At 58.0% G+C, this 57,671-nt stretch carries 46 protein-coding genes and 2 pseudogenes (1 of these 48 running past the window's edge); 17 read left to right on the top strand and 31 right to left on the bottom strand.

Features of this window, described 5'->3' with window-relative positions:
• The 8 genes and pseudogenes from ACTJKS_RS14730 to ycaC form a co-directional block, all read left to right on the top strand.
• Window positions 1–935 carry the 3' end of a hypothetical protein gene (locus tag ACTJKS_RS14730; protein WP_108183154.1) on the top strand. Its footprint begins 958 nt before the window's first position, so the window shows 935 of its 1,893 coding nt (coding positions 959–1,893); the start codon falls outside the window, past its left edge; its stop codon occupies window positions 933–935.
• 18 nt (window positions 936–953) lie between these two features.
• Window positions 954–2,864, top strand: coding sequence for a hypothetical protein (locus ACTJKS_RS14725; protein ID WP_108183153.1), 1,911 nt, complete (start codon window positions 954–956; stop codon window positions 2,862–2,864).
• A 128-nt stretch (window positions 2,865–2,992) separates the two neighbouring features.
• A pseudogene (locus tag ACTJKS_RS14720) lies at window positions 2,993–3,112 on the top strand (LysR family transcriptional regulator); the annotation flags it as partial.
• Between the two features lie 215 nt (window positions 3,113–3,327).
• Window positions 3,328–4,998, top strand: coding sequence for a hypothetical protein (locus tag ACTJKS_RS14715; protein WP_440828839.1), 1,671 nt, complete (start codon window positions 3,328–3,330; stop codon window positions 4,996–4,998).
• A 237-nt stretch (window positions 4,999–5,235) separates the two neighbouring features.
• Window positions 5,236–5,652, top strand: a complete 417-nt coding sequence (locus ACTJKS_RS14710; RefSeq protein ID WP_108183151.1) for a DoxX family protein — start codon at window positions 5,236–5,238, stop codon at window positions 5,650–5,652.
• Window positions 5,645–6,271 (top strand): antibiotic biosynthesis monooxygenase, encoded by a 627-nt coding sequence (locus ACTJKS_RS14705; protein ID WP_108183150.1) that lies wholly within the window; start codon window positions 5,645–5,647, stop codon window positions 6,269–6,271. Before ACTJKS_RS14710 ends, ACTJKS_RS14705 begins: the two co-directional genes overlap by 8 nt.
• A gap of 45 nt (window positions 6,272–6,316) precedes the next feature.
• The gene (locus tag ACTJKS_RS14700; protein WP_108183149.1) at window positions 6,317–8,155 is read left to right on the top strand and encodes an amidohydrolase; all 1,839 of its coding nucleotides are present in this window, start codon (window positions 6,317–6,319) and stop codon (window positions 8,153–8,155) included.
• Window positions 8,156–8,223: 68 nt separating this feature from the next.
• Window positions 8,224–8,847: an isochorismate family cysteine hydrolase YcaC gene (gene ycaC, locus ACTJKS_RS14695; RefSeq protein WP_108183148.1), complete on the top strand. Its 624-nt coding sequence runs from the start codon at window positions 8,224–8,226 to the stop codon at window positions 8,845–8,847.
• An 82-nt stretch (window positions 8,848–8,929) separates the two neighbouring features.
• Here the strand turns inward: ycaC and ACTJKS_RS14690 are convergent, their stop codons facing one another.
• Window positions 8,930–10,357: a mechanosensitive ion channel family protein gene (locus ACTJKS_RS14690; protein WP_108183147.1), complete on the bottom strand. Its 1,428-nt coding sequence runs from the start codon at window positions 10,355–10,357 to the stop codon at window positions 8,930–8,932.
• A gap of 207 nt (window positions 10,358–10,564) precedes the next feature.
• The gene (locus ACTJKS_RS14685; protein ID WP_108183146.1) at window positions 10,565–11,581 is read right to left on the bottom strand and encodes an alpha/beta hydrolase; all 1,017 of its coding nucleotides are present in this window, start codon (window positions 11,579–11,581) and stop codon (window positions 10,565–10,567) included.
• A gap of 199 nt (window positions 11,582–11,780) precedes the next feature.
• Between ACTJKS_RS14685 and ACTJKS_RS14680 the strand changes: the two genes are divergently transcribed.
• Both ACTJKS_RS14680 and ACTJKS_RS14675 read left to right on the top strand, forming a co-directional pair.
• A complete protein-coding gene (locus tag ACTJKS_RS14680) occupies window positions 11,781–12,668 on the top strand; it encodes a LysR family transcriptional regulator (protein ID WP_007961294.1) in 888 nt (295 codons plus the stop codon).
• 199 nt (window positions 12,669–12,867) lie between these two features.
• Window positions 12,868–13,674 carry a class I SAM-dependent methyltransferase gene (locus tag ACTJKS_RS14675; protein ID WP_108183145.1) on the top strand — a complete coding sequence of 269 codons (807 nt, stop codon included), beginning with the start codon at window positions 12,868–12,870 and terminating at the stop codon, window positions 13,672–13,674.
• A gap of 307 nt (window positions 13,675–13,981) precedes the next feature.
• Here the strand turns inward: ACTJKS_RS14675 and ACTJKS_RS14670 are convergent, their stop codons facing one another.
• From ACTJKS_RS14670 to ACTJKS_RS14590, 17 genes are all read right to left on the bottom strand, one after another.
• Window positions 13,982–14,674, bottom strand: coding sequence for a GNAT family N-acetyltransferase (locus ACTJKS_RS14670; protein ID WP_262949039.1), 693 nt, complete (start codon window positions 14,672–14,674; stop codon window positions 13,982–13,984).
• A gap of 55 nt (window positions 14,675–14,729) precedes the next feature.
• Window positions 14,730–15,521: a ChbG/HpnK family deacetylase gene (locus ACTJKS_RS14665; RefSeq protein ID WP_108184411.1), complete on the bottom strand. Its 792-nt coding sequence runs from the start codon at window positions 15,519–15,521 to the stop codon at window positions 14,730–14,732.
• Window positions 15,493–16,671: a GNAT family N-acetyltransferase gene (locus ACTJKS_RS14660; protein ID WP_108183144.1), complete on the bottom strand. Its 1,179-nt coding sequence runs from the start codon at window positions 16,669–16,671 to the stop codon at window positions 15,493–15,495. Before ACTJKS_RS14660 ends, ACTJKS_RS14665 begins: the two co-directional genes overlap by 29 nt.
• A gap of 4 nt (window positions 16,672–16,675) precedes the next feature.
• Complete coding sequence (locus ACTJKS_RS14655; protein WP_007961305.1) at window positions 16,676–17,365, bottom strand: GNAT family N-acetyltransferase; 690 nt, start codon at window positions 17,363–17,365, stop codon at window positions 16,676–16,678.
• Window positions 17,366–17,530: 165 nt separating this feature from the next.
• Window positions 17,531–19,450, bottom strand: a complete 1,920-nt coding sequence (locus ACTJKS_RS14650) for a hypothetical protein (protein ID WP_108183142.1) — start codon at window positions 19,448–19,450, stop codon at window positions 17,531–17,533.
• Window positions 19,447–20,751, bottom strand: a complete 1,305-nt coding sequence (locus ACTJKS_RS14645) for a lipopolysaccharide biosynthesis protein (protein WP_041066252.1) — start codon at window positions 20,749–20,751, stop codon at window positions 19,447–19,449. The genes ACTJKS_RS14650 and ACTJKS_RS14645 overlap by 4 nt, the downstream gene beginning before the upstream one ends.
• The gene (locus ACTJKS_RS14640) at window positions 20,748–21,749 is read right to left on the bottom strand and encodes a polysaccharide deacetylase family protein (protein ID WP_108183141.1); all 1,002 of its coding nucleotides are present in this window, start codon (window positions 21,747–21,749) and stop codon (window positions 20,748–20,750) included. The genes ACTJKS_RS14645 and ACTJKS_RS14640 overlap by 4 nt, the downstream gene beginning before the upstream one ends.
• A 13-nt stretch (window positions 21,750–21,762) precedes the next feature.
• Window positions 21,763–22,899, bottom strand: coding sequence for a glycosyltransferase family 2 protein (locus ACTJKS_RS14635; RefSeq protein ID WP_108183140.1), 1,137 nt, complete (start codon window positions 22,897–22,899; stop codon window positions 21,763–21,765).
• Window positions 22,892–23,860, bottom strand: coding sequence for a glycosyltransferase (locus ACTJKS_RS14630; protein WP_108183139.1), 969 nt, complete (start codon window positions 23,858–23,860; stop codon window positions 22,892–22,894). Before ACTJKS_RS14630 ends, ACTJKS_RS14635 begins: the two co-directional genes overlap by 8 nt.
• Window positions 23,857–25,224: an O-antigen ligase family protein gene (locus ACTJKS_RS14625; protein WP_108183138.1), complete on the bottom strand. Its 1,368-nt coding sequence runs from the start codon at window positions 25,222–25,224 to the stop codon at window positions 23,857–23,859. The genes ACTJKS_RS14630 and ACTJKS_RS14625 overlap by 4 nt, the downstream gene beginning before the upstream one ends.
• Entirely contained in the window at window positions 25,221–26,312 is a 1,092-nt protein-coding gene (locus tag ACTJKS_RS14620; protein WP_108183137.1) for a glycosyltransferase family 4 protein, read from the bottom strand. Before ACTJKS_RS14620 ends, ACTJKS_RS14625 begins: the two co-directional genes overlap by 4 nt.
• On the bottom strand, window positions 26,309–27,901 hold the full coding sequence (locus tag ACTJKS_RS14615) for a GumC family protein (protein WP_108183136.1): 1,593 nt from the start codon (window positions 27,899–27,901) through the stop codon (window positions 26,309–26,311). The genes ACTJKS_RS14620 and ACTJKS_RS14615 overlap by 4 nt, the downstream gene beginning before the upstream one ends.
• A gap of 17 nt (window positions 27,902–27,918) precedes the next feature.
• Window positions 27,919–28,944, bottom strand: coding sequence for a polysaccharide biosynthesis/export family protein (locus ACTJKS_RS14610; RefSeq protein WP_041066273.1), 1,026 nt, complete (start codon window positions 28,942–28,944; stop codon window positions 27,919–27,921).
• Window positions 28,945–28,965: 21 nt separating this feature from the next.
• Window positions 28,966–29,613, bottom strand: coding sequence for a CpsD/CapB family tyrosine-protein kinase (locus tag ACTJKS_RS14605; RefSeq protein WP_007961335.1), 648 nt, complete (start codon window positions 29,611–29,613; stop codon window positions 28,966–28,968).
• The gene (locus tag ACTJKS_RS14600; RefSeq protein ID WP_108183135.1) at window positions 29,613–30,359 is read right to left on the bottom strand and encodes a sugar transferase; all 747 of its coding nucleotides are present in this window, start codon (window positions 30,357–30,359) and stop codon (window positions 29,613–29,615) included. Before ACTJKS_RS14600 ends, ACTJKS_RS14605 begins: the two co-directional genes overlap by 1 nt.
• Window positions 30,360–30,377: 18 nt before the next feature.
• Window positions 30,378–31,415 (bottom strand): NAD-dependent epimerase, encoded by a 1,038-nt coding sequence (locus ACTJKS_RS14595; RefSeq protein WP_108183134.1) that lies wholly within the window; start codon window positions 31,413–31,415, stop codon window positions 30,378–30,380.
• The gene (locus ACTJKS_RS14590) at window positions 31,412–32,764 is read right to left on the bottom strand and encodes a UDP-glucose dehydrogenase family protein (protein ID WP_041066283.1); all 1,353 of its coding nucleotides are present in this window, start codon (window positions 32,762–32,764) and stop codon (window positions 31,412–31,414) included. The genes ACTJKS_RS14595 and ACTJKS_RS14590 overlap by 4 nt, the downstream gene beginning before the upstream one ends.
• A 390-nt stretch (window positions 32,765–33,154) precedes the next feature.
• Here ACTJKS_RS14590 and ACTJKS_RS14585 point away from each other — a divergent pair, with 390 nt between their 5' ends.
• The 6 genes from ACTJKS_RS14585 to ACTJKS_RS14560 all read left to right on the top strand — a co-directional run bounded on the left by ACTJKS_RS14585 (window position 33,155) and on the right by ACTJKS_RS14560 (window position 40,339).
• Complete coding sequence (locus ACTJKS_RS14585; protein ID WP_108183133.1) at window positions 33,155–34,852, top strand: sulfatase-like hydrolase/transferase; 1,698 nt, start codon at window positions 33,155–33,157, stop codon at window positions 34,850–34,852.
• A 194-nt stretch (window positions 34,853–35,046) separates the two neighbouring features.
• Window positions 35,047–35,700, top strand: coding sequence for an ABC transporter ATP-binding protein (locus tag ACTJKS_RS14580; RefSeq protein WP_108183132.1), 654 nt, complete (start codon window positions 35,047–35,049; stop codon window positions 35,698–35,700).
• Window positions 35,697–38,168: an ABC transporter permease gene (locus tag ACTJKS_RS14575; protein ID WP_262949040.1), complete on the top strand. Its 2,472-nt coding sequence runs from the start codon at window positions 35,697–35,699 to the stop codon at window positions 38,166–38,168. Before ACTJKS_RS14580 ends, ACTJKS_RS14575 begins: the two co-directional genes overlap by 4 nt.
• Complete coding sequence (locus tag ACTJKS_RS14570; RefSeq protein ID WP_262949041.1) at window positions 38,158–39,228, top strand: lipocalin-like domain-containing protein; 1,071 nt, start codon at window positions 38,158–38,160, stop codon at window positions 39,226–39,228. Before ACTJKS_RS14575 ends, ACTJKS_RS14570 begins: the two co-directional genes overlap by 11 nt.
• Window positions 39,229–39,395: 167 nt before the next feature.
• A complete protein-coding gene (locus ACTJKS_RS14565; protein ID WP_041066297.1) occupies window positions 39,396–39,638 on the top strand; it encodes a hypothetical protein in 243 nt (80 codons plus the stop codon).
• Between the two features lie 116 nt (window positions 39,639–39,754).
• Complete coding sequence (locus ACTJKS_RS14560; protein WP_262949042.1) at window positions 39,755–40,339, top strand: hypothetical protein; 585 nt, start codon at window positions 39,755–39,757, stop codon at window positions 40,337–40,339.
• 329 nt (window positions 40,340–40,668) lie between these two features.
• Here ACTJKS_RS14560 and ACTJKS_RS14555 read toward each other — a convergent pair whose 3' ends face one another.
• Window positions 40,669–41,475: a glycosyltransferase family 2 protein gene (locus ACTJKS_RS14555; protein ID WP_108183129.1), complete on the bottom strand. Its 807-nt coding sequence runs from the start codon at window positions 41,473–41,475 to the stop codon at window positions 40,669–40,671.
• A 215-nt stretch (window positions 41,476–41,690) separates the two neighbouring features.
• On the opposite strand from ACTJKS_RS14555, the gene ACTJKS_RS14550 reads away from it, so the two are divergent.
• The gene (locus ACTJKS_RS14550; protein WP_142579898.1) at window positions 41,691–42,506 is read left to right on the top strand and encodes a VanW family protein; all 816 of its coding nucleotides are present in this window, start codon (window positions 41,691–41,693) and stop codon (window positions 42,504–42,506) included.
• Window positions 42,507–42,637: 131 nt separating this feature from the next.
• Here the strand turns inward: ACTJKS_RS14550 and ACTJKS_RS14545 are convergent, their stop codons facing one another.
• The 11 genes and pseudogenes from ACTJKS_RS14545 to tssI form a co-directional block, all read right to left on the bottom strand.
• On the bottom strand, window positions 42,638–42,943 hold the full coding sequence (locus ACTJKS_RS14545) for a hypothetical protein (protein WP_108183128.1): 306 nt from the start codon (window positions 42,941–42,943) through the stop codon (window positions 42,638–42,640).
• An 833-nt stretch (window positions 42,944–43,776) separates the two neighbouring features.
• Window positions 43,777–44,406: a hypothetical protein gene (locus ACTJKS_RS14540; RefSeq protein WP_108183127.1), complete on the bottom strand. Its 630-nt coding sequence runs from the start codon at window positions 44,404–44,406 to the stop codon at window positions 43,777–43,779.
• Window positions 44,407–44,533: 127 nt separating this feature from the next.
• On the bottom strand, window positions 44,534–44,920 hold the full coding sequence (locus ACTJKS_RS14535; protein ID WP_108183126.1) for a hypothetical protein: 387 nt from the start codon (window positions 44,918–44,920) through the stop codon (window positions 44,534–44,536).
• Window positions 44,921–45,201: 281 nt separating this feature from the next.
• Window positions 45,202–45,492, bottom strand: a complete 291-nt coding sequence (locus ACTJKS_RS14530; protein WP_108183125.1) for a hypothetical protein — start codon at window positions 45,490–45,492, stop codon at window positions 45,202–45,204.
• A gap of 234 nt (window positions 45,493–45,726) precedes the next feature.
• Window positions 45,727–46,071, bottom strand: coding sequence for a hypothetical protein (locus ACTJKS_RS14525; protein WP_262949043.1), 345 nt, complete (start codon window positions 46,069–46,071; stop codon window positions 45,727–45,729).
• 156 nt (window positions 46,072–46,227) lie between these two features.
• Complete coding sequence (locus tag ACTJKS_RS14520; RefSeq protein ID WP_108183123.1) at window positions 46,228–46,656, bottom strand: HEAT repeat domain-containing protein; 429 nt, start codon at window positions 46,654–46,656, stop codon at window positions 46,228–46,230.
• A gap of 556 nt (window positions 46,657–47,212) precedes the next feature.
• Window positions 47,213–49,639, bottom strand: a pseudogene (locus tag ACTJKS_RS14515) (RHS repeat-associated core domain-containing protein); the annotation flags it as partial.
• Between the two features lie 27 nt (window positions 49,640–49,666).
• Window positions 49,667–50,176, bottom strand: a complete 510-nt coding sequence (locus ACTJKS_RS14510) for a DUF2247 family protein (RefSeq protein WP_086793117.1) — start codon at window positions 50,174–50,176, stop codon at window positions 49,667–49,669.
• Window positions 50,177–50,180: 4 nt separating this feature from the next.
• Complete coding sequence (locus ACTJKS_RS14505) at window positions 50,181–54,983, bottom strand: RHS repeat-associated core domain-containing protein (RefSeq protein WP_411157867.1); 4,803 nt, start codon at window positions 54,981–54,983, stop codon at window positions 50,181–50,183.
• The gene (locus tag ACTJKS_RS14500) at window positions 54,980–55,723 is read right to left on the bottom strand and encodes a DUF4123 domain-containing protein (protein ID WP_440828838.1); all 744 of its coding nucleotides are present in this window, start codon (window positions 55,721–55,723) and stop codon (window positions 54,980–54,982) included. The genes ACTJKS_RS14505 and ACTJKS_RS14500 overlap by 4 nt, the downstream gene beginning before the upstream one ends.
• The coding region (tssI, locus tag ACTJKS_RS14495) for a type VI secretion system tip protein TssI/VgrG (protein WP_440828837.1) at window positions 55,713–57,671 on the bottom strand (1,959 nt) is incomplete at its 5' end. The genes ACTJKS_RS14500 and tssI, both read right to left, overlap by 11 nt.

Raw genomic sequence — 57,671 nt, 5'->3', positions numbered from 1 at the left:
GTGCATTGACAGCCTCCGGAGACATCATCGCATGGGGATTAAACGGCGTCATTTCCGCTGCAACTCTGGAAAAAATCTATGACGATGGTGGGGCACTCAATGTCATTGCCAACGACAGTGCTTTTATTGTTATCACTCAGGGGCGCCGGAAAGCAGTGACGTTTGGATTGGCGGCTTACGGTGGAGTGTTGTCAGAGCAGGCTGCCACTCTTGCTGCTCGTGGCAATCTGGTGCTGTGTGCTGCCACTCCATGGGCCTTCTGTTTTATCAATGAAACCGGGCAAGCCGCTGCCTCGGGATCAGTCGGTTACGGGGGCGGCACAATTCCCGCTCAAAGTGCTGATGGCGAATCGTTCGACTTGCCATTGAATGCCCAGGCATCGCTTGAACAAGATGGAGTCGAATCTGAGATCAAGGCAATGTTCAGTGGCGCCAGGTTTGCTAATGACGCTCAAAGCAGAGTCTCTTCCAATCTTGCATTGGAGGATGGAGAGACGATTGAGTTGTTGCGCAACGATGCAAGCTTCCTGCTGATCAGTCGACATGCCGATGGCCGCACTAAAAACGTGACTTCATGGGGGCTGGCAGCGGTGGGCGGCACGATGCCAAGTGATACCAAGCAAACGCTGATGGCCAGCAGGATTCGCAAGATTTACAACACCAATGGCGCTTTCGCGGCGATCGTAGACCAAGGCACAACCGAAGGCGTTGTCATTGCATGGGGGCGGTCGTCGCAGGACGGTGGACTGATACCGACTGGACTACGTAGTGCATTAAGCAGTGGCGTAGTCGAAATTTATACCATCCAGGCGATGCCTGCCCCCTCGACAGCTACTGTCCCGGCTGCTTTTGCCGCCCGCAAGTCGAACAACAAATTCGTGACGTGGGGAGCTCACGTCAAACAGGAAGAGTTCGAACCCGAAAGAAACAGCTGATATTCCGCAGGAAAGCGGTTGATCAATCTAGAGGATTTCGAGATGAGCACTAAAGCCGAACCTATTGCACGTGACGTCATCATCATCGGGGATCCGGTAATGGGTGGTTACTTGCGTGGCAGCTATCGCTACCAAAATGCTGATGAAAATCCAGAAGGCAGCTCTCGCTACCAGTGGTATCTCAATGGCATGCCAATCGAGGCGCCGGAGGGGGTAGCTATCGACTTGAAAATCAAGAACGCCTACACCGATCGGACCATCATATTTGGCGTTACCCCAGTCTCCGCAACAGGAGAGGTGGGCGAAGAAGTGAGCTCTGCCGCCAAAGAAGTGACCTCCGGATTTCAAGGGATCAGTACAGAAGAAAATGAGAACAGTTTTTTGAAACAGTGGGGTAATTTTTCCTTTTATGGTGCGGAACCCCAGGATCGAGTGTTTGTATCGACGGGAGGCGCGTTTGGCCTGATAGACCCGGACACCCAGGATATTTATTTTGAAGGTCAAACGGGATGGGGCCTGCCGGTACCACCTGACATCGTTAACTTTTTGAAAAACAATCCAGCGGCCCGAATGTTCACGACTGAAAAAGATTTTGCAGCGTTAGTTGATAATGGGGAAAGCAATCAGTTGTTGGTCTGGGGTGCCAACATTCCCGCCAATCACTCAGTCAAATTGACGGATATCAAATCGGTATACAGTAACCGTGTCTGCTTTGCTTTCATTTATAAAAATGCTACAGGTGATGCCAATAGAATCGGTGCTATTGGTTTGAGAAACTCCGGTGATGTTATTCCCGAGCAAATCCAGGGAGCTCTGCGTTTTGATGAACCTGTCGCCATTCATGCTACGGAAAATGCGTTTGCGGTGCGAACCCAAGGCGGAAAGGTTTACGCGTGGGGGAATCAAACTAATGGAGGTTCAATAAGTGCCCAGGCTCAAGTACTCCTCAATGGTATGTTTGTTGATCGAATTATTGCCGCTGCCGCTTCTTTTTGTGCGATCGGCCGCGACGGCAGCATCGCGACGTGGGGAAAAGCTGCTGACGGAGGGGCGATTCCATCGAGTAAGTATGAGGCGATAATTGACGACGGTGGCGTGAGTTCGGTTATAGCGTCTACGACAGCATTTTGTGCGATTACTCACGATAGACATAAGGCCGTCAGTTGGGGGGTGGATGGGGAGGGAGGGTTGATGTCTGCGACGGCATCGTTGATCGCAGCGCGGGGCGGAGTAATGCTGTGCAAGGCATCACGCTGGGCTTTCTGTATGGTTACTGAACGTGGCGAGGCGGAGTCCTGGGGGGCGCAACGCTACGGTGGAGCCTCAATAACCGATTCCACTCGCAGGGAGATCGAAGCGGTGATCAAGGAGATGAATCCCCATCCCGGCTATGCCTGCAGTCATGTGGGTAGCCGTGCAATCACGATTCCAGGCGAGGTCAGAATTTACGCAAATGACCTGAGCTTTTTTCTGGTGAGCCAATATGCTGATGGTCGGACCCAAGCGGTCATACCCTGGGGCATGAATACGCACGGCGGGGCATTTGGTTCCGGGGTGAGGCAGGCATTGATGGCCAGCAAAATCACAGGCGTGTACAGCACAAATGGTGCATACGGTGTGGTTGCCACCCAAGGCGGCGTTTACGGCGCGGTCATTGTCTGGGGGGCGACTCTGGCCATGGAGGACGCGGGCGAGATTCCGCCGATCCCCCCGGAGCTGGCTGGATACCTGAGCAGAGATGTTGTTGAACTTTATTCGATCAAGCGTTACCCGTTTTATCAGGTGCCTCCTCCAACCCCCCCTCACAATGACCCATCGTTTGCAGCACGGCGTAGGGATGGTAGCTATGTGCTTTGGGGGGGGAATGTGAACAATCAGTATTACAAGCCGCAGCCTGGGCGGATATCCGGCATGTTGAAGCCTGAATAGAGTGATGGAATGTTTGCTGCACGTGCCTGGCCAGTGATTCTGATCGGGCACGATGTTGTGCGTTGCCGGACAATCATTCCAGCGGCTTGTGAGGTATCCCCGTCGAATCAACAGTGCACTCCTGCGGTGATGCGGCGCAACTGTCGATGGCGTGGAGCGGGGTGCATGACAACGACCCGGCGGAGCGCTGGCTGCGGTCGCGGATCAGCCAGTTCATGTCGGTGTCGCTGGATATGCCGGCGGTTTAGCGCGGTGTTCAAAGGTATTGTGGTTGCGTGCGATAAGCCACAAGGCCTTTCGGCTTTCGCCGAGCGAACTTTTTGCACGCGATACATCGAAGGTAATTATTCGATCGAGCCTTTTGTCGGAACAGGACAAAACCTGTAATTTCTGACAGTAGCCAACCCCGCTCATCTCGAGTCTAAATGCTCCGTCGCCTCTTTTGTTGGCAGGAGTTTTCGTCATGAGTTTTCAAATATCGGGAAACACTGTCTGCTCACCTTTTCACTTCTTTCTATTGGCAAGGCAATCGAAGGTCTTCGGATGTCTTGCATTCCTGATTCTTACGCTACTGACCGCGAACGCTCAGGGAGTCACGGGGCCGGAAGTTGCACAGTTGCTCAATCGCAGTTTTCAATACAACACTCGAGTGTGTCCGGGGGATAAACCGGCCTTTTTCTGTAGCGGTTTACTGGCGCGTGGAAGCCCGTCAGAGGGAGAGTTCTGGAAGCATGATGCGGTGTCGTCCCAACTGGGGGCGGAAAGCTTTGTTTACTTGCGCTCCGATCTCAGTACACGAACACTCGATGCAACACATGGAGTTTTGTTCAGCGATGGATTCACGGCTATCGGCCAAGGCAAGGACCTGGAACTGCTTTGTGCTTATCCATTCAAGTTACCTCTGCAAGCGGCGCATCCCGAATTTGGTTGCGGATGGAAAGTGCCGACTGCCGCGGCAATGACCGATCCAAGCTCCTGTGCCAGCCTGGGGGTCAATGATTCGGCGAGTTGGATCGAACATTTTCGACAACATGACTGGCAGCCGGCAGCTCAATGTTCATTCAGCAGTCAAGAACCACAAACATTTGAGGCAAGTTTGATAGCTCATCAGGGGATCAATGCCGCGTGGTCAGCCCGTCCCACCCAAGTACAGATTCGCAACTGGGAGGCCAGCGCACCCTTGCAAATGCCGATTCTGGGGCTTTTTTATGACGTGACACATGAAGGAGCATTAGCGGGAGCTCAAAAAGATCAACGTGACTACTTCAAGGCCACCGGCGATTGGTTGCCCATATTACGTTTGGCTCTCGACTTGGCACCCGATAAAGTATTTGGCTTCAATCAACAAGATCAGTTGTATGTCGGTTATCAAGTGGCTGCTCAGCTCAATGCGAGATACATGAATACCAGTAAAACTTGTTCAGGCGGTAAAACGGCATTTCATTGCAATGGTGTATTGATAAGGGGAACCAAAGCCTCCACAAGCTACCATATGTGGAATCCCAGTCCGGGTTCTGTCATCAATAATGGGGTTTCATTTACCTATTTGCGCAAGGACGCAAACTTGAAAAAGCCGGTATATCAACAGGGTTTTATTGTTCGTGAAAGCTTCGCACCGGCGGCAACTCCTCTCAGAGTAATGTGTGCCTATCCCTTTGACGGAGCTACAGCCCGTCCAGTAGAAGACACCTGTCGAGTTCGGGGGCAGATGTGCGACGAACGGGGTGTCACTAGTGTAGAGAGTTGGGCTGCTCTCTATGCCGCACAGCCGCGCACAAGTTGTGCTTTCAATATTGATCCTGAACAGTTTCAACTTAACATCGATGTTCGCCCCAGCGTGCCGAATGGCGATGGATGGAATGAGGTCATGATTCAAACATGGCCTCAGGACATACCCTTACAGATTCCGCTTGAAGCTTTTTACTACAGCCTCAAGGGCCACTACACCAGCAAGGGCTTGTTGCAGGCTCAGTTTGGTCAACACGATTACTTCCAGACGACAGGTCGATTTTTGCCGATAGTAAAAGTCGATATGGAGGCATCAGATACTAACGTGTTCAGTTATAACCCCGATGATCAGATTGCACCTGGAGAGCCAGCAGCGGGAATGGACACTTCCTTTGGGGGCTATTGAAGTGACACATGAATGTTCTATTTACAAGTGTCAGCGATGAAGGCTCGTTTTTCTGTGGATCGCGCAATGGATCATGCTCGGTGCGTTGGCGGCGAACCGGGCGCTGGATAATCTGCAGTTGAAGGCTGAAGCACCACTGTAGCCCGACCGCTCCAAGGCAAAGAGAGCACACCCATCCAATTTCCCCTGGATCAATCGTTGCACCATTACCGGCAATGATTGATCAAGGGTGGGCCCATGAACGCTGTACAACGCAATGATCGGGCGCAAAACCTCGGCCTGCTGTTTCTGCGGGTGACCGGCGGGTTGTTTCTACTGTTCGTCCACGGCTTGCCCAAGCTGCTGGACTTCGCCGCGCAATTGCAACTCATCGAAGACCCGTTCCATCTCGGTGCTCACCTCACGCTGATCCTGGCGATCTTCGCCGAAGTCCTCTGTCCGCTGCTGATCGTCGCCGGGTTACTGGTGAGACTGGCGTGCTTGCCTATTCTGTTTGTGCTGCTGGTAGCGCTGCTGTTCGTGCATCCGCAATGGAGTGTGGCCGAAGGGCAGTTCGGCTGGTTGCTGTTGATCCTCTTCACCACTGTGCTGATCGCCGGGCCCGGACGGCTGGCGCTCAATGCTCGTTTGCCCGGAGTGCTTCGCTATGCCTGATACCCCGTCCCTGAGAAAACCGGGAACCGAAGAAACCGTGACGCTGATCGTCAAGCACCGGGTCAAGGCCGGCTTCGAACAGCCCTACGAAGCCTGGCTGCGCAATATCGTCAGCGTGGCGGGGCGTGAAGAAGGGCACCTGGGTGTGGACGTAATGCGCAGTAAACAGGGTGGCCTCGCGCTGTTCACCTGCGTGCTGCGTTATTGCTCGACCGAGGCGATGCAGCGCTGGCTCGACTCCCCACAGCGTCAGGCGCTGATCGAAGAAGCCGCGCCGATGCTCGCCGACGGCGACCAGACCGAGGTCAATGCGGCCAACGAATTCTGGTTCACGCCACTGGTCGACGCTGCCACGCCACCTCCACGCTGGAAGCAGGCCGTCGTGACGCTGTTCGTGATCCTGCCGCACACCTTGCTGGTGCCGCTGATCTGGGGACCGCTGCTGCAACTCAATGCATTCCTGTCCAACTATGTGGTCGCCACGTTCCTGATCACCCTGACCATCGTGCTGTCGGTGGTGTACGTCTGCATGCCGGCCGCCACTCGCTTGTTCGCGCCGTGGCTGGCGGCCACTCAGCCCCATGAGCACCTGGAATCCAACGCCCATCCGCCGCGCTGAAGGGGCGGATACGGACTTCGTTTCACTTATCTCGAAGGAACTGCGATGAACGCCGATCTGATTCTGTTCAATGGCCAATTTCATACGGTAGACCGCGAAAAACCCCTCGCCAGTGCTGTGGCGATCAAGGACGGACGCTTTGTCGTCGTCGGCAACGACACCCAGGCCATGGCCCTGCGTGGTTCGGCCACGCAAGTGATCGACCTGCATGGGCGCTGCGTGATCCCCGGCCTCAACGACTCGCACTTGCACCTGATCCGTGGCGGCCTCAACTACAACCTCGAACTGCGCTGGGAAGGCGTGCCGTCGCTGGCTGATGCACTGCGCATGCTCAAGGAGCAGGCGGACCGCACGCCGACCCCGCAATGGGTGCGCGTGGTCGGTGGCTGGAACGAATTCCAGTTCGCCGAAAAGCGCATGCCGACCCTCGAAGAACTCAACCAGGCCGCGCCGGATACGCCGGTGTTCGTTCTGCACCTGTACGACCGCGCCTTGCTCAACCGTGCCGCACTGCGGGTTGCCGGTTACACCCGCGACACGCCGAACCCGCCGGGCGGCGAGATCGTGCGCGATGCCAACGGCAATCCGACCGGCATGCTGGTGGCAAAACCCAATGCGATGATTCTGTACTCGACGCTGGCCAAGGGGCCGAAGCTGCCGCTGGACTATCAGGTCAACTCGACCCGGCAGTTCATGCGCGAACTCAATCGCCTCGGCCTGACCAGCGCGATCGATGCCGGCGGTGGTTTCCAGAACTACCCCGACGACTATCAGGTGATCGAGCAACTGGCCAAAGATGATCAGTTGACCGTGCGTATCGCCTACAACCTGTTCACCCAGAAACCGAAAGAAGAGCTGACCGATTTCCAGAACTGGACCGGCAGCGTCAAGTTGCATCAGGGCGATGACTTCCTGCGCCACAACGGCGCTGGCGAGATGCTGGTGTTCTCAGCGGCGGATTTCGAAGACTTTCTGGAGCCGCGCCCGGACCTGCCACAGAGCATGGAACAGGAGCTGGAGCCGGTGGTGCGCCACTTGGTCGAGCAGCGCTGGCCATTCCGCTTGCACGCCACCTACAACGAATCGATCAGCCGCATGCTCGACGTGTTCGAGAAGGTCAATCGCGACATTCCGTTCAACGGTCTGCCGTGGTTCTTCGACCATGCCGAAACCATCACCCCGCAGAACATTGAGCGGGTGAGGGCGCTGGGCGGCGGCATCGCGATTCAGGATCGCATGGCGTTCCAGGGCGAATACTTCGTTGACCGTTACGGCGCGAAAGCCGCCGAAGCCACGCCGCCGATCAAACGCATGCTCGCCGAAGGCTTACCGGTCGGCGCCGGCACCGATGCCACGCGGGTTTCCAGCTACAACCCGTGGACCTCGCTGTACTGGATGGTCAGCGGCCGCACCGTCGGCGGTCTGGCCTTGTACGAAGAAGGGTTGCCGCGCACCACTGCGTTGGAATTGTTCACCCACGGCAGCGCCTGGTTCTCGTCCGAGCAGGGCAAGAAGGGCCAGATCAAGGTCGGGCAACTGGCGGATCTGGCGGCACTGAGCGCGGACTTCTTCCACGTCGAGGAAGAAGCGATCAAGTGGATCGAGTCGGTGCTGACCGTGGTCGGCGGCAAGATCGTTTACGCCGCCGGCGATTTCGAAGACCTCGGCCCACGCTCGATCCCCGTGCTGCCGGATTGGTCGCCGGTGGTCAAGGTGCCGGGCCACTGGCGCCCGAATTCGCCTTTGCAGGCGCAGGTGCATCAGTGCGTCGGTGCCTGCGCGGTGCACGCGCACAGCCATGAAAAAGCCCGACTGTCGAATGCACCGGTCAGTGACTTCGCCGGTTTCTGGGGCGCGTTCGGCTGTTCCTGTTTCGCGTTCTGATCACTACAAAAAAGCGCCGGCCATCCGGTCGGCGCCTCATGCAACAACCATCCACCGAGGAGTTTCCCATGAGCGTTCCCTACAAGCGTCTGAACAAAGATGATGCGGTCGTGCTGCTGGTCGACCACCAGACCGGTCTGATTTCGCTGGTACAGGATTTCTCGCCAAACGAATTCAAAAACAACGTGCTGGCACTGGGCGACATCGCCAAGTTCTTCAAGCTGCCAACCATCCTCACCACCAGTTTCGACGCCGGCCCGAACGGCCCGATCGTGCCTGAGCTGCGCGAGCAGTTCCCGGATGCGCCGTTCATTCAACGTCCTGGCCAGATCAACGCCTGGGACAACGAAGACTTCGTCAAGGCAATCAAAGCCACCGGCCGCAAGCAACTGATCATCGCCGGTGTGGTGACCGACGTCTGCGTGGCGTTCCCGACCCTGTCGGCCATCGCCGAAGGTTTTGAAGTGTTTGTGGTCACCGACTCGTCCGGCACTTTCAACACCACCGTGCAACAAGCGGCGTGGGCGCGGATGTCGGCTGCCGGTGCACATCTGCTGAACTGGTTCTCGGTGGCGTGCGAGCTGCAAGGTGACTGGCGCAACGACATGGAAGGCCTGGCGCATCTGCTGTCCGAACGCCTGCCGAACTACCGCAACCTGATCAACAGCTACACCAAGTTCACTGCCAAGTAAGAAGATCAAAAGATCGCAGCCTGCGGCAGCTCCTACAGAGGNTTCCAATGTAGGAGCTGCCGCAGGCTGCGATCTTTTGCTTTTAACGTTTCTGCAGCCATCCCAAAAAACCACCTTTGCGCACCGCCACCGGTTTGGCCATCAACGCCAGACGGCTGTTCTGCTGTCGCACGGCCTGCAATTTGTTCAACGCCTGGCCGACTTCGCTGCGCTGCTCCATGCACTGACGGGTCAGGGCTTTGTCGAGGCGGTAGATGATGCTCGACGTCAGTGCGGTGAACGTCGCTTGCGACGGCGTATCGGCGAGGATGCTCTGTTCGCCCATGACCTCGCTTGGCCCCATGCGTCCGGCCTCGGTCTGGCCGTCGCCGTCGGGCACGGTGGCACTGACCACGCCGGTGGCGATGACAAACAGACTGTCGGGCACTTCATCCAGACCCAGCACCACCTGACCGGCCGCGTATTGTTGTGCGACCATCGATTCGGCGAGGCGATCACGTTCCTCATGGCTCAACGAGCGGAAAACTTTCACTTCATCGAGCAACGCCCGGGCGCGGGTCGAGGGCTCGATCACGCCATCGGGATGGCGGGAAATACCTGCAGCTTCGAGATGCCGGTGGGCGAGGTCGAACAGTTGATTGCGCACTTCGCCTTTCTTGCCCAGTTCACTGATGAAACCGCTGGCGACATACTCGGACATCTCCTCACCGGCCTCTTTCAACACGGCTTTGGGCGGCGGATTGAGCAGCAGACTGCTGCTGCCTTGCAGGGTGCGGTCGAGGGCGTCGAGCACCCGCCGCGGGCGAATGTGATTCGGCACCTTGATGCTGATCGAGACCCCGTGCAGGTTGGTCGGGCGACTGAGATTGACGATTTTCGCCTTGGCCGCCACCGAGTTCGGTACGACCGCCAGGGTGCCGCTGCTGGTCAACAAATGCGTGGCGCGCCAGTCGATGTCGATGACCTTGCCCTCGACACCGTCGATCACCACGAAATCGTCGACCTGATACGGCTTGGTGGTGTTGAGCACGATCCCCGAGAACACGTCGCTCAAGGTGCTTTGCAACGCCAGACCGACGACGATCGCCACCACCCCGGACGTCGCCAGCAAGCCTTTGACCGGCAGCTCCAGCACATACCCGGCGGCCGCGACGATCGCCGCCAGAAACACCAGCGCGCCAATCACGTCCTGCAACAGCCGACCGCTGTGGCCGATGCGTCGCATCAGAATCAGGCCGATCACTTCGGTCAGCACCCGCGCGGCGTACAGCCACCAGAGAATGCCCAGCGCCGTCGCCCCGAGCTGCGTCACCGGGTCATCGGCAAACAGTGGAGCCTGCAACGGGCTGACGCCGGCATTGATGGCCAGCGCGCTGAATGCCAGAAACAGCACCAGCCGCACACCGACCCGCGGCGCGCGGTGCTTGAACGGGGCGAGGTGCCAGAGCAGGGCGTCGAGCAGCAACAGCGCGGCGCTCCAGGACAGCAGGTGGGTGAGGAGGATGGACATGGCGATCTCCGGAACTGCATGAACGTCGGTGTTGAAGAGGCTTTAGTTGTGAGGGGATTCATCCCCGATGGACTGCGCAGCAGTCCCCTGCCTTTCTGGTTGGCAGTGGGGTCGCTTCGCAACCCATCGGGGATGAATCCCCTCACCACAAGGGTTCTTGCAATCAAAAAACTCGCCACACCGTTGGGTGTGGCGAGGGAGGGGGCCTCAGTTCAGATGCGTCTTCAGCTCAGCTGCGGCCTGGCGCACGGCCGCTTTCACTTCGGGAATCTGGCTCAGTGGGTTGAGCAAACCAAAGTCATGAATCATCCCGTTGTAGCGCACCGAGGTCACCGGCACGCCGGCCGCATCCAGATGCCGTGCGTAGCCTTCGCCTTCGTCACGCAATACGTCGAACTCGGCGGTCTGTACCAGCGCGGCGGGCAGGCCCTTGAGCTGTTCGGCGCTGGCGTTGAGCGGCGAGGCGTGGATCTGTGCGCGTTCGGCCGGGTTGGTGGTGTAGTTGTCCCAGAACCACTGCATCATGCCCTTGGTCAGGAAGTGGCCCTCGGCAAATTGCTGGTACGAGCCGTTATCGAACCCGGCGTTGGTCACCGGCCACATCAGCAACTGGAAGCGCAGGGCCGGGGTTTTCTGTTCCTTGGCCATCAACGCCACGACCGCCGCCATGTTGCCGCCGACGCTGTTACCGGCCACCGCCAGACGCTTGCCGTCGACCCCGATCTGCTTGCCGTTTTCCGCGACCCATTTTGTCGCCGCATAGGCCTGGTTGATCGCTGTCGGGTACTGAGCTTCCGGCGACGGCGTGTAATCGACGTACACCGCGACCGCTCCAGAGCCGACCACCAGATCGCGAATCAGGCGTTGGTGAGTCGGGTAATCGCCCAACACCCAACCACCACCGTGGAAGAACATGAACACCGGCAATTCGCCTTTGACCTTGGCCGGCCGCACCACTTTCAGGTTGATGGTCTGGCCATCGACCTTGATCGCCTTGTCGCTGACTTCAACCCCGGAGAGGTCAACCTTCACCGACGCCTGGGCACCGGTCAGCACCGCACGGGCATCCTTCGGGCTCAACTGTTCCAATGGTTTGCCACCGCCGGCGGCGAGGGCTTCGAGAAAGGCCTGGGTGTTGTGTTCGACACCCGGGCTGCCGGCGGCGAATGCGTTGCCGATGGAGAGGGCGAGGAGGGAGGCGGTCAGGGTTTTTTTGATGTTCATGCTCAATTCCATTTTTTGATTGGTCGTGTTCTCTGTAGGAGCTGCCGAAGGCTGCGATCTTTTGATCTTTAAAAGATCGCAGCCTTCGGCAGCTCTTACAGGTTTGGGGTTGGTTTCAACACCGTGAACACAGATTAATGAGCTGTCGAAATGTGAAAAAGCGGCTATAAAGCGTTTGACTGTCTACCAGAGAGTGACAATGAACCCGTTCGAAGACATGCGTATTTTTTGCCAGGTCATGGACTCCGGCAGTTTCACTGCTGCGGCCGATCAGTTGGGCCTGTCCAAGCAGTTCGTCAGCCGCCGTTTGATGCAGCTCGAAGAGCGCCTCGGTGTGCGGTTGTTGAACCGTTCCACCCGACGCCTCGACGTCACGCCACTGGGTCAGAGCTACTACGAATCGGCGCTGCGCCTGCTGGGCGAAGTGGAACAGGTCGAACAGGGCATTGCTGGGCAAACCGCCGAGCCGCGCGGGACGATTCGCGTCAGTGCGCCGCTGTCATTTGCCGTGGCGCATCTGGGTTGTCTGTTGCCGCTGTTTTTGCAGCGCTATCGCGATGTCACCGTGGAAGTGGATTTGAGTGATCGCCCGGTGGACCTGCTCGGCGAAGGTTATGACCTGGCGTTGCGTATCGGTGTGCTGGAAGACTCGACGCTGATCGCCCGGCGTATCGCCGCCATCGAACGGGTGTACTGCGCCAGCCCGGCGTATCTGGCCGAACGTGGCACACCGCTCAACCCCGAAGACCTGCACAGCCACGACTGCCTGCCGTACGGCCATGGTCGTTCGGTGCAATGGCGCTTCAACGCGGGGCAGGGCAAGCCGCTGCTGGTCAACGTCACCGGGCGCATGCGGGTGAACAACGGCGAGTTGCTGCGCGATGCGGCCGTGCAAGGAATGGGGATTACCTATCTGCCGACGTTCATCGTCGGCGCGGCGCTGAAGGACGGGCGTCTGGTACCGGTGCTCGACGACTACAGGCCCGAACCGCTGACCCTGTCGGCGGTCTACCCGCAGCATCGCCAAGCGTCGCGCCCGGTGCAGGCGTTGGTCGAGTTTTTGCGCGAGCGCCTGAATCAGATGTAAGCGTTCCGAACTGTAGGAGTGAGCCTGCTCGCAATAGCGGTGTTTCAGTCGATGATGATTTGGCTGAACCGCCACAATCGCTGGCAAGCCAGCTCCCACAGTGGATCGGCGGTGTGGCTTACAAAGTCGCAACAACCGTATTGATCGGGCTGTTCTAGACTCGGGGCCGCTCAATCACGAGCATCGTCCGGAGTGCGCCATGGAAGTGCCCAACAATAAAACCGCCATCGACAGCAATCGACAGGCGTGGAACGATTCCGCTCGCCATCACCGTGAATCGGCGGAATGGCAAGCGCTGTTGAACGACGTTTCGCAGGCAGATTTTTCCTGCCTCGACGACACCTTGCGCGGTCTGCTGGAACAGGTCGGCGTGGACGGTAAAGAGTTGATTCAACTCGGTTGCAACAACGGTCGCGAAAGCCTGTCGCTGTTTGCCCTCGGTGCGCGCAGTGTGGTCGGCGTCGATCAATCGGAGGCGTTTCTCGAACAGGCTCGCGAATTGAACCAGCGCTCGCCGTACAACGCTGAATTCATCGAAAGCGATATCCATCACTTGCCGGCTGCGCTGCACAGCCGCTTCGACGTGGCGCTGATCACCATCGGCGTGCTGAACTGGATGCCCGACATCGGCGAGTTCTTTCGCCACGTGGCGTTAACCCTGAAACCGGGCGGCAAACTGGTGATCTATGAAACCCATCCGTTTCTGGAAATGGTTGATCCTGAAGGCGAAGACCCGCACCGCCTCGCCAGCTCCTACTTCCGCGCCGAGCCATTCGTGCAGGAAGAACCGATTGTCTACGTCGGCAAGGTCGAGCAGCAGGCTGCCAAGTCCTACTGGTTCGTGCACACCCTCGGCGCGATCTTCAGCGGTGCCATCGCCGCCGGCCTGAACATCGCGCATTTCAGGGAATATGCACATTCGAACCGCGAAGAGGTGTATGACCAGTACCTGAATCGGCCAGCGCAGATGCCGCTGTGCTTCACCCTGGTCGCCAGCAAGGCCTGAAGCTTTCCATCGCTCCAACCGGCCTCATCGCTGGCAAGCCAGACTCCCACAGTTTTTTGGTTCGCACGAAAATAGCGAGGACACCTGAACACCTGTGGGAGCTGGCTTGCCAGCGAAGGCGTCGGCAAGATCTCAAGTCTGGCTGAAAGAATCAGAACCAACTTCGCCCGTTTGACCCTTCTGAATGTTTGAGCAAGCCTGTGCCACATAGGCGATGGCTCGAAGATGGTGTCGTACACAAATCCAATGTGGGAGCGAGCCTGCTCGCGATGGCGGCCAAATGGCCGCCATCGCTTTTACGATTGAATCACGCCTGCGCCGCCGCACTCACCACTGGCCGCCCAGGTTTGCGCAGGGGTTCCAGGCGTGAGCCGTCATAGCGGCTTTCGCGGTAGAAGCGCCAGCGGCCGAACAGGCCGTAGACGTGGGTGACGCGGCCCTGTTCGTGGTAGCCCATGCGGATGTGCAGCTTCAGCGCCGGGATGTTGTGGGTTTCGCAGACGTCGACGACTTTGTCGCAGCCTTGAGCCGCCATGGCTTCCCAGAGGGCGACTTGTACGTCCACCGACAGGCTGGTGCCGAAATACGGCCGGGCCATTTCGCCGCCGAATTCGAAGAACTCGCCAGGTTTCACCGGAAACCAGCAGCCGTAATAGTGGCGGTCGTGGTAGTCGCGAATGCTGCCCCAGATGAAGGCCACCGCGTGGCCGTCGGCATCGAGGTACATGTGTCCGGTGTGACCCTCGGCGGCGAGTTCGGCCATGGTGTCGACGCGGTCGCCGAAGTGTTTGGCGAACGCCCCGGTGTTCAGCGGGGTGATATCGTCTTTGCGCAAGCCTTCGTAGGGGCGCAGCTTGTGCGGCGGCACCGGGGAGACCAGGTCGCGCTCCATCCACAGCAGCTCCCAGTGGAAGAACACGTAGCGTTTCCACAGGGTGGCGAAGAGACGGCCGAGGCCTTTTTGACGGATGCGTTCGCGCAGCTTTTCGATAACACTCATGTTGCCCTCCGTGGCCGAGGCCCGGTGTGGTGGATGTTGCTGTTGTGAGAATGAATCAATCGAGTGCCGCGGCACCCCGTAAAAAATCCTTGTTCAGATCGGCATAGGACACCCGCGGTACCCCCGTCAGCCGCTGCTCCAGCACGCGGCTCAGGGATTCTCCAGGGTTGAGATAGGCATCGCCGAAATCGCTGTCGAGCTGATTGGGGTGGGCGACGATTTCCAGCACGCCGTCGCTCGGTGCGGGGGCGTTGCGCAGGTCCACCGGCGTGCACACATAGTCCGCCGTGGCTCCGGCCAGACTCTGCAAGCGCCAATTGAGCAAACCTTTGAACACGCGTTTTGGCAGACTGAGGTTCTGCCCCAGATTGCGCGCCAGGCGAATCGGCACGCCTTGCTGAGCGGCAAACCGCGCGACGATTTCACCAATCGGCCAGATGTTGTGCACGTGTTGGTGCGAGTCGATGTGGCTTGGCCGTACGCCATGCTCGACACAACGCTGCCACTGCGCCTGCAACTCTTCTCGTACTGCGTCGCGATCTTCGCGACTCAGCCACAGGCTATGGCGTGGCAGGCTCAGATCGAACACGCCATGCCCGTCGCAAAAGGTTCGGCTGCGCAGAATCGAAGCACTCAGCGGTCGACCGTAAGTCAGATTGAAGTGCAACCCGACCCGACCTTGCAGCGACGCATGCCGGGCCATCACACAGGCCGCCTCAAATGCCGGCATGTTGGCCATGGCCGTGGCCGAGCTGATGACCCCGGCCTGAAACGCGGCGAAGATCGTCGCGTTTTCGTTCGGGCTCAAACCGAAATCGTCAGCGTTGACTATGACTTGGCGAGGCATGATCGCCCTCCGTGGTGATGACGACAGGTGTGGGTGCCGGTCTGGCTGCACGTCGCGCGCGCCATTGCTGCACCGTCGGTTTCAAGCGATGCCAGAGGCGCAACCCCAGCCCCAGCAATATCCCGCTGGGGCGCCAGGAATAGAAACTCCAGCGCCAGTGTTCCAGTTGGCCGGTCATGCGCTCGTGTAACTGGTGGCTGGAGTTTTCCAGGCTGACCCGCGAGGCATCGATCCAGCGCCAGTGCTCATCCAGCCCCCAGCGAATCCATTCCTCCAGCAACACCCGACCGCTGCCCAGATCGGCGTATTGCGGCAGGAACGCGAGGTTGTAATCGTAGAGTCGACCCTGTTCCAGCAAGCCGAGGCGATAGCTGATGCAACGCCCGTTGAGTTCCAGCGTCACCACCCGCACCAGGCCCTGGCCGGCGAGGGCGGTGAAGGCGCGTTCGATCCATTGCCGACTGCGCTCGCTGGCGAAGATCCCCACGCCTTCGTCACCTTTCCAGCTCACCGCTTCGACTTCGCTGATCGCCCGCAACAGTGGACCCATGCTCAGCGCGTCGGGGGTAATGCGCCGCACCAGGGCGCCACACGCGGCAATCCGTTTGCGCGCCCGGCGCAGCTTGTAGCGCGGGTCACCGGAGACCTCCTGGTGATCCGCCTCGCTGATCAGATGCACCGGCACCCGGCAACTGAGACGGCGTTCGCCCGTGGAACTGTGGGCCATCCATGGGGTGAGAGCGCTTTCTTCACCCGCAGGCTCGGATAACTCGTTGAGTTGCAGCAGCGCGTGCGGCAGGTGTCGGCGGATCAGGCGCAGGGCTTCGCGCATGTCATCGCCCTCGAGCAACGACAGCAGCGCCAGTCGGTCCGCCAGTGGATGGCCCAAGTGATGCAACACGCGAAACGGCATGCCGGCAAAGCGCTCGCGGCCCGCCACCAGTGGCAGGCACAGGCGCAATTCGTCCGCTTCCCAACCGAGCAGGATGTGCAGGCTCTCGCCCGCGCTCAGTGTCTGCTCCGCCGCGCACAACCAGCCCAGTTGGTTGAACGGCGTGTGATCCGTCACCCGCAGGCGCAGCGCCTCATAGGCGACCGCCGGGAAATCGGCAGCGCACAACGAAGTGCACCATTCGAATCGCGTCACCATAGATTCAGGCCGCCGTGGCTGTGACAGGTGGACGGGACGGTTTGCGCAGCGCATCCAGCCGCGAGCCGCTGTAGCGGGTTTCGCGGTAGAAGCGCCAGCGACCGAACAGGGTGTAGACGTTCATGATCCGGCCTTGCTCGGTGTACCCCATGCGCAAATGCAGTTTCAGCGCCGGGATGTTGTGGAATTCGCAGACGTCCACCACCTTGTCGCAGCCCTGGGCCGCCATGGCTTTCCACAGTTCCAGCTGCAGGTCTACCGACAGTTCGCTGCCCCAGTAGGCGCGGGTCAGCTCGCCGCCGAACTCGAAGAATTCCCCTGGTTTTACCGGGAACAGGCAGCCGTAGTAATGCCGGTCGAAGTAGTCCCGTGCGCTGCCCCAGATGAACGCCACGGCATCGCCCTGATCGTCCAGGTGCATGTGCCCGGTGTGCCCTTCGTTGGCCAGCTCGGCCATGGTCCCGACGCGGTCGCCGAAGTAGCGGGCAAAGGCGCTGGCGTTGTCGGCGGTGATTTTTACCACCCGCAGCGGCGGGTACGGTTTGAGGCTGTGCGGTGGCACTGGACTGACCAGATCGCGCTCCATCCACAGCAGTTCCTGATGGAAAAATACGTAGTGCTTCCACGCCTTGGCGAGGGTGGCGCGCAGGCCTTTTTGTTTGATGTGCTGACTGAGTTTGCTGACGGTACCCATGTTCTGTACTCCGGCGATATCGCAGGGCGAACGACTGTGGCGAGGGAGCTTGCTCCCGCTCGGCTGCGCAGCAGTCGCCAATAGGGTCGCAAGTATTGGGGNCCAGCGGGAGCAAGCTCCCTCGCCACACATTTATTTTCGCCATGCATTGTCTGAAATTCGGGTTCATGACGCGCTCCAGCTCAACGCGAACAGGGTTTGCCCTGGCAAGTCGAAGCTGACGCGTCCTTCGCGGCAGGCAAATGGTGCGTCGCGGCTGCGGTTGTCTGCGCCGAAGTAACGCAACGCACCGTTGTTGAGTGGGCACTTGGCGCCACTCAGGTCGACCCGCTGCAAACGCGTGCCCTTGTTCACACCGAGCAGGCCACGCTGGTCGTCGCCGGCCATCGCCAGCACATCGACTTCGAAGCCGTCGTTCTCCAGCCACAGCACCTGATGCAGCCAGTGCTGCGCGATGAACTGCTGGGCCAGCCCCACCGGTTTCAGCTCGAAACCCTCAGCGCCCAGGACCCGGATCATGCCTTTGGGGTATTCCGGCTCATCGGCGGCCTGAAACCAGTTGAGCATGCTCAGCAAACCGTCCTGCGAAGCGTTGATCACCACCGACGTCCACCACAGCGCGGCGTACCGGGTTTCTTGATCGTAGGGGCTGAGGCTGGAGCCGCTGGAGAGGTTGGTCTGATCCAGCAGCAAGGCCTTGCGCGGTTGGCCGTGGGCGTCGAGGCCAACCAGTTCGGCGGCGCGGCGCACGCTGTCGCGGTAGACCCGGGTGGCGAGCAGGTCGCGGATCATCCATTCGTGCCAGGCCAGTGCGTCGATCTGCTCGGCGGACTCACCGAGCAAGCGCCGCGCCCAGTCGATGCCACGCTTGTCTGCCGCGTTATCGGCGAACGGCCCGTTGACCAGCCGCGAACTGGCCGGCATGGCGATGCGCACACCGGCCCTGGCATTTGCCGGATCGCTGCGCACTTGCCTGGCCATGCTGGCGAAAATCGCCCGGTATTGCTCGAAGCTCGAATAGTTGAGGTTCGGCTCATCGGCAAAACCGATGTAGTGCGTGCCCGTGCCGCCCAAGGCGCGGGTGCCGGCCAGCCACGCGTCGAGCCCGCCATTGCTTTGCACGTCGGCGCGCAGATCGGCCTGACGCTGGCTGCCGGCGAGCAGGGTGATGTCCTGACGGATGCCGAAGCGCTCCTGATAAACCTTGCGGAACGCGTCTTCGAAGTGCGGATTCTTCGCCGTGACATCGACAAAACTGTAGTAACTGGCGGCGGTCGCTTTCAACGCATCCAGCACCGCATGGCTACTGGTGGGCGGCATCACGTAGGGCAGGGCGATGCCCAGATCCGGCGTGCGTCCGAGGATTTTGTCGTGCAGGGTCAGGTGAATCTGGCCGGTCTCTTCGCGCACAGGTTTGAGTTGCTGCGCAGTCTGCGCAAACCGATTGGCCGTGCCGTCGAGCCAGAACGCCGCTTTGCCGCTGCCTTGCAGACGCAGGCGCCAGACCTGTTCGCGTTCGCTGACCGGCAACGCCAGTTGATCGAACTGCCAATAGGCGCGATAGGGTTTGAGCGCCAGCGTCAGTGGCTGATCATCGCCCACCCGTTGCGCCTGCAGCGCGTTGACCCCGCCATGAAACTTGCCGGCCAGCACCGCGTGTTCCCCTGGCGCCACCTTGAAATACAGCTCGTCGCCGTTCTGTGTCTGCGCGCTGAAATGCACCTTGGCCGGCTCGAACAGCGCCACGGTGTGCTCATCGTGTTCGACCCGATAATTGCGGAAGCTGTAGCCAGGAATTTCCAGACGATAACTGGCAGCGCCCGGCAGCAGCGGCCAGCTCTGGCTGCCACGGGTTTCGCTGGCCTTGATCAAGCGTTCGCCCTGCAGTTTGCCCTGGCCGTCGAGCAGGTACAGATGCTCTTCGTTGGCCTCGGCCTGCCACGCCGGGGTCCAGCGCACGGTCACGGTGTCCGGGCGATCGGCTTGCAGATACAGGCTGCCGTCGCGGATCTCGCCCCAGCGCATCGACGCGGCAAAGGCGTCCAGCGACAGGCCGAGACCGAGCAGCAGAAGCAGGCCTTTCATACGGCCTTCCGGTGCAGCATCTGCCACATCGGCGCGACGTCGCTGGGCAGGATGATCAGGGTTTGCCAAAACGCCACGCCGCTTAAACGGCAGTACAACACCAGCATCGCCACGGTCACGGCCAGGTAGGCAATCGACGATGCCGCCGCTGCACCGACGATGCCGTAGGCCGGAATCAACACCAGGTTCAGCGCCAGGTTGAGCAGGGCGCCGAGGCCCATCAGCAGCGACACCGTACCGGGGCGGTTTTTCCCCAGCAGGTCCAGACGCAGGATGCTCGCGTAGCACAGCCCGAGCAGCCCCGGCAGCAAGGCGAGCAGCGCCGGATACGCCGGTTGGTAAGCGATGCCGAACAGGGTGACGATCAGCCAGTTGCCGATCACGGCCATGCTCAGGCACGCGCCGAGCATCACCGTGGCGGTCAGGCGCAGGGCCAGCGGGGTGACCTTGTCCATGCCTTCGTCTTGTTGCAACAGGCGTTTCATCAGCGGTGTGGTCACTGCTTCCGGGACGATCAGCAGCAGTTCGGCTGCGGCGCTGGCCATCGCATAATGCCCCAGCGCGGTGCTGCCGAGCAGGGCGCCGATGAACAGGTAATCCGAGCGCAGAATCACTTGCTGGAACAGCAGGTCCGGATGGCTGCGCGCGCTGTAGCGCAGCAGTTCGTTCTGGCTGGCGCGATCCCATTGCAGGTGCAGCGGTTGCGCGCGTTTGAGCCAGACCCAACCGGCCAGCACCACCAGGCTGATCCCGGCCAGCCAACTGATCAGCGCCGCTTCCAGCGCCGCGCTTTTCCACATCCAGAACAGCGCGAGAAACAGCAGCAGCGGCGCCAGTGATTCGGTCAGGCGCAAGGCGTTGAACGCGACCACGCCACCGGAGGCGTTGTGCAGGGTCAGCAGACCGCTCTTCAGCACGGTCAGCGGTACCGCCAGCAGTAACAGCCAGGCCAGCAGACCGAGCTGCACGGTGACATCCAGTTCACTGCCGAACTCACGCACCAGGGCTACCACCAACAAGGTCAACAGGCCGGCGAGCAAGCAACCAAACACCAGCACCTGACTCAGCAGCAACCCCATCGGCCGTTGCTTGGCGGCCTGATAACCGACGGCTGAATTCAACCCGCCACTGGTGGCAGCGCTGATCAGATCGGGCAAGGTGCTGAGCAGCGCAAACAGCCCTCGCTCACTGGGGCCGAGGATCCGCGCCAGCAACACATTGCGCAGCAAACGCAAGGCGATCATCGCCAGTTTGGTGCCCATGCTCAGCGCCAGATGCTTGAGGTAATGGCTGCGGCTCATGGCCGGTTTCCACGAAAGATGCGCCACGACAGCAGCTCGGGATTACGCGCGGTGCGTTGGCTGACGCCGAAACGTGGCAGGTTCAGTGGATCGCCTTCGCCGCGATAGATGCCGGTGCCGGTGCCCAGCGCGAACGGGTAATCGTGCGCGGCAATCTGTTTTCTTACTCGCTCGTCGTTGTTGCCGTTGGGGTAGCAATACACCGGCAGTGGCCGGTTGCAGCCGTTGTTCAAGGCGTCGCGGCTGCGGCGGATTTCTTCGCTCAGGCGCACATCGTCCAGTTCCGTGAGGATCGCGTGGCTGGCGCCGTGCGGGCCGAAACGCACCAGCCCCGAGGCTTCCAGCGCCCGTACCTGATGCCAGTCCAGTGCTTGCGGCTGCGCTTCGGGCGGACATTCGTCGGTCAAGCGTTCAAGCATCGCCGGTTCAAGGTCTTTGAGGCTTTGCAGGTAATGCAGCAGCGACAGGCTGCGGCGGTCGACATCGATGTCATCGACCAGTACCGGCAGTGGGTGGTGGATCATGTGCAGGTATTCGATCAAGTGCATGCGCGCCTTTTCGCCATGGCTGCCCCACAGGGTCTCGCCAAGGCTTTCCCACCAGAAGCGCTGGCGGCTGCCGATGAAATCGGTGGAGAGAAAGATGCTCGCCGGCACCTGATGTTTTTGCAGCAGCGGGAACGCATTGACCGCGTTGTCGCGCCAGCCGTCGTCGAACGTCAGTGCCACCCGTGGACGGTCGCTGCGCAGTGAGGTGGGCGCAAGGATGTCCATCAGCGGCACGCAATCGAAGTGTCGGCGCAGCCACACCAGCAGGTGCTCGAAGGCTTTCGGTCCGACACACAGCTCATTGCGGTGCGGCAGGTCGGCGGCGCGGTCGTTGGCCAGCACCCGGTGCAACATCAGGATCACCCCGGCGCCGTGCAGCTGATTGCGTCCCACCGGGGAATTGAGGTAAAGCCAGCCACTGGTGCGTTTTATTAATTGTTTGATCGCCATGGCTTCGCTCCTTTCAACGGTTTTGTTCAGGATTCCACTGGGCGTAACGCTGGCCGCGCAGGAACTGCCACAGGCCGATGCTCATGCCTGCCAGCGTGACCAGCAGAAATGCCGCAAGGCGAAACGGTTTGGGTAACCGGTGTTGTGAATCCAGCAGTCCGGCAATCGCCACGGCGTAACCGAACAGTTGGGCGATCAGGGCCAGTCGATAGAATCCGTGGTCCTCCCACAGCCAGAAATTGCTCAGCAGCAATGGCAGCAGGAGGATCGGTGCCAGGCGCCGGATCAGCTTGTGGCTGATCAGCGCAATCGAATACAAGCCATGTTTGAGCGGGTTGAGCAGTTCACGGCGCTGGGCGAGGCTTTGCAGGCCACCGACGGTGACGCGTTGACGGCGGCGGAACTGTTTGTCCGCTTCATCGACACCGTGGTCGATCACCTGCGCCTCGGGCACATAGACAATGCGCTTGAAGGCGACCGGCGCGCAGGTGCTGAGAAAGAAGTCGTCATTGACCTCCGCCGGTACGCTCTGGAACAGCTCGCGGCGCAGGGCGAGCAGGGCGCCGTCGGCCGAGACCATGCAACCGGTGCGATTCTCCACCCGGCGCAGCCAGCCCTCGTAATGCCGGTACAGACTGTCGCCGACGCTGAGGCCGCCGCCGGTCACCGGAATCACCATGTGCCCGGCGCAGGCACCGACGTTGGGGTCGCTGAGCGGTGCGAGCAGGTAGCCGAGGGTTTCCCGCGACCATTGGTTATCGGCATCGGTGAACACCAGGATATCGCCGGTCGCCAGTGCCGCCCCGGCATTCAGCGTTGCCGCTTTGCCCTGGCGCGGCAGATCGAGCACGGTGATGCGCGAATCGATCACCTTGTGCGCACAGGCCACGGTGTCGTCGGTCGAGCCGTCGCTGGCGAGAATGATCTGCAGCGTGGCCGGCTGATAGTCCTGCGCCAGCAGCGTGCGCAATTTGTGCTCGATGTGCCGCGCCTCGTTGTGCGCGGCGATCACGATGCTGATGTTCAGCGGCGGCGCCGGGCTGTGGCGCCAGGCCGGGAACAGCGGCGCCAGCACCGTCAGCAGCAGCGGGTAGCCAAGGTAGGCGTATACCGGCAGCAGCAGGCACAGCCAGAAAATGAATTCAGCCACGGGCAGGCCTCCTGGCATTCCAATGACACAGACTGAGAATGAACGCGGCGCCCGCCAGGTGCAGACGCACCCAGTGCAGGCCCCACAGTTGCAGGGTCAGGCCGATGTCGCGGTGTTTGATACTCTGCCGCACGCTCAGCACCAGCCCCGGCAGAAGGGTCAACGCGACCATGGTCGCGGCGTGATGCGGGAAGCCGTCGAGCAACGCTGAAATCGCCAGGAAATCGAGGATCCACACCGCAATCGACAGCAACGGAAAACGCAGCAGGCGCAGGCTGAACCCGTGGGTGCGCAGCAGTTGCAGATGACTGCCCTGGCGCCACATTTCCTTGCCCATCCACTCGCGCCAGTTCATTTCGTAGCCCCAGTGCAGGGCGACGTTGTTGTTGATCGAGAGCAATACGGCGCCGTTGTCGCGCAGGCGCAGGGTGAATTCCTTGTCCTCGCCAGTGCGCAGGTGTTCGTCGAAACCGCCGACCTTGTCGAACCAGCGCCGGCGCATCAGCAGGTTGGAGCTGGGTAGCCAGTCCACCGGGTGCGAGCTCTGGCTGGACGGGCGCAGCGTGCGCCGTTGCCAGGCAGCGGCGTACCACGGCGCGGCAGCGGGGGTGTGCAGGTCCAGACCGAACACATCGGCCTGACCCTCGGCTTGCAGCTCGAACAAGGGCTTGAGCCAGTCTTCGGGCATCTCGACGTCGGCATCAATGAACGCGATCCACTCGCCGCTTGCCAGCAGCGCACCGCGATTGCGCAGCGCACCGATCAGCAGGCCCGGCAGCACCAGCACCTGTGCACCGAACTGGCGGGCGATGTGCGGGCCGTCGTCGCTCGAACCGTTGTCGACCACGATCAACTCGCACTCGACATCGGCTGCATGTGCGGCTTTTTGCGCGGCCAGCAGCGTGCGGCCAATGTGCCGGGCCTCGTTGAACATCGGGATGATGATGCTGATCCGGCTCATGTCCTTGCCTCGGTCAGTGGCGCCTGCTCGGCCTTGAGGCGCAGGACGCTGGTCAGCGCGAGCATGATCCACAGGTATTTCTGGTTCGGTGCGCTGAGGAACATCAGGAACAGGGTCAGCGACAGGAAGCTCACGCCGAGGTGGGTCATCAGGTCCGCCTGTTGCCAATCGCGCCGCCGCATCCACGCGGCGCGTGCGCGAATCAGGTTGTACAGGCCGAGGCCGAGCATGCCGACGAACAGCAGGCCGGCAGGAATCCCCAGTTCACTGAAGATTTCCAGGTAGGTGTTGTGCGCACGGCGGTACAGGTCACCGATCTTGCGGTTGGCGGAAAACGCCTTGGCGTAGCCGGTGGTCGCGTAGTGCAACGGGAAGGTGCCGGGGCCTGAACCGAGCAGCGGGTTCTCGCGGATCATCTGCCCGCCGACCACGATGTACGAAGCGCGGCGGCCGAGGGATTCATCCTGGGCCTTGGAGCCGGCACTGAGAATACTCAGCGACTGAATGCGCGCGGCGTAGCCGGCGGGCATCGCGTAGATCGCCAGCGGAATCACGATGGCTGCACCGAGCATGGCGAAGCCCAGGTGCCGAGGGCGAATCCGCGTCAGTTGCGCGCGGTAGTGCCAGCAGCCGATCAGCAGACTCAAGGCCACCACCACCAGCCCGGAGCGCGATTCGGTCTTGGTCATGCCACCGAGCAGCAGCAGGCAGCAAGCGCCCCAGAACAACCGGTGGAGCAGATTCGGCCCCCGAATCACCAGCAGCAGGCCCAGCGGAATGGCGAAGGCGATCAGCAGGGCGAAGGCGTTGGGGTCCTCCAGCAGCCCGGCGGCGCGGCCTTGATCCTGGAATTTGGTCGAGAACATCGCCATGGCGCAGGTGGCACTGACGCTCAGGGTCACCAGCCGGGCGAACAGGTCAAGATTCAGTTCACGGCCGATCAACAGGGTAATGACAAACAGGATCAGCCCGACGCTCAGTTCACGCAGATGCCCCAGTGACATACCGAGGTCATCGGTGTTGAGCAAACTGAGGAAATACAGGACGAGGAACCACAGCAGAAACCGCCAGATATTGCTGCGCAGGCGCTCGCCGGGAATCTGATGCAGGGCCAGTTGCAGCATCAGGATCACCGCCAGCGAGGCGCCGATCAGTTTGCTTCCGGACAGCGCACTGTCCTTGAAGAAACCTTCAAACGGCACCAGCGCGGCAATGCCCAGCAGGCCCCAGGTCGGCTTGCGGTACAACACCGTGAACCCCACCAGACCAATGACTGCACCCGGTGCGAGAAATGGATAAGGGCTGGCGAGCAGACCGATGCACACCAGACCGAGCAGCGTGACGATCGAGAGCGGGAAAATCATGCGCGTGCCTCCCGTGCCGTGCGGATGTACAGCTGCGACCAGCGTTCGGCCAGGGCCTTGAGGTCGTAGCGATCCTGTTGCGTACGCTTTGCGTTGTCACACAATTGCCGAGCCAGGTTCGGCTCGTTCAGCAGGTTATCGAGCTGGCGGGCGAGGTCGGCGCTGGCGGCGGGTGTCGCCAGCAAGCCGTTGTGCCGGTGCTCGAGTACATCGGGAATGCCGCCGACCGCAAACGCCACCACCGGCACGCCGCTCTGCATCGCTTCGAGCAGAATCATCGGCGTGCCTTCGGTGCGCGAGCTGATCACCAGCGCATCCAGTTGTTGCCACCACGGCTGCATGGCGGTCTGGTAACCGGGCAGGCGAATTCGTTGCTGCAAACCTGCGGCGTCGATCCGCGCCTGCAGCGCCTCACGTTCCGGGCCGTCGCCGAGCATCACCGCGTCCAGTTGCGGATGCTGGTGACACAGCGGAATCAGCGCATCGAGAAACAGGTCCGGACCTTTCTCGCTGCTCAAGCGCCCGACATAACCGGCCAGCCAGCGCTGGCGGTCAACGTTGCTGACCAGCGCGGCGGCAGCGGGTAAACCGTTGGGGATCACCTGCAGCTTTTCAGCTTGCACGCTGGCCTGACGATGCAATACCGCGATGCTCTCGGCCACGCACACCACCCGATCCACCGACGCGGTGCGGCACAACTGCAGACTCAGCCAGGTGTAGAACTTCTGTTTGCGGCTGCGCGGGGTGAAGCCGTGCTGGGTGATGACCAGCGGCAAACGCAACAGCGTCGCGCCGACCCAGCCGAACAACAGCCCCTTGAAGTTGTGCGTATTGATCAGCGGCCGTTCGCTGCGCCGGGCCCGCAGGTGGCGCAACAACTCGCCCAGCCCGGCACAACCACGACAGTCCACCCCGGCTTCGCGAAAGCGCGCGATCAACGCGGGCGGTGCATCGAGAAACAGCACCTGGTGCTGCCCCGGTGTCGCCAGGCAGTGATCGAGCAACATGCGCTCGGCCCCATAGAAGCCGCCGCTGCTGAGCAAGTGAATGATCGGCAGCGCGGCGTTCGGGGTGGACAGCGTGTTCAATTGCGCACCCAGTGCACGAAGCTTGGCACGGTCCAGTTCTTGTGCGGATTGCTCGGCAGCACGTTCTCGTCGTTGATCACCAGCAACACCGGCAGGCCCAGTTCGTGGGAGATCTGCGCCGGATGTTTGAAACGGTGATCGAAGAACTCACGTACATAAACCAGGGCAATCGCCAGCAGCAGACCGGTGAACAGCCCGAACGGAATGATCAGCAGCGGTTTGGGGAACGCCGGCTCGGTCGGCTCGAACGGCGGGCTGAGCACCTTGGCGTTCGACAGGTCATCGTTGAGCGAACCGGCGGTGCTGCTTTCGGCGAAGCGTTGCGCATAAGTCGAGAACGCCGTGTGCAGCGCGTCGATTTCCGTGTCCATCTGCCGCAGCTTGCTCTGGGTCTGTTGCAAGGTGTGGATGCGGTTCTTGAACTCGGCGATGCGCGCGGTTTTCTGATCGATCACCTGTTGCACCACGGCCAAGTCATTGGTGCGTTCCTGAATGCGGTTGCTCACCACTTTGAGGAACTGCTGGCGGGTGCGGGCGATCTGCTCACGGGTCAGCAGCATCGGCTCGCTGCCGGGCTGGAACACGGCGAGGTCATTCATGTAGCGGCTGACCTGAGTGGTCAGTTGCTCGCCCAACTGTTTGATTTCCCGATCCTCGAACGCCACGTTATCGACGGTGGTGGTGAAGGTGAAGGGGAAGGTGTAGTCGTTGAGCTTATTGCTGCTGGCAGCGGTCAGCGCGGTTTTCAGGTATTCGAGCCAGCGCTGGCTCTGCAACAGGCGATCCTGATACAGGTTCAGGGCCTGCTCTTCGGTATTGATCGCGTTCAGGCGGAAGGTGATTTCTTCCTTCGGATCGGACGATGCAACACTTTCCAGCAGCGCTTGCCGATTACCTTCCAGCCCATCGAGGCGCACCTGATACAGGTGCTTCTTGGTTTCGTAGAAGGATTGCGGCAAGTCGATCGATTGCAGCGCCTGACGGCTGACCAGGTAGTTCTGCAGCAGGGTCGCAACGAACGTGGTGCCCTGATGCGGATCCGGGAAGCTGTAGATGATCGAGATCACGTTGGAGCCGGGCAGGGTCTCGATCTTCAGGCTGTTGATCGCATCTTGCGTCAAGCCATCGAGCACCGTGTCACGCACCGGATCGGTTTGCAGCCCGAGCATGTTGCGCAGCGGATTGATCACGTACTCACGCAGCGGCGAAGAGACGTAACGCCGGATCGGATCGCTCACCAGTTTGGCGAACATACCGACCGGCGGGTTGTACTCGCCCTTGTCGCGCAACTCGCTGATGGTCTGGCGGATCAGCGCCGGGGACCGCAGGATGTTGCTTTCGGTTTCCATGTCCGCCAGCGACGGCGGAATGAAGGTGGCGTTATCGACCGTCAGTGACGTGGTGGCGTCACCCTGGGAGAGTTTTTTCGACTGCACGATCACTTGGGCGGTGATATCGAAGCTCTGTTTGAGCACCAGCGGCAGTACCAACGCGATGACTGCAAAGATCAGGAAGACCCGTTTCACCAGCTGCTTGTTGGCGAAGAAGATCCTGAAGAACTCATGCAGGTAGTTTTCCTTTGGATTCATGATCGGTCACCTGAGAGTCAGTTGTTGTTACTGCCTTTGTTGTCGACGCGGTAGCCGAAGCTGAAACCCACGCCCTGAAACAGCACCACATCGGCCAGTTGCCGGGCCAGATCGCCGGCACTCGCCAGTTTGGTTTTCGGCACGAACAGCATGTCGTCCGGTTGCAGGTAGGCGATCTGCGACGCATCGCCCGACAGGGCTTTTTCCACGTCGTAGTGCACGGCCTGCACCTGATTGCCGTTGCGGCGCATGATCACCACCGAGTCCAGACGCGCCTTGACGTTGGTGCCGCGCGCCAGGGTCAGCGCTTCAAGCACCGACACTGGACGGCGGATCGGGTAGGAGCCCGGTTGGCCGACCTCGCCCAGCACGTAGATCTCGTTGCCGGCGGTGGACTTGAGCATCACATCGACGCTCATCCGCCCCGGCAATTGCGCGTACTTCTGGTTGAGGAAGGTTTCCAGTTGATTGATGGTCATGCCTTGCAGCGGCACCGCGCCGATTTCCGGAAAGCTCGCATAACCGTCGTTGCCCACGGTGATCTCGCGGCTCATGCCGGTAGCGGGGTGATTCAGCGCGCTTTTCAGGTTCTGCTCATTGGTCAGCGGACTGATGACCTGCACCGTCAACTGATTGCGGTTGGGCTGGAACAGCTGTTTACGCTGGTAGGCACGCTGGATTTCATCGCGCGCTTCATCGGCGGTCAGGCCGGCGATTTTCACCGAGGTGTTGGCGCCGGGCAGGTTGATGGTGCCGTCGGGCAGCACCAACTGGTTGCCATTGAGCTGGCTGGCGGCGGTGAAGTTCAGGCCGATCTGGTCACCCGACTGCACGCGGTAGGCGTCCGAGCCGCTGGTGCTGATGTGGAAGATCACATCCAGCACGTCTTGCGGACGCAAGGTCTGCTCGATCTTCGGCATGTCGGTGGCCTGGGCGTTGGCCGGGGTGGCGGTGAGAATGTTCACCGGCATGTTCTGGGTTTCGGAATTGCTGGAGCAGCCTGCAAGCGGCAGCATCAGCAGAACCAGTATCTTGGCGTTCATGGCGTCATCCCTCGCGTTTGCTTACAGGTTTTTGTAGAGCCACTTGGGCATGTAGTACTTGCGCCGGTTGAATACGCTGCCGACCACTTTTGCCCCGGCCTGGGTCAGGCGTTGCACGGCGGCCTGGGCGACTTCCCAGCGGGTGTCTTCGGCGCGCACCACAAACACCACGCCATCGACTTGAGTGGCGAGCACCAGCGTGTCGGCGGCGGAATACACCGCGTCGCCGTCGATCACCACGAAGCGATACTGCGTGCCCAAGCGGTCGAGCAGCGGGCTCAGGCGCTCGGCGGTCAGGTGTTCGAGGGTGCGGATCGGCCGGCCGTTGGGCAGCACGTGGAACGGCAGGCTGGAAACCTGCACCACGCAATCCTGCAACAGCGGCGGGTTGTCCGGGTTGAACAGCAGGTCGCGCAGACCGCGCTCCTTGCCCAGGTTCAATTGCTGCGTGAGGTTGCCCGCCGACTGGCTGGCATCGACCAGCAGCACCTGGCCGCTGCTCATCTGCGCCAGTTGGCTGGCCAGCGCCAATGCGCTGGTGGTGGTACCGGCGCCCGGGTTGGCGGCGGTCAGGAACAGGATCCGCAGATCCAGATCCAGCACGGTCGAGATCAGGTTCGATTCGCTGGGGTTGGCAATGCTCAGGCTTTTGTTGGTTGAACCGTCCATTAGCTTGCTCCGTGGCCGCTGAATACTTTGAAGGGGGTTTTCAACAAGATCTTCAGATCAAGCAAAAGGCTTTGCTCGGCGATGTAGCTGAGGTCCAACTCAACGCGCTGGTCGAAGTCGATGTTGCTGCGCCCGGAGATCTGCCACAGGCCGGTCATGCCGGGGTAGATGCTCAGGCGCGCGAGGTGATTGTCCTTGTAGCGGTAGGCGTTGAACGAGGTCGGCCGCGGGCCGACCAGGCGCATGTCACCGCTCACCACGTTGAACAGGTTGGGCAGTTCATCGAGGCTGGTGCGCCGCAGGAAACCGCCGATACCGGTGATGCGTGGGTCCTTGTCGATCTTGAAATCGATGGCGTCGACCCCGTGCTTGTTGAGGTGACGCAGCGATTCCTTCAGCTCTTCGGCGTTGCAGACCATGGTGCGGAACTTGTACATGCCGAAGGTGCGGCCGCGATAACCGGTGCGTTTCTGCACGAACATCACCGGTCCCGGGCTGGTGAATTTGATGGCCAGTGCCAGGCCCAGCAGCAGCGGCGAGAACACCACCAGCAGCAGCAGTGCACCGAAGCAGGCCAATACCCGGTTGGTGCGTGACAGCGTCCATGGCCGGCCACCGTCACGGCCGGTCAACCAGCCACGGCCCTGCCTGTGGATGGCGGAATCGAGGCGCATTCGGTGCTCGGGATCCATGCGCTTGTCACGGCGCATCTGGTTGATCGGTACACCTTGTTCATGTCCAGTCATGGGGACCTCCGCTGATGTTCAGCCGCGAGCGGCGCGTGGGCGATAGGCAGTGGGGTAGTAGTCGCGATACCAGGCGATGAAACGCCCCAGTCCTTCATCCAGCTCGATCCGGGGCTGGAACCCGGTGGCCTGGGCCAGATCATCGGTCTCGGCACAGGTGTTGAGCACATCGCCCGGTTGCAGGGGCAAGAGCTCGACAATGGCTTTCTGGCCGAGGTGTTTTTCCATCAGCGCCAGGTAGGTTTTCAGCTCCACCGGGTGGTGGCCGCCAATGTTGAACAGGCACCACGGGGCCATGCTGCTGCCGGCGTCGGGGTGTTCGCGGTCCCACTCCGGGTGGTTGTGCGGCGGATGGTCGGTGAGGCGCGCGATGCTTTCGACGATGTCATCGATGTAGGTGAAATCGCGCTGATGCTCGCCGTAATTGAACAGTTTCAGCGGCGTGCCTTCGGTGATCGCCCGGGCAAACTGGATGGGCGACATGTCGGGCCGCCCCCATGGCCCGTACACAGTGAAAAAGCGCAGGCCGGTGCTGGGAATGCCGAACAGGTGGCTGTAACTGTGGGCCATCAGCTCATTGGCTTTTTTGGTCGCGGCGTACAGCGACAGCGGGTGATTGACGCCGTCGTGCACCGAATACGGGGTGTGCTGGTTGGCGCCGTAGACCGAACTCGATGAGGCGTAGATCAAGTGCTCCACCGGATGGTGCCGGCAGCCTTCGAGAATGTTCAGGAAGCCGCAGAGGTTGCTGTCCAGATAGGCTTTCGGATTTTCCAGCGAGTAGCGCACCCCGGCCTGCGCCGCGAGGTGGATCACCACTTGCGGTTGCTCGCGGACAAACAGCGCTTCGATCGCGGCGGCGTCGGCCAGATCAATGCGTGCCAGCGGGAAATGCCCGACCTGATCACGCACCCATTGCACGCGATCGTGTTTGAGCTGCGGGTCGTAGTAGCCGTTGAAATTATCCAGGCCGACCACCGCATGCCCGTCGCGCATCAGCCGCAACACGCAATGGGCACCAATGAAGCCGGCAGCGCCGGTGACCAGGATTTTCATGGGCGCAATCCTTCCGGTGCGATGTGGCGCAGGCCGATGCCGCTGTAGTGCAAACCGGCGGCGGCCACGTGTTCCGGGTTGTAGAGGTTGCGACCGTCGACAATCACTTTGGAGCGCAACTTGCTCGCCAGCAGCTCGAAATCCACTACGCGAAAGTTCTTCCATTCGGTGCAGATCACCAGCGCATCGGCATCTTCCAGGGTGTCGTCGCGGGTGGCGCACAAGTGCAGATCGTCGCGATAGCCGTACAGGCGCCGGCACTCGGACATGGCCTCCGGATCGTAGGCCTGCACGCTCGCGCCTTCGGCCCACAGCGCGTCCATCAGGTAGCGGCTGGGGGCTTCGCGCATGTCATCGGTATTGGGTTTGAACGCCAGGCCCCAGATCGCGATCGACTTGCCGCCCAGGCCCTGCGGAAACTGCGCCTTGAGTTTGCTGAAAAGAATGTGCCGCTGGCTGTCGTTGACATCAGTGACGCTGCGCAGCAGTTTCAGCGGCATGCCGTTGTGTTCGGCGGTGTGCAGCAGGGCGCGCAGATCCTTGGGAAAACACGAACCGCCGAAGCCGCAACCGGGGTAGATGAAGTGGTAACCAATGCGCGGATCGGAACCGATGCCTTTGCGCACCGCTTCGATGTCGGCGCCCAGCAACTCAGTGAGATTGGCCAGCTCGTTCATGAAGCTGATACGCGTGGCGAGCATCGCGTTGGCCGCGTACTTGGTCAGCTCGGCGCTGCGGTTGTCCATGAACATCAGTTTTTCGTGGTTGCGGCAGAACGGCGCGTACAGCTCGCTCATCTGTTCGCGCGCCGCGTCATCACGGGTGCCGACGATGATCCGGTCCGGGCGCATGCAATCGGCGAGGGCGCTGCCTTCCTTGAGGAATTCGGGGTTGGACACCACCCGCACCTTGAGGCTGCTGCGGCCGCGGCGCTGCAATTCTTCGCTGGCCTTGGCGGCGACCTGATCCGCCGTGCCGACCGGCACCGTGGACTTGATGATCAGGGTGCGATCGGCCTCCATGTGCGAGGCGATCTGCCGGGCGACGTTGAGCACGTGGGTCAGGTCGGCGGAACCGTCCTCATCGGCCGGGGTGCCCACGGCGATGAAGATCAACTCGGCATGCTCCACCGCGTCGCTGGCCTGGGTGCTGAACAGCAGACGACCGGCCTTGATATTTTCTTCCAGCGCGGCGGATAAACCCGGTTCGCTAATAGGCGGTACGGCCTGTTGCAGTTGTTTAATCTTGTTCGGGTCAATATCCACACATAAAACCCGATGTCCGACATCGGCAAGTGCGGCTGCTTGAATAAGGCCAACATAGCCCGTACCAAATACGCTCACGTCCATATTGGCGTGCCTCGTAAGACGGTGGAAGAAGATCAAAATGGAACTGTCAAAAGGGGTATAGCGCAGGTGTGGAAAAGCGTGTCAGCAAAATGACATGTTGCACGTGTATAACACCGGGCTTTTTTCAGGCTATTGGCCATCAAGTGCTTGCTATTGCTGGATTTGTCGCGTCCTTGACCCTTTTTTCACATCCTGAAGAAAGCGATAAACGGTCGAAAGCCTTTAAATTAAAGACTTGTAGCCGCTGGAGTGTGTCAGGAATGAGTCAACAGTTTTTTGACGCTTGACAGAAAAGTCAGGCTTTTCTTGCGCTTTGATGGCCGGGTGCTAGTGTCAGATTTTGACCGACAAACTATTGACCCAATGCCGTTTCGTACGACCGGAATCGCCATGTTTCGATATTTAAAAGAACTGCTTTTAGTTATTTATCTGCTGCTTTATTCCGAATATTACATTGAGCGGTTAAATGCTATCGGGGTCGGTTTTGCTGTGCTTCTTTTTGGCGCGATGTTTTTGGCGCTCACTTTAGCGTTATATCTAACGGCTTATATTCGTCAGGCATTGATTCGACACTTATTCGCAATAACGCTATTTGCTTCGGCGGTATTCTTTGATGTCTATACCCGGGTCACCGCGGATTACCTGAGCTACAGCAGCTTTGTCTCGCTGGTGTACTCCGGCGGCTTCATTCAGGAAGCCGCTTACCAGTATCGCGACGCGATCATTCATGGTGCGCTCAGCGGCCTGCTGTTGCTGTTCGGCATCGGGCTCAAACCGCGGCATGCGCTGGTGGTGCCCAATGCATTGCGGGTGGCGGCGCCGGTGTGTGGTGTGCTGCTGTTGAGCGCGGTGTTGTTCCTGCGGGCGGGCGAGGGCGCGCGGGGCTTGCCGATCATGTACACGCCGCTGGCCTATCTGAACCTGTTCACCTATGAAGCGCTGCACAACACGGTCGGCCCGCGTGAGCCCGTGACGCTGGCGCGCAGCGCTGCGACGGTCAATCACGACATCGTGTTGATTATCGACGAAAGCATCTCCGGCAATTACCTGGACATCAATGCGCCGTTCGGGGTGCACAGCAACCTCAAGCAGGCATATCCGGGGGTCGAGATTTTCAACTACGGCTACGCCGCGTCCATTGCCAACTGCAGCGCCGATACCAACGTTACGTTGCGCTACGGCGGTACGCGTGCCGACTACATACGGATCAACAGCACGCTGCCGTCGATCTGGCAGTACGCGAAAAAGGCCGGGTTGCGCACGGTGTACATCGACGCCCAGCGCACCGCCGGCAATCTGCAGAACCTGATGACCGACACCGAGAAAAAGGACATTGACGAGTTCGTGCAGTTTGACCAGACCAGCGTGCGAGACCGCGACATGGCTGCCGCCGCGAAGCTGATCGAGTTGCTCAACGACGATCAGCCGGAGCTGGTGGTGATCAATAAAGTCGGCGCGCATTTCCCGGTGCACGACAAGTACCCCGACGCCTTCATGGCCTACCGTCCGACCTTGCCGCGCGGGCAGTTCACCGAAGTGGCCGACACCGGCAAACGTGACGGTTTCAACGGCCAGCCGGACGATTGGCTGTTATACCGCAACGCCTACAAGAACACGCTGTTATGGAACGTGGGCGAGTTCTTCGCCCGGGTATTTGCTCAGGCCAGGCTGAACAATGCGCTGCTGATCTACACCTCCGATCACGGCCAGGACCTGCATGAGCGCGGCAACCCCGGGCTCAATACTCACTGTGGTGGCGATCCGGTGGAGGAAGAAGGGCTGGTGCCGCTGGTGGTGATTCAGGGCGATCAACTGCACGGCCCGGATTGGGCGCAGTCATTGTCGGTGAACAAGGACCGTTCCAGTCACTACAACATTTTCCCGACGCTGTTGCAGCTGATGGGTTACGACCTGGCGGGCATCGAGGCGGTATATGGCAAACCGCTGACGCTGCCGACAGCGGACGATTTCACCTTCAACTACCGCTTCAATGCGCGGCTGGGGGCCAGGCCTGAGTGGAAGCACATTGATCTGAAAACCATTGTCACGCCGGGGGAGGCGGCCACTAGTGTGGCGACCGGGGATTGAGCGTTGTGATGGGTTCACTGGCCTCATCGCTGGCAAGCCAGCTCCCACAGTGTTCTAGGGTGTACTCAGTATTTTTGAACAACCCAAGCCCTGTGGGAGCTGGCTTGCCAGCGATGGGGCCAGTTCAAACACCACTGATCTGAAGAGGCCGCTATCCGCTATCCTTGCCCCACACTGATCCAACGGATGGCGGCATGCTTCAGGTTCAAGGCGTTTTCAAAAGTTACCTCACTCCCCAAGGCTCATTGCCCGTGCTGCAAGGCGTCGACCTGACGCTCGAACCCGGCGGCAGCCTGGCGCTGATGGGCGAATCCGGCAGTGGCAAAAGCACTTTACTGCACCTGATTGCCGGCCTCGACAAGGTGGATCGCGGCAGCATCCACAGCGGCGAGCATCGGCTGGAGCAGATGAACGAAGCGCAACTGGCCGACTGGCGCCGTACCGAAATCGGTCTGGTGTTCCAGCAGTTCAACCTGATCGGCAGCCTGCGGATCGAGGACAATCTGGCGTTTCAGGCGCGTCTGGCCGGGCGCCATGACCCGCGCTGGCAGGCGCATCTGGTGCAGCGTCTGGGTTTGGGTGATTTGCTCAAGCGTTATCCCGAACAACTGTCGGGCGGCCAGCAGCAACGGGTTGCATTGGCCCGGGCGTTGGCGTCGCGACCGAAACTGCTGCTGGCCGACGAACCCACCGGCAGCCTCGACGAAGCCACCAGCGATGAAGTGCTGCGTCTGTTGCTGGAGTTGCTCGACGACACGCCGACCACGCTGCTGATGGTCACGCACAGCCCGCGCGTGGCGGCGCGACTGGCGCAGCGGGTGGTGTTGTCCAAGGGCCGCCTGACGTGAACGTGTTCTGGCAAACCCTGCGTGCGCTGCTCAGCCATTGGCGGCGGCATCCGGTGCAGTTCTTCAGTGTGCTGACGGGTTTGTGGCTGGCCACCAGTCTGTTGACCGGCGTCGAAGCACTGAACAGCCAGGCCCGCGACAGTTACGCCCGGGCGAGCCAGATGATTGGCGGCGAACCACAGGCCAGCCTTGCTACGCCCAATGGAGCGACGTTTACCCAGCAATGGTTCGTTGACCTGCGCCGCCAGGGCTGGCCGGTTTCGCCGCTGCTGCAGGGGCGGCTGGTACTCAAGGATCACCCGGATCAGCGCCTGCAACTGATGGGCATCGAACCGGTGTCGCTGCCGGTGGATTCCGCCGTGGCCGGGCAGGCGATGCCGATCGAGCGCATCGTCGCGTTCTTCTCGCCGCCGGGCAGCACGTGGATTTCCCCGGAAACCCTGCACGCGTTGGGCCTGACCGAAGGCGCAACACCGCAGGCCGTCAACGGACAAAGCCTGCCACCGCTGCACGCGCAACAAGACATGGCGCCGGGCGTGTTGCTGGTGGATATCGGTGTCGCGCAAACCGTGCTTGAGCAACCCCGGCAACTGTCGCGCTTGTTACTGCCCAAGGATTTTCACGCCGAGTTGCCGGCCGCGTTCAATGGCCGGTTGCAGCTCAAAAGCAGCGCCGAGGAAAACAATCTGGCGCGCCTGACCGAGAGCTTCCACCTGAATCTTGATGCATTGGGATTTCTCTCGTTCGTGGTCGGGCTGTTCATCGTGCACGCGGCTATCGGTTTGGCACTGGAGCAGCGTCGTGGCCTGCTGCGCACGTTGCGTGCCTGCGGGGTCAGTGCGCGGATGCTGATCGGCAGCCTGATCGTCGAACTCGGTGTGCTGGCGCTGATTGGCGGGGTGTTCGGCGTCGTCAGCGGTTACTGGCTGGCGAGCGTGTTGCTGCCGGATGTCGCCGCTAGTCTGCGTGGTTTGTACGGCGCGGAAGTGGCGGGGCAGTTGCGTCTGAGTCCGTGGTGGTGGTTCAGCGGTATTGGTTTGAGTCTGTTCGGCGCGTTGCTGGCCGGCGCCAACAGTCTGTTGCGTGCGGCACGTTTGCCGCTGTTGGCGGTGGCGGATCCACAGGCCTGGCATCAGCAGCATGCACGCTGGTTGCGCCGTCAGGGTTGGCTGGCGGCGATGTTGGCGCTGATTGCACTGCTGGCGTTGGTCTGGGGCGACAGCCTGAGCAGCGGTTTCGTGTTGATGGCCGGGTTGCTGCTGGGTGCTGCGCTGGCATTGCCGGTGGTGCTCAGCGCGGTGCTCAATCAATTGCTTGGGCGCAGTCGTTCGGTGCTGGGTCAGTGGTTTCTTGCTGATTGCCGCCAACAGTTACCGGCACTGAGTCTGGCGCTGATGGCGCTGTTGCTGGCGCTGGCGGCAAACATCGGCGCGGGCAGCATGACCGCCGGTTTTCGCCAGACCTTCAACGACTGGCTCGAACAACGCCTGAGTGCCGAGCTGTACCTCAACCCGGTGAATCCGGCGCAATCGCGCGAGATGTACGTCTGGCTCAAACAACAGCCGAACGTCAGCGCGGTGCTGCCCAACTGGCAAGTAGCCGTGACCCTGCAGGGCTGGCCGGCGGATGTGTTCGGGGTGATCGACCATCCTTACTATCGCCAACACTGGCCGTTGCTCGAGGCGATTGCCGGCGATCCGTGGGCGCACCTGGCGACGGACGATGCGGTGATGCTCAGCGAACAACTGGCGCGACGGCTGAAGGTTCGCGCGGGGGATCATCTGAGCGTGCCGACGCCGGGCGGACCGTGGTCACCGCGCATCGTCGGCATCTACGCCGATTACGGCAATCCCAAGGGCCATTTGTTGGTCAACAGCAACCACCTGCTGCGCCTGTGGCCGACGCTGACGCCGAACCGTTTCAACCTGCGCATCGCGTCGCCTGACATCCCGTCGTTTTTGACTGCGCTGCAAACGCGCTTTCAGCTCGATGACAGCCGCATCGTCGATCAGGCGCGGCTCAAAGGTTGGTCGGTGCAGGTTTTCGAACGCACTTTCGCCGCCACCGCCGCGCTCAACAGCCTCACTTTGGCGGTGGCCGGTGTGGCGCTGTTCATCAGTTTGCTGACCCAAAGCCAGAGCCGCCTCGGGCAACTGGCGCCGCTGTGGGCCTTGGGCGTGACGCGCCGGCAGTTAATGCTGCTCAACCTCGGCCAGACCTGGTTGCTCGCGCTGCTGACGCTGGTGTTGGCGTTGCCGCTGGGGATCGCCCTGGCGTGGTGTCTGGATGCGGTAATCAATGTGCAGGCATTCGGCTGGCGTTTACCGTTGCGGATCTTCCCGCTGCAATTGGTGCAATTGATGGGATTGGCGTTACTGGCGACCTTGTTGGCATCAGCGTGGCCGCTGTATTCGTTGTACCGCACGCAACCGGCGGATCTGCTGAGGACGTTTGCTCATGAGGATTAAGCGGGTTGTGTTGCTTTTCACGCTGCTGCTTTTGGGCGGCTGCGATCAGCCTGTTTCTGAAGAGAAGGGCTTTGCCGGGCTCGGCGATCAGGCCGCTCAGTTCACTCCCGTGGTGCCGGGGCGGGTGTTCAGCTTCCCGGCGGATCACGGCGCCCACGACGGATTTCGTATCGAGTGGTGGTACGTCACCGCCAATCTCAAGGATCAGCAGGGCCACGATTTCGGTGTGCAATGGACGCTGTTTCGCAGTGCGTTAAAACCTGCGCCAGAGCAATCGGGCTGGGCCAACCAGACGATCTGGCTCGGGCATGCCGCGGTGACGTCGGCCACCGCGCACCATGCTGCCGAGCGCTATGCCCGGGGCGGAGTGGGGCAGGCCGGTGTCAACGTAGCGCCGTTCGAGGCGTGGATCGATGATTGGCGCTTCGCCAGTCAGGCACAGGATCCGCTGACGGATGTGCAACTCAGTGCCCGCGACAAAGCCTTCAGCTATCAACTGCACCTCACCTCCAGCCGCCCGTTGGTGTTGCAGGGCGACAACGGCTTCAGCCGCAAATCCGAACAGGGCCAGGCCTCGTACTACTACAGTCAGCCGTTCTTTCAGGCCAGCGGCACCCTGCAAATCGACGGCCAGACCTACACCGTCAGCGGCCCGGCGTGGCTGGACCGGGAATGGAGCAGTCAGCCGCTGGCGGCCAATCAGACCGGGTGGGACTGGTTTTCCCTGCACCTGGACAGTGGTGAGTCGCTGATGCTGTTTCGCACCCGACAAACCGATGGCGCACCGTATCTGACCGGCACCTGGATCAGCGCCGACGGCCGTACCGAAACCCTGCACGGCGAGCAGATCAGACTCACACCCAAGGACAGCGCAAAAATTGCCGGGCACACGATGCCAGTGTGCTGGTCGATCAGCATTCCCGACAAACACCTCGACATCAGTCTCGACGCGCTCAACCCCAAGGCCTGGATGAACCTGCGCATTCCTTATTGGGAGGGCCCGGTACAGATCAGCGGCAGCCATGGCGGGCGCGGCTATCTGGAAATGACCGGGTACTGACTGCTGCATTGCCATTCATGTAGGAGCTGCCGAAGGCTGCGATCTTTTGACTTTGATTTTTAAAACAGGATCAAAAGATCGCAGCCTGCGGCAGCTCCTACAGGGATTGGGTTGAACTCCGTTTCATTGCGCAGCCTCTACAAACTATTACCCGTGGAGGATTAGCCATGAGCGACGACCTGCAACCCCCAGACCTCAACACCTGGCAGCGCCTGTTCGACGATCAGACCTACTGGCAGCAGTCCCCCGACGCTCACTATTTCGACCTGCAACGCATCGCCGACGATCTGCTCGGTCAAGGCGCGATCGATCTGGAGCAGTGGCAGATCCTGCGCGCCAAGGCCGATGACCTGCACAAGAATTCGCCCGCCGCGAATGTCGCCAATGAACTGGATGACCCCGAAGCCTGAGGACCCGGCATAAACAACAGCCAAGCCCTGAACAGCGTCTATGCTCAGTGGCACATTCGGTGCCAAACACGCGTTGGCGCCGGTTGCTGCCATTCACTACAGGGAAAGTACCGCTTATGAAGCTCCACGCTCTGGCCAAGGCCATCACCCTCGCAACCGTTCTGTCCGCCACCAGCTTCGTTGCCATGGCGGTGGACATTCCGCTGTCCGCCACCATCGAGGCCGATCAGGTCACCACCAAAGTGCTGGCCGTCGATGCGGCCAACCACCAGGTCGTGCTCGAAGGCGCAGAAGGTCGTCAGGTTCACGTCCAGCTCAGCGACAAGGCGAAAAACCTCGCCAATCTCAAGGTCGGCGACCTGGTAAAACTCGAAGTACAACGCTCGGTGGCGGCTTACCTCGATACCGATGTGGATAAAGGTCTGCCTGGCACTGTCGAACGCAGCGGTGAGCTGCGCAAGGCGCCGGGCAGCGAAAACCCGGGCGGTGAGGCCTATCGCCAGATTCAGGTGCAACTGAAAATCACCAAAATTGATTTGAAGAATAATCAGGTGACCCTGCAAAACCCGCAGGGTCAGTCGAAAACACTCGACGTGAAAAAGCCTGAAATCCAAGCCAAGCTGAAAGATCTGAAAGTCGGGCAGAGCGTAGTTGTCACTTATACCGATGTATTAAAAGTGACCAGTCAGCATGAAAGTTGAGTATTGACTCTACAAGATGGTTGTTCTTGTACAGATTATTGTATGAGAACAATCATCTGAAATGAGTTGGACTGTGTAGTGAAAGTTTCACGAAAGGATTTCGTCGATAAATATCTATTAACTTTTTCGTACATAAAATTTACCTTTGTATATGACGACATATCCGCCAACTTCTATTAAAATCCTTCCCGTTCGCCCAGTGTCAGGGCTCTTTACCGGTGCATGGATTGCCAGGCCATTACACTGGGCGAACACCTCCTCGGAGCGGATGTATACAATTTCAGATTAAAAAAGGGCGACTTTGCAGTCGCCCTTTTTTGTGTTCGTGATCAAACCGATGCTTGCTTTTCAAAACGTTTGAGAGTGGCCTCGTACATTCTGGTACGACGGTGGTTTTTGCCGTAGGTGCCGGCGGCAGCGACGGTGCCTGCCTGGATGTGATCCAGATAGCGGAAAATCTTGCGCGGTGACAGCAGCTTGATGCCGTAGCCCAAAGCGACCATTCGATCCTGCAGGGTATAACCGGGAACTCGGTCATCCATGCAAAAGTGCAGTCCCTGAGACTTCATCAACCTGGCGTTCCACAACGTGCAAAAACTTTTGAGGTGAGTTTCCCGATAAGGTTTCGGCTCTTTACTGCGCAAACCCAATGCCGTTTTCGCCCGGCGAATATAGTGTTTGCAAAACCGCGAAGTTAGTCGCCAGGTGTCTCTGACAATCCCGCGATTGATTTGCTCGACACACCCGACTGCAGCGATGTCTGCAGACTTTGCGCACTCACGCAGCATCATCGCGAAGACTTCCTTGTCGTAGACAAAAGTGTCGGTGTGCAGCAAAAACAGATAGTCGGTTTCAACTTTTCCCAGCGCCAGATCCAGCGCCTTGCCATGCGCAATATGTCCCGCTTCTTTGCCGGGGGAGGAGCGTTCGAGCAGATTGATCCAGTCCAGCGAGCGCAAATAATCCAGACTGGCGTCGGCAGAGTCATTGTCCACCACCCAAACCGGGATGCGCTGCGCCTGAACATGCTCGCGCAACAACTCCAGGCACATCCGGGTGATGTCCGGGGTTTTGTAATTTACCAATACAAGACTGAAATTCGGCTGCGTAACGGCTGGTAAATCAAACTGGTTCATTCAGGAAGCTCATCCGCGGTTGATCGGCGACAGGTGTCTCTCGGGCCGGGATGCTAGCGACGCAAGCTTAGTTGAAGCTTAATTTGACGTTCAGGAGGTGAGGCGAGGTGTTTCGAGACACGACATCTCGCGCACGACGCAAGCCGGCCCACAGGCTAAACTGCGCGCCCCTCAGATGCTTCAAGGAAGAAACGGCACCTGCCGTCGCCCCACGGATGAAACCACTTTCCCTCTACCACCCGGCCCTGTACTGGCTGCGCGTGTGGCAAAAAAGACTGTTCCGCCAGATCGCCTGGCACTGCTCCAGCAATCGCTACGCACGCCTGGTTGCCGGCGCTGACCGCCTGCCATTCCGCTACCTGAAACACACCTCAAAACTCATCCGCAACCTCGGCGACTCCGACCTCGCCCTGCAACACAACAAAGTCATCAACCTGAAACTCGCCGTCGCCGCCATCGACGGCCTCATCATCGCCCCTGGCGAATACTTCTCCTTCTGCCGCCTCGTCGGCCGCCCAACCCGCAAACGCGGCTACGTCGAAGGCATGGAACTGTCCTTCGGCGAAGCACGCAGCGGTATCGGCGGCGGAATCTGCCAACTGAGCAACCTGATTCACTGGATGGCGATTCACTCACCGCTGGTCGTTGTTGAACGCTCCAACCACAGCTTCGATCCATTCCCGGATGAGGGGCGAGTGCTGCCATTCGGTTCCGGTGCGGCAATTTTCTACAACTACGTTGACCTGGTACTGCACAACCCGACGGATCGGAGTTTTCAGTTGAAGTTGAATGTGGGGGACACGCAGCTGGAGGGCGAGTTGTTGTGCGATCAGGTGCGGGCGTATCGGTATCACGTGTTTCAGGAAGGGCACCGGTTTGTGCGGGAAGGGGAGCGGGTGTATCGGGAGAATGAGATCTGGCGGGAGGTGAGGGAGAAGGGGCAGGTGGGGGAATTGATGGAGCGGGTGAGGTTGTATCGGAATCGGGTGGTGGTTAAGTATGAGGTGGCGGAAGAAATGGTGGAGAGATGATTGCTATTCCGCAGATGATGAAGAAATCATTTAGTAGATGGCGGGACACTCCGTATGCGACTGGTATTGCTTGTAAGAAGGTTTGGTGAGGTTGCAGGATTTTTAGGGAGGAGTGTGCTTCGGGTTTTCGTTTATGGTGTTTGCATTCTTTTAAGAGCATTTTTCAAAGCCTTTTCAAGACTCTTCCAGGTTTTTGCGGTTTTACTATAGGTAGGCGAAGCCCAGTCTCTATTAGATATTAGCAATACCTTAAAGAAGCCGTTTTTAGAAAACTCTGGATACCATCCGATATCCAGGATCTGCCCCGAGGGAAAAGAAGCCTGGAATAGATCTTCCTTCAAATCATCAGTGATCAATGAAATTTCCAAACTGCTCAAGTTGGAAATTTCGTCAAAAATTATTCTTCCGCCAAGACTTGTTATTTCGTCAGTATTCATTGCTACATTTCCTGGTTTCATTTTAAAATCTGTAGATGAAACATAAAATAGAGATTTTTACAGCCTATCTCATAAACGTAAGAAGAGTGGCTTCACGGTTTTCAAAGTCTAATCTCTTCCAAATATCCAGTAAAGGGAGGGTGAATATATTTTTATTTAATTTTTAAAATGGACGGGAAAAATAAATCTGTCCCCTTTTGCCGGGACTTATTTTGCAATATTCTTTATTTTAGTCTTTAACTGAATTTCTTCTTAAGTTTTTCTAGTGTTATATCTAGATTAAGCTCTTTCGCTTGTTTTTGTGCAGAGCACCAAGAAATGATAAAGGCGACAGCATGTTTAAATGGCAATGTGACGTGGCTATCCATAAACTCAAAAGCAATTCCATCTTCCAGATACTCAGGGACGTTTTCTGGATCCTCGTCTGTACTTATATATACCAGACATCTCTATGCCAAAGCCTTGCGATTTGATTAGGTTTTCTAATGCATTTGGCAAAAAACTAGAATTGTGTAAGGATGATGACTCCAGTAAGTCTAGTAGGCAACTGTTGACTATGTCCTTTTGATTTTTTGAAACCTGTTCTATAGTCATAATCTATTTAGTAAAAAGGGAGTGATTTAATTTCAGTAACTTTTTATGCTTAGGCGAAATAAATTTGTAAACTTTTGTTTTTTTTGTTTTTTGAATTGTATATAAAATGCTATCAATCAGTTAAGGTTCTTGTTGTGTGTTCTGCAACTATTCATACATTTAGGTTTTCGTGAGGATACCTTTGGTTGAAACTTTCCGCAAAAGCTCCTGAATAATCTCTTCCATATGGCACCGGTTCGTTACCTTTCTATACTATGTATAACTCGATAGCCTGCGTCAAAGTCGCTTATCATATGAGAATTGCTAAAGTTGGTATCGAATATTCCCTGGATTTCAGGTTGGGAGCGATTTGCTTGTGAGTTCAATATTTCTACTGATTTCTGAAGTTTTTCGTATGTGGGTATATAGGTGTGGTTTGAAGCGCTGAAGTTGAGGGTTACTTTTTTTGGTGAAATGATGGCGAGGTTAATTAATAATTCAGGAGTCGAAAACGATCTTCCGCCGATGTCGTATATTTTATCTTTGTTCTCTAGTTTTGAGCCGTAAGACTCGTGCGTCAAGTAGCCACTTTCCTGGTTCAATAGGCGTATTAATTTTTCGTGACCTTTTATTTTTTCAAATGTAATAATAGCTTGCTTAATGATCAGGAAGCCGTCTTCGTCCATCTTTTCTAGAAAGTTTGGGTTCTGATTTTTTATTGAGTAAATTACTGGTTTTTCTATTAAGTTAAGCACAAAATTAAATAGTTCGATATAGTATTTGTCTTGGATGTTTTCGTTTGGCGGTATATTTATATGTGAAATAACTCCGCCTGCATTATCGAAATCGATAGCGCCAAAGGATTCTGTAATGTCAATTGAAAAATTCATTTTGCTATCTCGATTACAAACTGATCACGTTGTTTTGATTCGATTTGGCTACCATCAATTGAAAAGGGGGCGGATTTATTTCCTTCAACGAAAACAAATTAACTCCCCTCTGATTGCAGTTTGGCAACTAGAGCGGGTATTCACACCGCCATGGAGTGGTGAGAAGTTCTGGGTCGATGTCAAGCTTCTCAAGAAGTGCGTTGATTTCCGCCTCAGAGTTCATGGTCTCTATTTTTAAGAGATTGATGTCTCGGTTGTCCACGCCGTCACTTATTTCAAGTGTTTCGGTTGGGATTGTAAATATTACTGTTGCATATCGGAAATTTTTCGATTGATGGATAAAGTCGTAATACTGATATGGATCACTGGTAAATGTGTATTTGTAAATGGCGTGTGCTGAAATCCATTTTCTTAGTGAAGGGTCTTCGGATTCTAGCTCTTGCGCAATGTTGTTGTAACCTGTTCCGTCGAGCCCAAACCATACACTTCGTGGGATACATTTCTGTTTTGTCATTTTTGACCCTGGAACCGGTATGGCCAGCGTATTCCTACGCCGATCTGAATTGGTTGAGAAAATAAATCTGTCGTATTTTTGTAATGTTTTAGAGTTTTTAGTTGGCCGCAGGTTGAAATGTAGCAAAAAGGTGACAGATCTATTTTCAATATCTTTGGGGCTGTGGAAATAATCTATCTCCTTTGATCGCTGTCCGGATTGCTGTGAGCGTCTGGTGAACTCCGCTGCGGATTATATCTATATAAGAAAATCTGTTGAGAATTATATGTTTGAAAATTTAGTTAGGGCTTCCAAAATTTAATCCTTTCCATGTGGCGCTCAATGTCATCCATATTGTCGTCCCGTAGTGTCGAATCAAAATTCTTGCTTATGATTTTTCTTATTTTGGCAAGGCGTTGGGTGACCCCTTCGTTATCAATGAAATCAGTGGTGGCTTTTTGGTAGTCTTCGATCGGTTTGCCGGAGTAATAGCTGCCCATATTGTGCAGTGAAATTAATATGAACTCGATATCTACAAGGACTTCGAGAGCATCTTCTCCATTAAGTGCTATTTCTTTGTTGGTTTCTAACATTCTTTCCGCCGATTAAATGTGGGGTTTAAGCGCCACATTTCCTTTGGTCGTAAGATCTGTTGTGCCGTATCTACAGGTCTTTACCCATTCAGGTTGGATAGCAGAAGGGCATTTTAAAAAAAAAGGGAGTGAATTTATTTTCAGTGTCTTTTGTAAAGTGTGAAAAATAAATTTCCCTCTTGCTTTATTTGCTTTGGCTGTATTGGTGAGTGCTGGGTTTTAAATGTCTGTATCTCACGATTCGATCATGAATGATTCAATTTTTTTAATGAATTCAATTTTGCTTTTGGTTCTGAATTCACCAAGAAAAACTTCGGAGTTTTTAACCGGTTTTCCTTTTTGGTCATAATCGATTTTCAGGAAATCAATTACAAACTCTCCGTTGGGGTCGCCCTCTGGTTCTACTCTAGAATCGAAGCAGTGCCCGCTACTTCGACGCACTCCGCCCAATAGTACTGAGCAAGTGAACCAGTCGCTGGTTTCTGGCGTTAATTCAACTTCAAAAAGGTTGTTGATTGTTACTGTCCAACCGCTTGGGACTCGAATTGGTTGAAGATTATATTGTAGTTTGGGTCTCATTTGAAATTTATACACTTGAAAATTTGCGTCAAAAGGAAGAATTATTTTTCAAGTTTTTTGGAGTATGCTTGGGTAATGAGTTAGTGGTCTTTATTCTCATTTTTTCGGAGATGGTAAAGTAATTTCGTTTATCTGAAAAGTAATACTTTATATTGTTTATTTGGAAGAAGGCTGGCCTTGAGATTTTTTTAGTAAGTTTATGAGTTCTGGGTAAGAGTCAATTTCTTCGTCGGACAGGTTGTTTATGATTTTCTGTATTTTATTAGAGTATTTTTCCTCAATGACTGCTTCCGTCCAGTCAAGTTCGGAAGCTGCGGCGATTGCTACCTCTGAAAACTTGGACTCAAGAAGTTTTTTTAGAATTTCAATTGCTTCGGGCGATCGTAGCTCTCCGAGAGCAGCAGCACTTCTTTCTTGCCAGTACTCTTCTTTCGAAAGTATTGTTTCATTAAGCTGCTGCCAGTCCATAGCGCTGAATTTTCCTAAAACTCCATGAGCTACCTGTTCAGTAACGTACTCATTCCAATTTGAATCTTCATTTGGCCCAAGCCAGTAGTTGAGCTCTTCGTAAGCTTTGCTATCCATAAGTTACCTCTTTTTAAATTGGTGGGGACATAGGCGAATCGCCAGCCGGAAATGAAGATGTCACGACTCCGTTGTCTTTCAGTACCTGCCACTGAACACCGTCGACTGTTTTGGTGTGTAAAGTGGTTTTAACTCCATCCACTTCTCGCATAAACACGCCTGGTGTTGCGGATACTTCGTCAGTAACCCAGAGTATTTTATCGTTGCTCCATGTTTCTGGGGCTAATGTGTGCTTCCCACCTTTCTTGGCTGACATGCCGACAGTTCCGTCTTTTCGCTCAAGAATCATTTTGAAATCTTCGACTTTTATCGTGCCGTCAGGATTTTTCTGCAGAACGGTCATTTGGTGATTTTTAGACTTCAATACTTCAGACGAGTGTCCACCAATTGGTTTGTTGCTATTTGGACTGCGTGTGCCGAACAAAATTTTATTTTGCATCTGGGCAGGCAGCGCCCCGGAATAGGGTCGATTGTATGGATCAGGTGGTTTTCGTCCTTCGTCATGCTCGGCTTTTTCTGAATCATCAGGCTTCTTACCTTGAGATCCGTCTTCCGCACCAGGGCAATTATTCAACCCCAACGGATCCACCCACCCCGTAGGGTTAGGCACGTACTGGTAGCTATTCAAACCGCCTGCAAGCTTGATCGGATCCGGCGTCAAAAACCGCCCAGTGCCAGGATTGTAGTAGCGGTGCCGATTGTAATGTAACCCCGTCTCGGCGTCGAAATACTGACCTTGGAAGCGCAGCGGATTATCGATCTCGCTGACGTCCAGCGCCGCGAGGTTACCGTAGGCGCGGTACTTGGCCGACCACATGATCTCGCCACTGTAGTCGGTGAGTTCCTGCGGTGTGCCCAGATGATCGAGTTGGTAGTAAAACGGCGTGGCTTTGCGCGGGCCTTCGCCATCGAGCATCGCCAGTGGGCGGAAGCTGCCGGGCTCATAGATGTAGCTGCGGTAGCAGTTTTCGGCGCTTTCAGCGATCAGACGTTCGCCTTGCCACAGGAATTCCGTGGTGTGGCCGTCGACGGTTTTTTCGACGCGGCGACCAAAGGCGTCGTATTTGTAGGACGCGGTGCTACCGCCCGGCAGGCTTACGCCGATGAGACGGTGCTGGCAGTCGTATCTGTATTCGGTAACGAGTTTCTGGCCGGCGCCACGACGTTCGCGGATCAGGTTGCCGTAGGCATCGTAGTCGTAATGACGGTCGCCTTGCATCAGCAGGCGGTTGCCTTTGACATTGGCGAGGTTGGCGGTGCCTTCGTTGTTCTGTCCAAGCAGGTTACCAGCCGGGTCGTGGGCGAAGCTTTCCGGTGTGGCGCCGCGCACGCTGATGAGTCGGTCGAGCGGGTCGTAGTGGTAGCTGCGCTTGCCTTTGCGGCTGTCATCGATACCGGCGAGGTTGCCGTTGGCATCGTAGTTGTAGCGTCGCTGGAACAGGTTTTTATCACGCTGGCCGACGGTGTGAGCTTGCAGGCGGCCTTGTTCGTCGTATTGATATTGGCTGAGCAGCAGGCCTTGTTGACGCTGTTGTTCGCGACCGGCGCTGAACTGGTGAGCGGTGAGACGTGAGCCGTTGAGGTCGATGCTGCTCAGGCGTCCGCCGGACAGGTGGCGGTAGTCGAGTGTGCTGCCATCCGGTAGGCGACAATGGCTCAGCTGGCCGACGCTGTCGTACTCGTAGCGCAGGGTGCCCCAGCCTTGGTGTTCCTCGATGAGGCGGTCTTGCAGGTCGTACTTGTAGGCGAGCGGCCAGTGGCCGTCGTCGACGTTTACGAGGCGACCGAGGGCGTCGTAGCTGTAATGAATCTCCTCGCCATCGGCGAGGGTTTTTACCAGCAGACGGCCAGCGGCGTCGCGTTGATACTCGGTAACGAGTTCGCTGCCGTCATCGCCGAATTCGGTTTTCTTCAGCAACTGGCCGTTGAGGTCGTATTCGTAGGCCGTGCGGCGACCGTCGAAGCCGGTTTCCTGCTGGATCAGGCCGTTCGCGTAGTAATCGAGCTGGTAATGCTCGCCGCGCTCGTTTTCGATGTCGGTGAGCAACAGACGCGAGTTGTCGTAGCGGTAGCCCAGTTGGCTGCCGTCCGGATTGATGCGGCGGCTGACCAGGTGCAGGTTGTCGGCGTATTCGTAGCGGGTGATACGGCCGAGCTCGTCGCGTTCGGTGGTGACGTTGCCATAGGCGTTGTAGGTGAAGGCACGTGTTGCACCGCCCGGCAGCGTGACTTGTGCCAGGCGGTTGGCCGCATCCCATTGGTAGTGGGTGATGGCGCCGGATTCTTCCTGGCGGGTAATCTGCCGACCCAGTGCGTCGTAGCGATACTTGCGTTGACCGCCGTCCGGCAGGCGTTCTTCCAGTAACTGTCCGAGGTTGTTCCAGCCGAGTTGATGGCGGCTGCCGTCGGGGTGGCGGATCTCCAGCAAGCGACCTTGGGCGTCGTAGCTGTATAGCGTGGCATTGCCGTTCGGGTCGATTTGCTGGGTGATGTCGCCCTGACGGTTGCGTTGGTACTTCCAGCTGGCTTTGCCGCGATGAACATCGCTGACGAAACCATTGATGTATTCATACGTGGTGGCTTCGTCTTCCGGCGGGATGACGGCAGTCATCAGTCCGTTGTCGTCGTACCGGTATTCGGTGACGGCACCCAAAGGATCCTTTTCCGCGATCAACTGACCTTTGTCGTTGTAGGCCTTCAGATGTTCGGCGCCGTCCGGGTCGACCTTGCTGATCAGTCGCGCCTGGTCGTCGTGGGTGTAGACCTCTTCGCTGCCGTCGGCGTTGGTTACCGTTACGCTGCCTTTATCGTCCCAGGCGTAGTGCGCTTCCATCTGCGAGAAGTTGGCCCAGTGACGGATGCAGCGAGACAGCTTGCCTTCGTTCTCCCACTCCCAATAGAAGGCCGCGCCGCCCGCCAGTTGGCGCTCCAGAATCACGTGCTGATCGTTGTAGCGATAGCGCTCGGCTTCGCCGGCCGCGTTCTACATCTCGATCATAGATGCTGAGCATCAGTGTTGTTTGAGCTTGTTCTGAAAGTAATCTTCGTAATTGGATAATATTGTTTTCCAGTTTTCGTATAGTAGTTCCTCAGAGCCGACTGCACCTTCAGGTAATGGCATATATCTAACTATTGGTGCAATTTCTTCCGGGTAGTCAAGATCTGCATATAATTCTTCTATGCTTTCAAAGGGGTCTTTTGATAGGTCTTTATTTTCGTATAAATAAGAAAGAGTCAAATAAATCCAAGGTTTGATTGCTTCTTCTTCAGTTTCTACTTGATGCGAGTCTTTGTTGATGAGGGTTTGCAATAATTCTCGCAGTAATTGATGCTCTGTCGCGTTCAAAGTGGCGATTTCATAGGCCTCCGGAGGAGAGGTTTTTGTCAGTCCGTTGCAGATATAGTCAGAAATACCTTGCTCATTGATGAAGCCTTTTTTCAGGCCAACGTTTAGTTGAGACCAATTTAACCAAGGGGTTTTGGAAAATGTGTAGTTGCCGTTTAGGGGTAGTAGATTCATTTGTTTACTTTGGAAGCCTCGATGGTATTTGATTCGGGGTGCCGGTTATTCTTCCGTCAGGTATGAATCTTTGATGTGTTAATTCCATCTTTGAATTAACAATCCACTCAAAGATTCCGGGTTTGTTATTCATCGATCCCGGCATTTGTGTGAGGGTGTTATTTGTACCGTCACCTCCGCGGAGAGGAAATACTCTCCCTTTATCAGGTATTTGGTCAACTACGTAACTAGGCGCTCGGTGCATAGGATCGTCTTTTAAAGCGCTGCCGATGGGTTTAGCACTTTTAATTTCGTCGGCGGCATATCCCGCGCGAAGGCGCTCAAAGCGTGCCGCGTTGTAACCCGATTGATCCTGAGGTTTAGGTGAATTCGGAGTGCCTTCATCAATAGTGGCTGCGGTCGATGGGGTTTTCGCACCACCTGTGGATGAGGAATTATTATCGGGACAGACACTCAACCCCAACGGATCCACCCACCCCGTAGGGTTAGGCACGTACTGGTAACTGTTCAGCCCACCTGCAAGCTTAATCGGATCAGGCGTCAAAAACCGTCCAGTGCCCGGATTGTAGTAGCGGTGCCGGTTGTAATGTAACCCTGTCTCAGCGTCGAAATACTGACCTTGGAACCGCAGAGGGTTATCGATTTCACTGACATCCAGCGCTACCAGATTGCCGTACGCACGGTATTTCGCCGACCACATGATCTCACCGCTGTAGTCGGTGAGTTCTTGCGGTGTACCAAGGTGGTCGAGTTGGTAGTAAAACGGCGTGGCCTTGCGCGGGCCTTCACCATCGAGCATCGCCAGTGGGCGGAAGCTGCCAGGCTCATAGATGTAACTGCGGTAGCGGTTTTCTGCGTTTTCGGCGATCAGCCGCTCGCCTTGCCACAGGAATTCGGTGGTGTGACCGTCGACGGTTTTTTCGATGCGGCGGCCGAAGGCGTCGTACTTGTAACTCGCGGTACTGCCGCCCGGCAGGCTGACGCCGACGAGGCGGTGCTGGCAGTCGTAGCGGTACTCGGTGACGAGTTTCTGGCCTGTGCCGCGACGTTCACGGATCAGGTTACCGTAAGCGTCGTAATCATAATGGCGGTCGCCTTGCATGAGCAGGCGGTTACCTTTGACGTTGGCGAGGTTTGCCGTGCCTTCGTTGTTCTGACCCAGTAGGTTACCCGCCGGGTCGTGGGCGAAACTTTCCGGGGTTGCGCCGCGTACGCTGATCAAGCGATCCAGTGGATCGTACTGATAGCTACGGTTGCCTTTGCGACTGTCGTCGACGCCGGCGAGGTTGCCGTTGGCGTCGTAGTTGTAACGACGCTGGAAGAGGTTTTTGTCACGCTGGTTGACGCTGTGTGCTTGCAGTCGGCCCTGTTCGTCGTACTGATATTGGCTGAGCAGCAGGCCTTGCTGGCGTTGCTGCTCGCGACCGGCGTTGAACTGGTGAGAGGTCAGGCGAGAACCGTTGAGATCGATGCTGTTCAGACGTCCACCGGACAGGTGACGGTAATCGAGCATACTGCCATCGGGCAGGCGGCAGTGACTCAATTGACCGACGCTGTCGTATTCGTACCGGGTGGTGCCCCAGCCCTGGTGCTCGGTGATCAAGCGGTCCTGCACGTCATATTCGTAGGCAAGCGGCCAGTTACCGTCGTCGACGTTGACCAGGCGACCTAGGGCGTCGTAGCTGTAGTGGATTTCCTTGCCGTCGGGCAGGGTCTTTACCAGCAGGCGGCCTGAGGTGTCGCGCTGGTACTCGCTGACCAGTTCACTGCCGTCATCGCCGAACTCGGTTTTCTTTAGCAACTGACCGTTGAGGTCGTATTCATAGGCGGTGCGGCGACCGTCGAAGCCGGTTTCCTGCTGGATCAGGCCGTTCGAGTAGTAATCGAGATGGTAATGTTCGCCGCGCTCGTTTTCGATGTCGGTGAGTAACAGACGCGAGTTGTCGTAGCGATAGCGCAGTTGGCTGCCGTCCGGGTTGATACGGCGGCTGACCAGATGCAGGTTATCAGCGTATTCATAACGGGTGATGCGTCCGAGTTCATCGCGTTCGGCGGTTACGCGGCCGTAAGGGTTGTAAGTAAAGGCGCGCGTGGCGCCTCCGGGCAGGGTGACTTGGGTCAGGCGATCAACAGCATCCCATTGGTAATGAGTGATGGCGCTGAATTCGTCTTGCCGGGTAATCAGCCGGCCCAAGGCGTCGTAGCGGTACTTGCGTTGGCCACCGTCCGGCAGACGTTCTTCGAGCAATTGACCGAGGTTGTTCCAACCTAATTGATGGCGGCTGCCATCGGGGTGACGAATTTGCAGCAGTCGGCCCTGACGGTCATAGCTGTACTGGGTTTCATTGCCGTGCGGATCGATTTGCTGGGTGATGTCGCCTTGCGGGTTGTAGTCGTACTGCCAGCGACCTTTGCCTCGTCTGACCTCGATCAGTTGGCCGTTGTAATAGTTGTAACGTGTAGGCTCGTCTTCTGGGGGAATCACGGCCAGCAACCGGCCAGCATTGTTGTACTGATACTCGGTGATGGCGCCCATTGGGTCTTTTACAGCGATCAAACGGCCCTGATCGTCGTAGGCTTTTTGAGTTTCTGCGCCATCCGGAGCGGTTTCGCTGATCAGACGCGCATTTTCGTCATGCACGTAAACCTGTTCACTACCATCACCGTTGTAAACCGTTACCGTACCGTTGTCGTCCCACTCATAGCGTGTTTCCAGTGGCGAGTAGTTTGCCCAGTGGCGGACGCAACGGGAAAATTTGCCATCACGCTCCCACTCCCAGAAGAAGCTGGCGCCGCCTGCCAGTTGCCGCTCGAGAATCACGTGCTGCTGGTTGTACCGGTAATGCTCGGTTTCACCGGCGGCGTTAGTTGCCGAAACGAGTTGATGTTGAGCGTTATACGCGTATGAGACTAGCGTCTTCAGGGTTAGCCATGGATCCTGGCGTTTCCCGGACTCGTCATATTCCGAACGTTGTTGCTGTTGATCCACGGCAACGATATGCCGGTCGTCGTAGCGCAGCAGTAAAGCCCGGCCGGCGCCATTGTCGATGCGCTGAATGCGCCCGACCAAGTCATAGCTGATGTGCACCTGGTTTTCATACGAATCACTGATGGTGGTCAGCCGGTTTGCGCGGAAATGATAGAAACGCGGTTTTGCCCCGGCCTGCGTAAGAATCAGTTCACCGGGTGCATCCCCCAGGAAAATCGCTGCTTGAGCAAGGCTGTTCGTGATGGCAGGTCTTTGCTCGGTCGGTATCGGCAACCGGGTTTGACGGTTTTCGTTGTCCGTCCACAGCACGCCTTCATCATTGATCTGCAGGCGATGAGAAAACGAGTGGCTCCAGCCCGGCCCCATGCGGCTATCGATTTCGACGGCGCTGCTGCGGTAGAGACGGGTCCACTCCAGCGGTAACAGGCCGCCCAGCTCACCGTCGGTGAGGGTGAGCAGTTCTTCACCGGTGACCATGGAAACGGGGTCACCGTTAGTGCAGGTTTTGTTGGCACACTGAGCGGGTTGATCAGCCTGGTTCTTGGACTGGGCGGGCGCGTTTTCAACCTTCTCCTGCTGCTCGAGGCGGGTTTCGTTCTGGGTTTTGTTTCGTGCGTGGATTTGCGCGTCGTTTTCGACTTTCCCTCCTGTCGTGGGAGAGGGGCGCTTCGGAGCGGTGGCTGTTTGTGCAGGCGTATGATCAGCGACAGTAGCCACTGCTTTTTTGCCTGAGTTGGTGACACCGTTGCCGTGAAACCTCAATGAAGCGGCTGCATCCGCATGGGCTTTGGAGCGAATCCTGCTGATTTCGATGAGCTTGGCGGTGACTTTCTCAACCATGTTGATCGCTTTTTGCGCTTGCAACGTGCCCTTGACCGTTTTAGCTCCTGCGCGCAATGCAACGCCCAGTCCACCTGTGAAAATGATCCCCAGCACGATATAGAGGATTTCCGACTTCAATCTGGCCAATACTTCGGTGCGGGTCTGCGGTGGCAGCATCGACACCCACGTCCAAACGGAAGAGACATAAACCCAAAGCAACGGCTCATCACTTGCGATTAGAAAACTGGTGCGAAGTGCTTCCGTAGAAGCGTTATAGATCTTCTTGATATTTTCGTCGGTGAAGAATTTTTTGAGCGTTTCATAGTTCTCGCGAGGGTGAGTCACCAGATGAAATAGCGACTTGATATCGCCCCAGATACCCATGACGAATTTCCAGAAACCATCCAGTTCGGATTGCAACTGCTGCCAGAAGCGCACAGCGATCGAAGCGTCGTTATGTTCTTTCCACAACGGCAGGCAAGTGGTTGTCCATTCTGAAGACAACCACTTGCTTAGATCGCCGATGACGTCGTCGTAGGATTTGAACAGTCGATCGTTGTCTGCGCTGGTCAGGCCAGGGAAAAAGCTAATCCGGTACAGCTGGCGAGGCTTCAGATCACTGACGACTTCAATTCCGGTTGCCCCGATGGTTTTGCGCACGACTTCCCCTGCCACAGGGTTGTTCTTCGCATCGACGGGAGTCAGGACTACTGGCGTGTTGCCAATCGGCACAAAACGCGCCGATTCGAAACTATGAATCAGCGTGAGTTTTCCATTCTCGGGACAGGTAGCGAAATACACGGCTTTGTTCTTGCTGTCCGCCGCGACGGGTTTTTTGACCTCGTCCCCAACTTGAAATTGCTGCTCCATTTCCAGGCCAGGAATGACGCGGGCAGTGGAACGGTAACTTTTCAGGCAATTCTTGAACTCGGCAATGAGCGTGTTGAAGTCAGGCTGTTTAGCGGTGACATGAGCAATCGTATCCAATGGGGTCATACCGCCACCTCTTTTTCCAGATAGGCCTTCAACAGCCCGGTAAAATTTTCTTCCGTGAGTGGTGTGCGTTTTACGAACCGCGCCACTTTTTGTTTCAGGTTTGATTCGGGGAAGGAGAAATACAGATCAGCATGTTCTTCTTGCAGCCACTGCAACATATTGCCGATGACGGTCGACGGATTTTCCGCCGTTAACCCATCCAACAACTCCTTCGGCACCCCCCACCACGGCCAATCCTTCACCTTCGGCAACACCCGTGTCCCAACCTCCAGCGTCTGCCCGTTAATCAGATACCGTTCAAACACCGGCAGTACTTCCCCAGCCTTCTCCCCAAGCTCCTTCAGAATCGGGTAGATATGTCGCCCATCCCAAAAGCGGAAAAACACCTCAGTCCCGTCCGGCATCTTCACCTGTGTCAGGCTGCGCAGGTGCTCGAACACGTCGTTCGGTTCGGCGCGTGAGACGGCCAGCCAGCCCCAGTCGAGGGCGTCGGTTTCGGCGATCCAGGGCAGGAATGCCGAGTTCGGTTTGAGTTCGGTGACGTAGGGCATCACCGGTTGCCAGGTGGAGTAGGGCGTGCCGCCCCAGATCGGCAGGAGCTGGGCGGTGGGTTCGGTCAGGTACAGGGTTTTCAGCGCGTCGGCATCGCTTGCTGCGCTGACGATCAGGTACAGGCGCTCGCCAGTCTGCAACGGCTGTTGTGCCAGCCAGTCCTTGGGTGTCAGTCGATCAGATGGCACAGGCACCTGCCTTGCATTTTTCGCACTCTTCGCAGAACGGCGCATTACGTTTGAGAGTGTTGATTTGCGCCGGGGTCAGCACGGCGCCAGCCTTGTCGGCATCCGCCTGCTTCAACACGCCCGGCAGCAGTGGGGCGGCGCCGGTGCCGCTGCCCGGTCCACCACCGGAGTTGATGTTGATCGCCGGCCCGCTCATGGTCACGCCGCCGCCGTCGATCTTGATGAAGCTGCCACCGCCGACCAGCGTCAGTTCAGCCCCGGCTTCCAGCACCACCTTCATGCCACTGCTCAGGTGAATTTCCTGGCCGGCGTCGATGAATTGTCCGGTGCCGATCTTGATGTGCTGGTTCACGCCCACGGTCAGGTGGTCGTTGGCCCGTGCTTCGACTTTGCGGTCTTCATAAACCGTGTGGTGTTCTTCGGCCTTGAATTCCGTGTAGCTGTTCTTTTCCACGACGTCGTGGCGTTCGTTGCCGACGCGGATTTTCTGGTCGTGTTCGATGTTCTCGTCCCAGTCGCGCTGGGCGTGGAGGAAGATCTGTTCCTGGCCTTTCTTGTCTTCGATGCGCAGTTCGTTGAAGCCGCCACCGCCCATCGAGCTCAGGGTTTTGAAGGTGGTGCGGGTCTTGTTCGCCGGCAGGGCGTACGGGACGGTGTTTTCCTTGTGGTACAGGCAGCCGCTGATCAGCGGCTGGTCGGGGTCGCCCTCGAGGAATGTCACCAGCACTTCCATGCCGATGCGCGGGATGGCGATGCCGCCGTACTGGGCGCCGGCCCAGGCGCTGGAGACACGCAGCCAGCAGCTGGTCTTGTCGTCGGCCTGGCCGTCGCGGTCCCAGTGGAACTGGACTTTCACGCGGCCGTATTCGTCGCAGTGGATTTCTTCGCCTTTCGGGCCTGTGACCACGGCGCTCTGGCTGCCGAGGATGCGCGGTTTCGGGTGGCGCAGGGGCGGGCGGTTCGGCACGTCCCACGGGGTGGCCTGGAAGCGGTTGCGGTAACCCTGATGGAAATCGTCTTTGAGCGCGGTGGTGTCGCTGGTGACCGACTCTTCCAGCACCTGCGGCTGCTTGCCTTCGTGGTGGACTTCGGTGAGCAGCCACAGGTCATTCCACTTGGCCTTCGGGTGTTCTTTGAGTGCGAGGAAATGGCCGCTGACCAGCAACGGCTGGTCGCTCTTGCCTTCGGCGAGCTGGAAGTCGCTGCGATGACGTTCGAGGGCGCGTTTGGCCAGGTGTTTGCCGCGCTCGCGGTCGATGAAACGGCCCGGGTAATCGTAGTCCTCGAGGTCGGGGAGGGCGTCGCCGCGGTTTTCGCTTTCCAGCGTCAGGCGCGGTTTTTCGAAGTCGTAGTCGCGGCGGGTGGTGCGGCTGGTACGGGTTTCCAGGCGCAGGTCGAAGCGTTTGATCACCGGGTTGCTGGCGACCATGCCGGAGTCCTGCTGATAGGCCACCGGCGCCAGTTTCTTGAACACCGTCTGGTCGTCGCCGAACACCAGTTTGTGGCCCGTGGCGCTGTGCTGGAAGTGGTAGTGAATGCCTTCTTCTTCGCACAGGCGCTGGATGAAATGCAGGTCCGATTCGTCGTATTGCACGCAGTAAATGCGGTCGGGGTAGATCGAGCCGGTCTGGAAGGCGTAGGCGTTGCCCTGGATGCCGTGTTCTTCGAGGACCTTGCCGATGATTTTCGGCACGCTGAGGTTCTGGAAGATCCGCTGGTTGATCCGGTGCGCCAGGTACGCCAGTTGCGGGCGCAGGGTCACGGAGTAGCGCGTCAGGCGCTTGCCGGAATCGCCTTGCGCGGCGCGGTAGATCAGGCCGTGGATACCGCTGCCGTCGGGCGACAGCTGCAGGAAGGCCGGTTTGTGCAGCAGGGTTTCGAGGTCCAGCGACGGCTGCTCACTGACCAGCTCCACCTCGAACACAAAAGGCTGGCTGATGGCTTCCCG

It is taken from the genome of Pseudomonas sp. 22189 (genome assembly GCF_052045635.1).
Classification (GTDB): domain Bacteria; phylum Pseudomonadota; class Gammaproteobacteria; order Pseudomonadales; family Pseudomonadaceae; genus Aquipseudomonas; species Aquipseudomonas parakoreensis.
Note: the sequence above shows the minus strand (reverse complement) of the source record. Positions and strands in the feature narration are given on the sequence as shown.

What these genes read in the sequence shown, in the direction of transcription:
- ACTJKS_RS14600 (WP_108183135.1), bottom strand. Translation starts at nt 30,359, where the DNA reads ATGACTGGACATGAACAAGGTGTACCGATCAACCAGATGCGCCGTGAC.
- ACTJKS_RS14680 (WP_007961294.1), top strand. Translation starts at nt 11,781, where the DNA reads ATGAACCCGTTCGAAGACATGCGTATTTTTTGCCAGGTCATGGACTCC.
- ACTJKS_RS14650 (WP_108183142.1), bottom strand. Translation starts at nt 19,450, where the DNA reads ATGAAAGGCCTGCTTCTGCTGCTCGGTCTCGGCCTGTCGCTGGACGCC.
- ACTJKS_RS14510 (WP_086793117.1), bottom strand. Translation starts at nt 50,176, where the DNA reads ATGAATCTACTACCCCTAAACGGCAACTACACATTTTCCAAAACCCCT.
- ACTJKS_RS14610 (WP_041066273.1), bottom strand. Translation starts at nt 28,944, where the DNA reads ATGAACGCCAAGATACTGGTTCTGCTGATGCTGCCGCTTGCAGGCTGC.
- ACTJKS_RS14660 (WP_108183144.1), bottom strand. Translation starts at nt 16,671, where the DNA reads ATGGTGACGCGATTCGAATGGTGCACTTCGTTGTGCGCTGCCGATTTC.
- ACTJKS_RS14675 (WP_108183145.1), top strand. Translation starts at nt 12,868, where the DNA reads ATGGAAGTGCCCAACAATAAAACCGCCATCGACAGCAATCGACAGGCG.
- ACTJKS_RS14595 (WP_108183134.1), bottom strand. Translation starts at nt 31,415, where the DNA reads ATGAAAATCCTGGTCACCGGCGCTGCCGGCTTCATTGGTGCCCATTGC.
- ACTJKS_RS14505 (WP_411157867.1), bottom strand. Translation starts at nt 54,983, where the DNA reads ATGACCCCATTGGATACGATTGCTCATGTCACCGCTAAACAGCCTGAC.
- ACTJKS_RS14615 (WP_108183136.1), bottom strand. Translation starts at nt 27,901, where the DNA reads ATGAATCCAAAGGAAAACTACCTGCATGAGTTCTTCAGGATCTTCTTC.
- ACTJKS_RS14645 (WP_041066252.1), bottom strand. Translation starts at nt 20,751, where the DNA reads ATGAGCCGCAGCCATTACCTCAAGCATCTGGCGCTGAGCATGGGCACC.
- ACTJKS_RS14605 (WP_007961335.1), bottom strand. Translation starts at nt 29,613, where the DNA reads ATGGACGGTTCAACCAACAAAAGCCTGAGCATTGCCAACCCCAGCGAA.
- ACTJKS_RS14520 (WP_108183123.1), bottom strand. Translation starts at nt 46,656, where the DNA reads ATGGATAGCAAAGCTTACGAAGAGCTCAACTACTGGCTTGGGCCAAAT.
- ACTJKS_RS14715 (WP_440828839.1), top strand. Translation starts at nt 3,328, where the DNA reads ATGAGTTTTCAAATATCGGGAAACACTGTCTGCTCACCTTTTCACTTC.
- ycaC (WP_108183148.1), top strand. Translation starts at nt 8,224, where the DNA reads ATGAGCGTTCCCTACAAGCGTCTGAACAAAGATGATGCGGTCGTGCTG.
- ACTJKS_RS14550 (WP_142579898.1), top strand. Translation starts at nt 41,691, where the DNA reads ATGAAACCACTTTCCCTCTACCACCCGGCCCTGTACTGGCTGCGCGTG.
- ACTJKS_RS14585 (WP_108183133.1), top strand. Translation starts at nt 33,155, where the DNA reads ATGTTTCGATATTTAAAAGAACTGCTTTTAGTTATTTATCTGCTGCTT.
- ACTJKS_RS14665 (WP_108184411.1), bottom strand. Translation starts at nt 15,521, where the DNA reads ATGCCTCGCCAAGTCATAGTCAACGCTGACGATTTCGGTTTGAGCCCG.
- ACTJKS_RS14640 (WP_108183141.1), bottom strand. Translation starts at nt 21,749, where the DNA reads ATGGCGATCAAACAATTAATAAAACGCACCAGTGGCTGGCTTTACCTC.
- ACTJKS_RS14535 (WP_108183126.1), bottom strand. Translation starts at nt 44,920, where the DNA reads ATGACAAAACAGAAATGTATCCCACGAAGTGTATGGTTTGGGCTCGAC.
- ACTJKS_RS14580 (WP_108183132.1), top strand. Translation starts at nt 35,047, where the DNA reads ATGCTTCAGGTTCAAGGCGTTTTCAAAAGTTACCTCACTCCCCAAGGC.
- ACTJKS_RS14530 (WP_108183125.1), bottom strand. Translation starts at nt 45,492, where the DNA reads ATGTTAGAAACCAACAAAGAAATAGCACTTAATGGAGAAGATGCTCTC.
- ACTJKS_RS14710 (WP_108183151.1), top strand. Translation starts at nt 5,236, where the DNA reads ATGAACGCTGTACAACGCAATGATCGGGCGCAAAACCTCGGCCTGCTG.
- ACTJKS_RS14570 (WP_262949041.1), top strand. Translation starts at nt 38,158, where the DNA reads ATGAGGATTAAGCGGGTTGTGTTGCTTTTCACGCTGCTGCTTTTGGGC.
- ACTJKS_RS14670 (WP_262949039.1), bottom strand. Translation starts at nt 14,674, where the DNA reads ATGAGTGTTATCGAAAAGCTGCGCGAACGCATCCGTCAAAAAGGCCTC.
- ACTJKS_RS14540 (WP_108183127.1), bottom strand. Translation starts at nt 44,406, where the DNA reads ATGAATTTTTCAATTGACATTACAGAATCCTTTGGCGCTATCGATTTC.
- ACTJKS_RS14625 (WP_108183138.1), bottom strand. Translation starts at nt 25,224, where the DNA reads ATGATTTTCCCGCTCTCGATCGTCACGCTGCTCGGTCTGGTGTGCATC.
- ACTJKS_RS14700 (WP_108183149.1), top strand. Translation starts at nt 6,317, where the DNA reads ATGAACGCCGATCTGATTCTGTTCAATGGCCAATTTCATACGGTAGAC.
- ACTJKS_RS14565 (WP_041066297.1), top strand. Translation starts at nt 39,396, where the DNA reads ATGAGCGACGACCTGCAACCCCCAGACCTCAACACCTGGCAGCGCCTG.
- ACTJKS_RS14590 (WP_041066283.1), bottom strand. Translation starts at nt 32,764, where the DNA reads ATGGACGTGAGCGTATTTGGTACGGGCTATGTTGGCCTTATTCAAGCA.
- ACTJKS_RS14545 (WP_108183128.1), bottom strand. Translation starts at nt 42,943, where the DNA reads ATGAATACTGACGAAATAACAAGTCTTGGCGGAAGAATAATTTTTGAC.
- ACTJKS_RS14705 (WP_108183150.1), top strand. Translation starts at nt 5,645, where the DNA reads ATGCCTGATACCCCGTCCCTGAGAAAACCGGGAACCGAAGAAACCGTG.
- ACTJKS_RS14690 (WP_108183147.1), bottom strand. Translation starts at nt 10,357, where the DNA reads ATGTCCATCCTCCTCACCCACCTGCTGTCCTGGAGCGCCGCGCTGTTG.
- ACTJKS_RS14655 (WP_007961305.1), bottom strand. Translation starts at nt 17,365, where the DNA reads ATGGGTACCGTCAGCAAACTCAGTCAGCACATCAAACAAAAAGGCCTG.
- ACTJKS_RS14560 (WP_262949042.1), top strand. Translation starts at nt 39,755, where the DNA reads ATGAAGCTCCACGCTCTGGCCAAGGCCATCACCCTCGCAACCGTTCTG.
- ACTJKS_RS14685 (WP_108183146.1), bottom strand. Translation starts at nt 11,581, where the DNA reads ATGAACATCAAAAAAACCCTGACCGCCTCCCTCCTCGCCCTCTCCATC.
- ACTJKS_RS14555 (WP_108183129.1), bottom strand. Translation starts at nt 41,475, where the DNA reads ATGAACCAGTTTGATTTACCAGCCGTTACGCAGCCGAATTTCAGTCTT.
- ACTJKS_RS14630 (WP_108183139.1), bottom strand. Translation starts at nt 23,860, where the DNA reads ATGAGCCGGATCAGCATCATCATCCCGATGTTCAACGAGGCCCGGCAC.
- ACTJKS_RS14525 (WP_262949043.1), bottom strand. Translation starts at nt 46,071, where the DNA reads ATGAGACCCAAACTACAATATAATCTTCAACCAATTCGAGTCCCAAGC.